Raw genomic sequence first — 41,841 nt, 5'->3', positions numbered from 1 at the left:
GTATCGGCCAAGCCATTTGCGCGCGGTGGGCGCGGTCACGCCCTGCTGGTCGGCGGCATCCGGGGCGCTCAGGCCGCGCAGTGTCATGGCTTGAACCATTTCGAGACGACGGGCCAACGTCAGTCTGGCATTCTTGTGAATGTTCATCTGGTTGAGTTCCTTGAGTAAGACGGGGGGTTTGGCGATTCCCAGTCTCTCAAACTCAACTCAGATGGACAGATACAACCTATTGGACCTTCACAGCTAGCGCAGGGTCGGCTGCGCGGTCGCCCTGCCCGCCCGTTTACCGGACAACGCGCGCCCTCTTGCGCCACTGCGATTCAGCGTGGCCGCGCCCTCACGATCCACCCTGCCCAGGCCCGGATCGCGGCGCTGCGATGTCACGCAGGGTGCAGGACGGCGGAAGCCGCACCGCGCCGAGTGGCGGCAGGTTCGCCGAAGGAATGCGCAAGCGCCTGGCGATCCCGCAGCAACACGTGGCGGCCGGACACTTCGAGCACTCCGCGCTGGTGCAGGGACGACAGCGTGCGGCTGACCGTCTCCAGGTTCAGCCCGAGGTAGCTGCCGATCTCGCTGCGCGTCATGCGCAGGTGGAATTCGGTGGCGGAGTAGCCGCGGGCCTCCAGCCGGCGCGCCAGGTTCAGCAGGAAGGACGCCAGCCGTTGTTCCGCGCTCATGCAGGACAGCAGCACCGCGAGCTTCTGCTTTCGCACCAGCTCGCGGCCGATCAGCCGCGGCAGCACTTCGAACAGGGCGCGTGGGTCGCTCCGGGCATCGCCGCCGTAGGGCAGGACGACGACTTCGGAATCCTCCAGTGCGACCGCCTGGCTGGCGTGCCGGCCGTGCGCCAGCCCGTCGAGACCGAGCACGTCGCCGGCCAGCTGGAACCCGGTCACCTGCTCGCGTCCATCGAGCCCAGGGATCAGGGTCTTGAACGTGCCGCTACGCACCGCATAGACGTTGCGGCACGGATCGCCCTGCCGGAACAGGGCCTCGCCCCGGCGCAACCTCCGCCGCACGGGCGCATGGCCGGCGGCCTCCTCGGCCTCGGCCAGGGCGCAAGGCAGGCAAGGATCGTCGCCCTGGTAGGCGGCGCAGCCGGCGGCGGGAGAGCGGTCTGGCTGCATTGCGACGGCGTTCATGCGTGTTTCTCCGATACGCGGGCCAGACCGGCCCCTGGTTCGCGCGCCAGCACGATCACATCGGGGTCGTCGCCATGCTGCAGCAGCAGGCGCTGCACCCGGCCTTGCCAGGCGGCGCGGAAAGCTTCCTGCTCTTCGCCCGAGGCCTGCCCGCGCAGGCAGCGTGCCATCATTTCGGCGGCGCGCGGATGCCCCGGAACCTTGGCCAGGTCGGCTGACACGCCGACGCTCTCGCCGGTGTCCAGGCGGGTGAAGCGCAGCTGCGGTTCCATGGGAACCGCGTACGCCAGCAGTCCCTGCCGCACGAAGCGCCCGGCGATGCCATGGAACCCGCCCTCGCCCGCCGCTCCGGTGAGATAGCCGGCGACGTTGCCGATCACGCCCGTCACGCCCTGGTCGGGGGAATCGCGCAGTTCCACCCGCAGATCGCCGCGTCGCGGCAGTCCCTGCGGGTACAGCGCCTGCAGGGCGGCCCGGGTCATGAGGAAGGCGCTGGCGACCGTGGGACACGAGTGGCCGGCCAGCCGGACGACATCGACGTAGCGGTACTCCAGCAGGCCGTCGCGCGCGGCGCCGAGGAAGTCGGCCAGCGGATCCTGCAGCCGGATCACCGGTACGGCATCGAAGAAGGACGGGAAGGCGGTTGGGGTGGCGTGGTTCATGGGGTTCCATGTCCTGCGGCGTGCAGGCCGCTGGCGATCAGGGGCAGGTCGAGCAGGCGCTCGGCCAGCGGGAACAGGTGCCGCTCTTCCCACTGCACGTGCGCGCGCATCGCGTCGCCCCAGGCGGGCAGGCATCCCGGCTCGCCGTCGCTCAGTCGTTGCACCAGCGCCCGCAGCAGCTCGTGATCCTGCCGGGCGGCGCTGGCCTCGGTGCCCGCACCGGCAGCGGTCAAGGCCGCCAGCAGGACCTGTTCCTCGGCGGTGAAGTGCGGCTCGAACTGCTCGCCCCAGCGACGCAGCACCTGCTCGCGCAGCGCGGCGGGATCCGCGCGTTCCGGCTCGCAGGCCCGGCGCGCGAGCACCAGGGCTTCGTGATGCTCCCGCGAGAGAGGCATCAATTCCGCGGCGCGCTTCATGGGTTGGCCTTGAACATGAATATTGTATGAATGTTATTGTAGGTCAGGGTTGTGGCGAAGGCGACAGTGACCCTGCCCTTCGTGCCGTTGATGCCAGGTCCGAGCGTTGAAACCCCTTCGTCGCATGCGTCTTTAAGATGATCTTTCTATGCATCTTATAATCCGGCGTCCCGCACGAAAGGAGAACCCCCGACATGCCCACCCCCGATCTCTGCACCGAGGAAGAAGTGACCCGGCTGGTGCACTCCTTCTATGGCGGCGTGCGCCAGGACGCGGTGCTCGGGCCCATCTTCGAAGCGCACGTCCGGCAATGGGACCGGCACCTGGCGACGATGGTGGACTTCTGGTCCGGCGCGCTGCGCGGCACCGCCCGCTTCCGCGGCACGCCCATGCCCAAGCACGTCGCGCTGCCCGGACTGGACGCGCAACTGTTCCAGCGCTGGCTGGCGCTGTTCCGCCAGACCACGGCCGCCCTGGGCAACGACGCCATGGCCGAACGCGCCAACGATCTCGCGGCCCGCATCGCCGAGAGCCTGTGGTACGGCTACCAGGCCAGCCGGGCGGATCGCGTCCAGGAGGGCCACGCCTGATGGACAGCGCCATCCTCAGCCTGCTCGCCGCCTTCCTGCTCTCCATCCTCGGGCTGTTCGCCTTCATCTGGTCGCTGCGCAAGGGCCTGCTGGTGGAGAACCCGGCGGCCGCCTCGGTGATCTTCGCGCGCGGCGAAGTCGGCCGCGTGGACGACCCCGCGTTGCCGCCCGAGGGCAGGCAATCGCTGCAGCAGGCCGCCGACACGCCGGCCACGGACGCCACCGACGCTGCGGACCTCCAGGACCGCGTGCGGGCCGACCGCTCGAGCGCCTTCCCCGTCTTCATGTTCGTGGCCTTCGCCTGCTTCTGGCTGCTGCTGGGGTCGGCTGCCGGCCTGACCTCCTCGATCAAGCTGCATGCGCCCGACTGGCTGGTGCAGCAAGGCTGGCTGACTTTCGGCCGCATGCGCACGGTGCATCTGACGGCGGTGCTCTACGGCTGGATCACCAACGCGGCGCTCGGCCTGATCCTGTGGCTGCTGCCTCGCCTGCTGCGCACCGAACTGCGCGGCACGGCGTGGACGCTGCTGGGCGGCGCGCTGATCAACACCGGCATCGCCGCCGGCGTGGGCGCCATCGCCATCGGCTGGAGCGACGGGATGGAGTACCTGGAGATCCCCTGGCAGATCGGCCTGTTCATGGTGGCCGGCCTGGTGATGATCATCCTGCCGGTGCTGTTCACGCTGGTGAACCGCAAGGCCGAACACCTGTACGTCAGCGTCTGGTACCTGGTGGCTGGACTGCTGTGGGTGACGCTGCTGTTCGTGGTGGCGAAACTGCCCGGCGTCCACACCGGGGTGCAGCAGGCGACCACCAACTGGTGGTACGGCCACAACGTGCTGGGCCTGTGGTTCACCCCGGTGAGCGTGGGCGCCATCTACTACTTCCTGCCCAAGATCATCGGGCGGCCGGTGCGCTCGTACAACCTGTCGATCCTGGGCTTCTGGACGCTGGCCTTCTTCTACGGACAGGTGGGCGGCCACCACCTCATCGGCGGTCCGGTGCCGGGCTGGCTGGTCACGCTGTCCATCGTGCAGAGCATGATGATGGTGATCCCGGTGATCGCCTTCAGCATCAACATGGGCGGGACGCTGCAGGGGCGCATGCACCTGGCGCGCCATTCGCCGACGCTGCGCTTCATGATGTTCGGCGGCCTGGTCTACCTGGCCTCCTCGCTGCAGGGCTCGATGGAAGCGCTGCGCAGCGTCAACGCCGTCACGCACTTCACCCACTACACCGTCGGCCACGCGCACCTGGGGGCATACGGCTTCGTCAGCATGGTGCTGTTCGGCGCCGTGTACTTCATGATGCCGCGCGTGCTGAACTGGGAATGGCCTTATCCGCGGCTCATCACCCTGCACTTCTGGCTGGCCGCGATCGGCATCACGGTCTACTTCGTCGCCCTCACCATCGGCGGCTGGCTGCAGGGACTGGCCATGCTCGATCCGGCCCGGGCGTTCATGGAATCGGTGACGCTGACGCGGCCCTACCTGCAGTGGCGCTCCGTCGGCGGCAGCCTGATGCTCGCCAGCCACCTGGTGTTCGTCGGCCACTTCCTCGCCATGGCCCTGCGCTTCGGGCCGATGCGCACCGGCGCCGCGTTGTTCGGCCCGGCGCGGCCGCAGGAGCTGGAGCTCTCGTATGGAAAATGAACTGAAGCTGGCGTCGGGCGCGATGGTCGCCCTCGGCGTCGCCACCGCCGCCCTGGTGGTGATGCCCTACCTGCAGGTGCGCGACGTGCCGCCGCCCGCCAAGCTGCAACCCTACACGGACGCGCAATTGCGCGGCCGCGAGGTGTATGTCGCCAATGGCTGCGTGTATTGCCACAGCCAGCAGCCGCGCGACCGCGCGCTCGGCCCCGACCTGCAACGCGGCTGGGGCCGTGCCTCGGTGCCCGGCGACTACGTGTACGACAAGCCGCATCTGCTGGGGAGCATGCGCACCGGGCCGGACCTGTTCAACATCGGCGCGCGCCAGCCCAGCAAGGACTGGCACCTGGGCCACCTGTACCAGCCACGCGCGTACGTGAAGGACTCGATCATGCCGGCCTACCCCTTCCTGTTCGCGGAGAAGGACGCGCGCGAAGCCGAACGCGAGGGCGAACAGCCCCTGTCGCTGCCGCCGGGCCACGGCCCCGGGGAGGGCAAGGTGGTCGTTCCCCGGCCCGAGGCGCTGGACCTCGTCAAGTACCTGCAGGCGCTGGACCACACCTACCCGGTGCTGCCCGCGGCGCCCCGACCCTGAAGCGAGAAGCAGCCGAATGCCCAACCACGCCCCCGCGCCGACGCCGGCGCAGATCCGCGAAACCGCCGACCCGACCGAACGCATCCAGCCGATCCCGCGGCTGGTCGCCGGCGTCACCCTGCTGATGGTGCTGGCAGGGGCCGGCTACATCCTGTTCTCCGAGCCCTTCGGCATGCCCGGCCTCGGCGATCGCCGCACGGTGGCCGACCTGCGTCCCGCCGTCGGCGCCATCGGCGTGGTCGACGGCAAGCAGGTGTTCATGGCCAACTGCGTCGCCTGCCACCAGGCCGGCGGCACCGGCGTGGCCGGCGTGTTCCCGCCGCTCGATGGGTCCGAATGGGTCCAGGGCGATCCGCGCGTGCTGGCCAACATCCTGCTGCACGGGGTGGAGGGTGAACTCGCCGTGAAGGGGGTGACCTACAAGGGCGCCATGCCGGCCTTTGGCCGGCTGGGCGACGCCGAGCTGGCGGCGGTGGCCAGCTACGTGCGGGCGAACTGGTCCAACCAGGCCCCGCAGGTGGACGCCGCGCTGTTCGCCGCGCAACGCAAGCAGAATCCGAGGGACAAGCCTTTCAACGGCGGCGCCGAGCTCGGGGCGCTGGCCGGCCGATCTCCCTGAGCACAAGGACCTGCCCATGCGGCTCGCGCGAATGACCGATTACGCCATCCGGCTGCTGATGTACGTCGCGCAGCGGCCGGAACGGCTGTGCACGATCGCCGAGGTCGCCGGCGCGTATGACATCTCGCAGACGCACCTGATGAAGATCACCAACCAGCTGGCCCTGGGCGGCTGGTTGCAGACCACCCGCGGCAAGGGCGGCGGCATCCGCCTGGGCCGCCCGGCTTCGGAGATCGTGCTGGGCGACGTGGTGCGCACGATGGAGCCCGATTTCTTCATCGTCGAATGCTTTTCGACCGGCCACAGCTGCATGCTCCACGGCAGCTGCCACCTGACCGGCGTGATGGACGGCGCACTGCGCAGCTTCATGGAGTATCTGGACGGGTACACCCTCGCCCAGGTCCTGCCGCCCAAGGTCGATCCCGCGCGGGCCCGGCCGCTGCGCTTCCACGGGCGCAACAAGGCGCTGGCCCGTTGATGCTGCGCACCGCCTTGCTGTGTGTCGCGCTGTCGTGGGCCGCCTACGCCGGCGCCGCGCGGCTCACGCACGGCTTCCAGGCCTGGACCGCCGAGGATGCGCGCCGGCTCGAAGTGGCGCGCTCGCCGGTGCCGGCGCCGGCCGTACCGGTGCAGGGGCCGGGCGTGGCCGCGCCGGACCTGCGGACTTTGCTCGCCAACGAGCGGGACGCCACTGTCGTGGAATTCATCTACACCCGCTGCGAAACCGTCTGCCTGGCCGGTGGCGCGATCTTCCAGCAGATGCAGGAGGCATTGCAGGCGAGGCCGGCGAGCGGCACCTCTGGGCGCGTGCGGCTGCTGTCAATCAGCTTCGACCCCGCCCGCGACGGCGCCCCTGAGCTGGCCGCCTATGCGCAGCGCATGCGCGCGGACCCGCGCTGGTGGAACTTCGTGCGCGTGCCGCAGGCCGCCGACACGCAGCGGCTGCTCGACGCCTTCCGTGTCGTGGTGGTGCCCAGCGGACGCGGCGACTTCGAACACAACGCCGCCTTGCTCGTGGTGGACCGCGATGGCCGGCTGTTGCGCATCTTCGACCTCGCGCAGCAGCAGCTGGCGCTCGACTACGCGCTGCACCTGGTGGATGGCGGAACGCCGTGATGCGGACGTGGCCCCAGCCCGGCACCGTGATGGCGGCGGCGGGCCTTGCGCTGCTGGCGCTGCCGCCCGTTCGGAAGGTGCTGGAATCGAGCATGACGCTGCACATGCTCGTGCAGTTCCCGCTGCTGGTGCTGGCGGGCGCCCTGTTCGCACGGGCCTTGCCGATGCGCTGGCGCCGGCGAGCCGATGCGTGGAACGCGCATGGCTTCGCCGGCCTGCTCGCCGCCGTCCTGGTCCTGATGCTGCTGATGATCCCGCTGCTGCTCGATCTCGCCCTGGTGGATGGGCGGGTCGAGGCGGCGAAATTCCTGGCCCTGCTGGTTTGCGGCGCGGCCCTCCGGTTGTCGTGGCAGCGCGCGGGCCTGCTGGTGCAGGCCTTCTTCCTCGGCAACGTACTGCCGATGACTGCGGCGATCGGGCAGCTGTTCATGGACTCCCCGCTGCGCCTGTGCAATGCCTACCTGCTGGGAGACCAGGTGCGGCTGGGACTGGGACTCGTCGTGCTGGCCGTGCTGGCAGCGGCGGGCGGCATCGCGTACACGATGCGGAAGCGGTTTCTCGCGTCCTGACGGATACCCGCTCCTGTGGGCCGGGCCAGGGCGTGGCAGCCCGCCTGTGCGAATGTCCCCCGCCGCGGGCTGAAGCCCGCGTCTCCTCCTTTATTTCGCACAGGCGGACTACCCCACCCTGATCCTGCGCCGTCGTGGAGCGTCGGCCGTGGATGCCGTGGTGCGCCAGCCTGCAAATTGTCCAGCCGGTGGGCGAGCCCGTCTGTGTTGAGGCGCGGCGCAGGGCGAGAGCGGGGCAGCCCGTCTCGGCGAAATAAAGGAGGAGGCGCGGGCTCTCGAGCCCGCGCCGGGGGACATTCGCCGAGGCGGGCTGCCCCGTTCTCGCCCGGTCCCAGCCAGCCGCGACGAAGCAAAGAAAAAGCCGCCCCTTCCGGAGCGGCTGGATGACGACCAAATGGCCAGCGGCTTACTTCTTCGTGCCGCGCATCTTCGCCAGTTCGTCCTGGGTCTCCTTCCAGAGATCCATGCCGACGTTGCTGGCGATCTCGGCGTTCACCTTGGTCAGCTTGTCGCGCATGCGGCCGGCCTCGGAGGCGGGCAATTCATTGATCTGCATGCCCTTGCCCTTCAGGTCGGCCAGCGCCTTGGCGCCCTCTTCCCGGGTGTCCTTGCGCTCGAAGTCGCGGCTGGCCTTGGCGGCGTCGCTCAGGATCTTCTGTTCGTCCTTGGACAGGCCGTCCCACCACTTCTTCGACACCAGCACGATCCACGGGCTGTAGACGTGGTTGGACACCGTCAGGTACTTCTGCACCTCGTAGAACTTGGAGGACAGGATGGTGTTGTACGGGTTCTCCTGGCCGTCGACCGTCTTGGTCTCCAGCGCGCTGAACAGCTCCGAGAACGGCAGCGGCACCGCGTTGGCGCCCAGCGTCTTGAAGGAGTCCAGGTACACGTTGTTCTGCATCACGCGCAGCTTGATGCCTTCCAGGTCTTCCACCTTGGTCACCGGGCGCTTGCTGTTGGTGAGGTTGCGGAAGCCGTTTTCCCAGTAGGCCAGGCCCACGAGGCCCTTGTCCTGCAGCTTGTTCATCACCTTGGTGCCGATCGGGCCGTCCAGCACGGCGTCGGCTTCCTTGGCGTTGTTGAACAGGAAGGGCGTGTCCCACAGGGCCATTTCCTTGGTGATGCCCACCAGCGTGGCGGTGGAGCCCACCATCATTTCCTGCGCGCCGCCGATCAGCGCCTGCTGCATCTGCGTGTCCGGGCCCAGCGCGGCGGCGCCGATGGCGCGCACCTTCATCTTGCCCTGGGAGGCCTTTTCCACCTGCTCGGCGAAGACCTTGGCCGCGCGGCCCTGGTTGCTGTTCTCGTTGAGGCCGTAGCCGAAGCGGATCAGGCGCGGCTTGATGTCGGCGCTGAAGCCCGCGACGGGCGCGAGCAGCGCGGCGCCGGTGGCGGCCGCGAGAATGGTGCGACGGAGGAGGTTCACTTTTGTCTCTTTCGAAGGGAACGTGGGAGGAAGAAAACTCAGCGCATCCACGCAACCGGCGCGATGACCAGCTGCGGGAAGACGACGAAGAGCGCGAGGATCAGGATGTAGGTCACGAGGAAGGGGTTCACCCCCTTGATCACCTGGTGCAGCGACAGGCGCCCCACCCCGGCGACGACGTTCAGCACGGTGCCCACCGGCGGCGTGATCAGGCCGATCGCACCGTTCAGGACGAACATGAGGCCGAAGTACACGGGATCGATGCCCGCCTTCACCGCGATCGGCAGCATCACCGGCCCGAAGATCAGGATCGTGGGGGTCAGGTCCAGCGCGGTGCCGATCAGCACCAGCACGACCATCATCACGGCCATCAGCAGCCGCGGGCTCTCGACCAGCGGGCCCAGCCATCCGGTCAGCACGGCGGGCAGGTCCGCCAGCGTGATCATGTAGCTGGCGACCTGGGCGCCGGCGCACAGGAACATCACGATGGCGGTCGTCTTGGCTGCGCGCACCAGCACCGGCCCGATGTCGGGGATGCGCATCTCGCGGTGGATGAACAGGGCCACCACCAGCGCGTAGAAGGCGGCGACCACCGCCGCTTCCGTGGGCGTGAACACCCCGGTCTTCATGCCGCCGATGATGATCAGGGGCATCAGCATGGCCCAGAAGGCCTTGGCCGTGGCCCGCAGGCGCTCATTCAGGGGCAGCGGTTCGCCCGCCGGCAGTTCGATCCTGCGCAGCACCCACTTCCACGCGACGACCAGGCCCACGCCCATGATCAGCCCCGGCACGATGCCGGAGAGGAACAGGGACGAGATCGAGGTGTTGGTCGTGACGCCGTAGATCACGAAGGGCATCGACGGCGGAATGATCGGGGCGATGATGCCGCCCGAGGCCAGCAGGCCGGCCGAGGTCGCCATCGGGTAGCCCTGCCGCTTCATCATCGGCAGCAGGATGGTGGCCAGCGCCGCGGTGTCGGCGAGGGCCGAGCCGCTCATGCTGGCCATCAGCACCGCCGCGCCGATCGCCACGTAGCCCAGGCCGCCGCGGATGTGGCCCACCCAGGCCTGCGCCATGTCGATGATCCGCTTGCTGATGCCGCCGGTGTTCATCAGCTCGCCCGCGAGGATGAAGAACGGCACCGCCAGCAGCGGGAAGCTGTCCACGCCCGCCACCAGGTTCTGTGCCAGCAGCTGGGTGTCCCAGAAGCCGAGGACGGCGGCCATGCCGGCGCCGGTGAGCACCAGGGCCAGGGCCATGTTCATGCCGATGCCCATGAGCACCAGCATGCCGGCGGAAAAGACGAAGAAGGCGAGCGCTTCGGGCGACATGGCGTTCACTCCACTTCGGCGCTGTGGCCAAGGTCCAGGGGATCGCGGCGCACCAGTTCGACGAGCGCCATCACCCCGATGGCGATCGCCGCCAGCATCGCCGGCAGCGGCAGCAGCGCCGCCGGATAGGCGAGCACCACCGACTTGCTGTCCATGCCGACCACGACCTGCTGCCAGGCGCCCCAGGCCAGCAGGACGCAGCCCAGGATCACCAGCACGCGGATCAATGCCGTCATGGCCGCCATGGCGGTGGGACGGTCCTTCAGCAGGCCCACCAGCGAAGTGAAGGCCATGTGCTCGCCCGCCGGATAGGCCGCGGTAGCGCCGATGAACACCATCCACACGAACAGCAGCCGCGACAGTTCCTCGCTCGCGGCGATGCCGCTGCCGAAGCCATAGCGCAGGACCACGTTGATGAACACGGCGACGGCCATCACGCCGAGGCATGCGGCCATGAGCCAGTTGGTGGTCCGCTGGAAGCGGCCTTGGGCCAGGGGGAGGTTCATGCGGGGTCCTTGTCGTCCAGCCAGGCGCCGACGCGGCGCTGCAGCAGTTCGAGGGGTTCCAGGGCGTCGACCCGGAGCACGCCCGGCTCGCCCACGGGCGATTCGAGCGTCGCGAACTGGCTGTCCACCAGGCTCGCGGAAAAAAAGTGGGCGCCGCGGCCGGCCACGCGCTGCTGCGCGGCGTCGCGGTCGATCTCGAGGAACACGAAGCGCAGGCCCGGCGCGGCGCTGCGCAGCTGGTCGCGGTAGGCGCGCTTGAGCGCCGAGCAGGTGAGCACCACGCCATCAGAGTGCGCCGCGAGCTGCTCGCCAAGCGTGACGAGCCACTGCGCGCGGTCGCTGTCGGTCAGAGGCGTTCCCTGCGCCATCTTTTCGCGGTTGGCGGCACTGTGGAAGTCGTCGCCTTCGATCAGGGGCAGGCCCTGCGCGGCGGCGACGGCGGCGCCGAGGCTGGACTTGCCGCAGCCGGCCACACCCATGATCACGATCCGCAAGCCCATTGGATAGCGCTGTCCAAGGAAAGAAAGGAAAAGGCGCTGGACCGGTGCCTGGAACCCCGTTGCTGCCGCTGCAGACCTGGGTTCCACACCCTTGCCAAACGCCATTGGATAGCGCTATCCTAAACAAATGCCAGCCGAATTCGATACGGGTTTTCCCGGATGAACGCCAAGCCTTCGCGGTCCCGGGCCACCGGCCGGGTCACGCTCGCCGACGTGGCGCAAGCCGCCGGCGTGAGCCCAATCACCGTCTCGCGAGCGCTGCGGGGCGAAAGGGCCGTCGACCCGGAGCTGGTGGCGCGCGTGCAGGCGGCCGTGAACCGCCTGGGCTACGTTCCCGACCCCGCGGCGCGGGCCCTCGCCTCGCGTCACGGCACGCAGGTGGCCCTGCTGGTTCCGGCCCTGTCCAACGCGCTGTTCGTGGACCTGGTCGAGGCAGCGCAGCGCACGCTGGCCCGCGCCGGCTACCAGACCCTGATCGGCGTCACCCACTACGACCCGCTGGAGGAGGAACAGCTGATGCGGGGCCAGTTGCTGCACCGGCCCGCAGGCATGCTGGTCACCGGCTTCGACCGCAGCGATGCGACCCGCGCGCTGATCGCGGGGAGCGGCGTGCCCTGCGTGCACCTGATGGAAACTTCGCCGGCGCCCGGCGTCTACAGCGTGGGCCTGTCGCAGGCGGACGCCAGCAAGGCGATGACGCGCCACCTGCTGGAGCGGGGCCGCCGGCGCATCGCTTTCGCGGCGGCGCAGCTGGATCCCCGGACGCTGCAGCGCCTCGAAGGATGGCGCCAGGCGATGCGCGAGGCGGGCCTCTACACGCCGACGCTGGAATGGCTGAACCCGGCGCCCTCCTCCATCGGACTGGGCGGGGTGATGTTCGAGCAGATCATGGGGCAGGTTCCCCCGGTGGATGCCGTCTTCTTCTGCAACGACGACCTGGCCCAGGGCGCCCTGCTCGCGGCGCTGCGCCTGGGCATCCCGGTGCCGCAACGCGTGGCGGTCGCCGGCTTCAACGACCTCACGGGCAGCGACCAGATGCTGCCGCCGCTCACCACGGTGCGCACGCCGCGCGCGGAGATCGGCACCGCGGCGGCGGAAATGCTGGTGGCGCTGATGCGGGGAGAGTCCGTGCCCAAGCCCTGCGTGCACCTGGGTTTCGAGCTGGTGGTGCGCGGCAGCACCTGACGCGAGCGACCGGGCTCAGCGCGCCGGCGCCGGCGGCAGCCGAAGGTGCATCGTGTCGTCCGGTCCGGTCCTGATGTCGAAGCCGCAGGAGCGCGCCAGGGCGATCATTCCCGGGTTGTCCTGCAGGCAGACGCCGACCACTTCGGCCGTGCCGCGGGCACGCAGGTAGGCCAGCAGCTTGGCGAGCAGCTTGCGGCCGAGGCCCCGGCGCTGCCAAGGGCCGGCGACCTGCACGGCGAACTCGGCCTCCCGGTTGTCCGGATCGCAGATCGCACGCACCTCACCGGCCATGCGGTCCCCGTCCATGGCCACGAAGGTCATCTCGCGTTCGTAGTCGATCTGGCAGTAGCGGGCGAGCTCCGAGCGCGGCACTTCGCGCCGCGCCATGAAGAAGCGCAGCCGCAGGTCGGAGGGCGATGCCTCGGCGTAGAAGGTGGCGAGGCGCTCGCCGTCCTCGGGCCGGATCGGGCGTACCTGCAGCTTCGTGCCGCCCAGGTCCCAGCCCTCCTCCAGCTCCGAGGGATAGGGACGCAGGGCCAGGCGATTCCCCTCGCCCGGCTGCGGGCGCCGCACGCGGATGCGGGCATCGAGCGCGAGCACCCCGTCCGCATCGGCCAGCAGTGGGTTGATGTCCAGTTCGGCGAGCTCGGGCAGGTCACAGGCCAGGCGCGACACCCGCAGCACCGCGTCGGTGAGGGCGGCCTGCTGCACGCCGGCCTGCCCGCGGTAGCCGCCCAGCAGCGCCCCGATCCGCGTGTGTCCCACCAGGTCGCGTACCAGCGGCGCATTCAGCGGCGGCAGCGCCACCGCCCGGTCCTTGTGGATCTCCACCGCCGTGCCCCCGGCGCCGAACAACACGATCGGTCCGAACACCGCGTCGTCGGCGATGCCCAGGATCAGCTCGTGCGCGCGCGGCCGATGGGCCATGGCCTGCACCGTGAAGCCCGTGACGTGGGCCTCCGGGCTCAAGCGCGCGACCCGCTGGCGCATGCGCACGGCCTCCGCGCGCACCTCCTCGGCGGTCGCCAGGTTGAGGGCGACGCCGCCGACGTCGCTCTTGTGCAGGATCTGCGGCGACAGGATCTTCATGGCCACGGGAAAGCCGATGTCCTCCGCCGCCGCGACGGCGTCGTCCGCGTTGCGAACGCGGCGGGTCGCCACCGCCGGGATGCCGTAGGCCTGCAGCACCTGCTTGGCCTGTTCCTCGTCCAGCCATTCGCGGCCGGAGGCCAGCGCCTGCCGCAGGATCGCCTGCGCCGCGGCCTGGTCGACGCGCAATTCGCTCGGCTGCGCGTCGGGCAACTGCAGCAGCGCGTCCTGGTTGCGGTGGTACTGCACCAGCTGGAGCCAGCCGGCCACCGCGTGTTCCGGTGTCGTGTAGCTGGCCAGGTGCGCCTGCGCGAACAGCCGCCGCGCCGGCTCGACCGAGGTGCCGCCCAGCCAGCAGCTCAGCACCGGCTTGGACGCCTCGCGCATCGGCGGCGCGCAGGCCGCGGCGATCTGCGCGGCCGGCACGATGGCAGTGGGCGCGTGCATGAACAGCACGCCGTCCACCTCCTGCGCCTTCAGCAGGATGTCCAGCGCCCGGGTGTAGCGCTCCACGGGCGCATCACCGATCAGGTCCACCGGGTTGCCGCGCGACCAGTTGGCCGGCAGCGCCGCATCGAGCGCTGCGATCGTCTCCGGCGCGAGCTGCGCCAGCTGCCCCTGGCCGAGCGAGAGTGCGTCGGCCGCCAGCACGCCGGCGCCGCCACCGTTGGTGACGATGGCCAGGCGTTCGCCGCGCCAGCGCTGCACGCGCGCGAGCGTCTGGGCGGCGTCGAACAGCGCCTCCAGCGTGTCCACGCGCACCATGCCGGCACGCCGCACCGCGGCATCGAACACGGCATCGGAGCCGGCCAGGGCGCCGGTGTGCGAGGCCGCAGCGCGCGCACCTTCGGGCGCGCGACCGGACTTCACCACGATCACGGGCTTGTTGCGTGCGGCGGCGCGCGCCGCCGACATGAACTTGCGCGCCTGCTTCACCGACTCCGCGTACAGCAGGATGGCGCGCGTGCTGCTGTCGCTGCCGAGGTAGTCGAGCACGTCGCCGAAATCCACGTCGGCGCTGTCGCCCAGCGAGATGAAATGCGAGAAGCCGATCGCCTGCGCGTTGGCCCAGTCCAGCATGGCGGTGGCCAGCGCGCCCGATTGCGTCACGAAGGCGAGCCGGCCCGGTGCGGCCGAGCCGGGTGCGAAGCTGGCGTTCAGGCCCAGCCCGGGCACCAGCGCGCCGATGCAGTTGGGCCCCAGGATGCGCAGCACGAAGGGCTTCGCCGCCGCCAGCATGGCCTGCTCGAAGCTGGTGCCGTCCTCGGCCATGGGCTGCTTGAGGCCCGCGGTCAGCACGATCGCGGCGCGCGTGCCCTTGCGGCCCAGGGCCTCGACCAGGCCGGGCACGCTGGGCGCCGGCGTGCAGATCACGGCCAGGTCGGGCGCCTGCGGCAGCGCCTCCACGCCCTCGATCACCGGCACGCCGTCGACCACGCCGGCACGCTTGTTCACCGCCCAGACCGGACCCGCAAAGCCGCCGGCGCGCAGGTTGCGCAGGACGATGGCCCCCAGGCTGCCCTCGCGCTCCGACACGCCGATCACCGCGACCGACCGGGGCGCGAACAGGCTGTCGAGATGGCGCACGCTCATGGGTTTCTTCCTGGAACGCGGCATCGCAGCCGCACGCGTGAGGTTAGGCGGCTGCGGCGCGCAACCGTTGTCCCAGATCAAGACGCCCGACGGCGGGGCGCCCAAAATGGGGTGGTCCTTTCATCGCAGGGCCCCTCCATGACTCTGACTGTCGAGCCGAATCCCCTCACCCGCGAGATGACCGAGATGCTTCGGCGGCGGCAGGCCGAACTGCGCGCGATGCTGCAGCAGGCCGCGGGCGCCAACATCGCCGGCGACAACCCGCCGGAGGTGCTGGACTTCAAGGACGTGGCGGCCGAAGAGACCCGCGCCGTGGTCGACGAGGCCGCCTATGCGCATGCCTCCGCGGAACTGGACCAGGTCGCGGCCGCGCTGCGCCGGGTCGACGAAGGCAGCTACGGAATGTGCGAGGACTGCGGCGAGCCGATCGACGAGCGCCGCCTGCGCGCGCTGCCCGCGACGGCCTTTTGCACCGCCTGCCAGACCATCCACGAGCGCCCCGGCACGCCGCGGCGCTGAATCGCCAGGAGCCACCATGGCCACGAAGAACGCCCGCAAGGTCCCGGCGGCCGAGCCCGCCACGTCCCGCCAGCCCTGGGACTGGGCCGGCGATTTCGGCCGCCAGCAGATGGCCGCGGCCAGCGAGGGCGCCAGCGTCCTGTTCCGGGGTTTCGAGAGCATGCGCCGCATCCAGGAGGACGCCGCGCACGCGGCCGCCGAGCGCCATGCGGCGGCGGCCGAGAAGATGCGCAAGCCGAGCTCGCCCGCCGACCTGGCGCTGGTTCAGGCCGAGACGATGCGCGAGGACCTGGAGAGCGCGGCCCGCTGCTGGCGCGACCTGGCCGACGCGGCGCTGGAGATGAACAGCGAACTCCTCAGTTGCGCCACGCAACTGGTGAACTCCGAGGACGTGATGGCCTCGGCGCGCTTCCTTCACTCCTGAAACACGTGGGTGCCGGGCGCCGGCACCACCTTCCCGCCGATCCGCACGCTGGGCACCGTCCGTGCCGGCACTTCCGCGGTGCCGTGCTCGCGCAGCCAGTCGTGCCAGCACTTCCACCACGAACCCTGCACCTGCACCGCGCCCGCCTGCCATTCCTGCGTGTCCGCCGGCGCCTCGTGCGGTTCGTGGTCGGCCCAGCGATAGCTCGCACCGGGATGCGCCGACGGGCCGGATGGCGGGCTCACGATGCCCACGTTGTGGCCACCGGACACCAGCACGAAGCGGGCGCGGGCGTGCACCAGCCGCAGGATCTTGTAGACCGAGGTCCACGGCGACACGTGGTCCCGTTCCGTCGCGACCACGAACAGCGGCGCGTGCAGCGCCCGCAGGGTGACGTGCTGGCCCTGGAAGCGGTAGGCGTCCTTCGCGAGTTCGTTGCGCAGGTACAGGCGGTGCAGGTAGTCGCTGTGCATGCGCGCGGGCATGCGGGTGGCGTCGGCGTTCCAGGCGCGCAGCGCGGTCATGGGCGTGTGGGCGCCCATCAGGTATTCGTGCAGCAGCTTGGACCACACGAGGTCCTTGGAGTTGATCAGCTGGAAGGCCCCGGCCATGCGCCGGCCATCCAGGTAGCCGGACTCCGCCATCAGGTCCTCCAGGAAGGCGACCTGGCTGTCGTCCATGAAGAGGCCCAGCTCGCCCGGGTCCTCGAAGTCCACCTGGCCGGCGAGGACGGATACCGTCCGCAGCGCGGTGTCGTGGCGGCCTCCCAGCACCGAAGCGGCCATGGCCAGCAGGGTGCCCCCGAGGCAGTAGCCGGCGGCATGGATGCCGACCCCGGGACAGATCGCCTGCACCGCCTTCACGGTCTCCAGCACGCCCTGCTCCAGGTAGTCGTCCAGCCCGAGGTCGCGGTCGGCGGAGCCCGGATTGCGCCAGGACACCATGAACACGGTGTGCCCCTGGTCCACCAGGTACTTGACCAGCGAATCCTGCGGCGTCAGGTCGAGGATGTAGTACTTCATGATCCACGAGGGCACCACCAGCACCGGCTCCGCCGCCACCTTCTTCGTGCTGGCCTCGTACATGATCAGTTCGACGAGCGCGTTGCGGTAGACCACCTTGCCCGGCGTGAGCGCGACCCCCTCTCCGGGGCGGAACGCCTCCACCCCCCGCGCCTTGCCTTCCGCCGCGACGGTCAGGGCGTCGCGCCACCAGTTCGCCGAGCCCTGCACGAAGTTCATTCCGCCGGTCCTGGCCGTTTCGCCCAGCACCTCGGGGTTGAGCAGCGGCGAGTTGGAGGGCGACAGCATGTCGAGCCACTGGCGCACCGTGAAGGAGGCCACCTCCTCGTGGTGCGGCGCCACGCCCCGCACCCCGGTGCTGGCCTCGTTCCACCACTGCTGGGTGAGCAGGAAGGCCTGTGCGAGGGCGCTGAAGGGCGGCTGCTGCCACTGCGGCCGGGCGAAGCGCTTGTCCTCCGCCACCGGCTCGATGCAGCGGTCGCACGGTCCCTGCCAGGACTGCGATGCGTACTGCAGCCAGAGCAGCCACTTGTGCAGCGCGCTCGAGCCGAGCTGCGCCTGCTTGGCGGGCGAAACCGCCAGGTGCAGCAGCCAGTCCAGGTGGGCCAGCGCGAGCGACGCGGGCGAGATGCCGTTGGCCACGCGGGCCAGCGTGCTCTTGAGGGGCAGGTCCAGCGGATCGGCGTGCGGCAGGGCGGGAAGCGGTTTGCGGGCGGGCATGCCGCGATCGTCGAGCTTGCCGCGCCAGTCCGGCTTGCTACAGGTCAAGCGGCGGGCATTTGCCGGTCACCTCGGGGCTGCGCCGCACTAGCATCGCGCCATGCCGGCGCAGGACATGCTCGCGATGGTCGTGGACACCGGGAATCGCACCCTGCGTGCCGCGCGGCGCGCGGTGCCGCAGCCCGGCCCCGGGGAGGTGCTGGTGCGCGTTCGCGCCTGCGGCGTGTGCCGCACCGACCTGCACCTCATCGACGGCGACCTGCCCCCGCATCGCGATGGCGTCGTGCCGGGCCACGAAATCGTCGGCGAAGTGGTGACGCAGGGGCCAGATGCCAAGCGCTTCCCCGTGGGGACGCGCATCGGCGTCCCGTGGCTGGGCCGCGCCTGCGGAACCTGCCCCTACTGCCGCGCGGCCCGAGAGAACCTGTGCGACGCCCCGCTTTTCACCGGCTACGACCGCGACGGCGGTTATGCCGAGCACGCCGTGGCCGACGCGCGGTTCTGCTTCGCCTTGCCTGCAGACGTCGACGACCTGCACGCGGCGCCGCTGTTGTGCGCCGGCCTGATCGGATTTCGCACCTGGCGGCTCGCCGGCGGCGCCGCCGTGCGCCGGATCGGCCTCTGGGGATTCGGGGCCGCGGCGCACATCGTCTGCCAGCTCGCCGTGGCCCACGGCCAGGAGGTCCACGCTTTCACGCGTCCCGGCGACGCGCAGGCCCAGGCCTTCGCCCGGAGCCTGGGGGCCGCCTGGGCCGGCGGCAGCGACGAGCCGCCGACGGCGGAACTCGACGCCGCGCTGATCTTCGCCCCCTCCGGGCCGCTGGTGCCCGCCGCACTCGTCTCGGTTCGCAAGGGCGGCGTCGTGGTCTGCGGCGGCATCCACATGAGCGAGATCCCGGCCTTTCCCTATGCGCTGCTGTGGGGCGAACGGGAGCTGCGGTCCGTGGCCAACCTCACGCGCGCCGACGGCGAGGATTTTTTCGCCTTGCTCGCCCGCGTTCCGCTGCGCACGCACGTGCGGGCTTATGCGCTGGCGGACGCGAACCTGGCCGTGGCGGACCTGCGGGAGGGGCGCCTCGAAGGCGCGGCAGTGCTGGTCCCCTGAGCTTCAGGGGCGCGCCGGGCGGCGCGGCTGCCGCGGCAGCGGGCTCCAGACGGGCCGACGGGTGCGCTGGGTGTCCAGGACCACGAGGTAGCGCCCCGCGTCCGCCGCGGGATCGCGGTCTTCGGGCAGCATCCACAAGTAGCGCCCCTCGCGCAGGAGGCGGTCGTATTCCGCGTCGAGCAGGCCGTAGTGATCCAGCAGCCGGTTGAGGCCGGCGGGGATGCGGATGCAGCCCTTGGACTGCGCCGTGCCCAGCCTCTGCTCCAGCACGCCCGGATCAGTGGCATGCATCTGCAGGCGCATGTCGATCACCTGCCAGTCGCCCCAGCCCTTGGGCACGCGCTGCCAGCCGAAGTCGAACACCCGCATGCCCTTCACGCCGTAGCCGCGGATGCCGTTGGCGTTGAAGGTGCCTTCGGCGCGGAAGTCGAGGTTCGCGCCGGTGTGGTCGAACACGCCCAGCGGCGTCTGGAAATGGTCGAAGCTGCCGGGCCGGCCCGTCGACACGGGCGAAGCGCCGACCAGCTGCCAGTCGCCTGCCGCCGAGCGCCACATCAACAACAGCGCCTGCACCTTGGGGTCGCGGTCGACCACGGCAACGTACTGCGCTCCCTCGGGCGCGACCAGCTGCGCTGCGAAGGCGTCCTCGGCCAGCCGCGCGTAGTGCCGGACCTCCTGCGGCGGCACCTCGAGGCGGCGGTCCACATCGGTACGGTACAGCGTGGCGAGTTCCCCCGGGGATGCGGGTCCGGCCTGAGCCGCCCATCCGACGGCAGCGATGCACGCGCACAGTGCAGGTCGCAGTCCCTGCATCCAATGCCTGAGATCCATGGCGGCCATTCTCGAAAGCCTGCGTCCCGGCCGCTTGAGGCAGATCAACGCGACGCCCCGCGATGCGCCTAAATTGGTCGCGTGGCGGGCACACGCCACGAGAGACCCAAGCATCCAAGGACACCATCATGAGCAATCTCCGCCTGCTGGACCCCACGTTCGGGGACAACTTCGAAACGACGTTGCGCCGCTTCTTCTCGCCCACGGTGTTCGAAGGCGAGCCGCCGCAGCAACTGAAGATGCGCATCGACGTCACGGAAAACGACCAGGCCTACAAGGTCAAGGCCGACATCCCGGGCGTGAAGAAGGAAGACATCAGCGTCCGCATCGACGGCAACGTCGTCCAGATCGACGCCAAGACCGAGAGCGCGAAGGAGACCAAGGGCGAGGGCGACAAGGTGCTGCGCAGCGAGCGCTACTACGGCACCATCTCGCGCACCTTCAGCCTGGCGCAGGACATCGACGACGCCAAGGTGCAGGCGAAGTACGCCGACGGCGTGCTGAGCCTCGAACTGCCCAAGAAGACCGCGGCCGACGCGCGCAAGATCACGGTCCAGTAAGACCCGTTCCCATGAAACCGGCAGGACCGGCCGGCCCGGTCCTCCGGGCCCATGCCCTCACCAAGACCTACGGCAGCGGCGATTCCGCGGTCCATGCGCTGCGCGCGGTGGACCTGGAGGTGGCCGCCGGCGAATTCGTGGTCCTGCTGGGGGCGTCGGGCAGCGGCAAGTCCACCCTGCTGAACCTCCTGGGCGGCCTGGATATCCCCACGTCGGGCGAGATCTGGTTCGAGGACCACGCGCTGCACGGCGCCAGCGACGATGCCCTGACCACCTACCGGCGCGAGCACGTCGGATTCGTTTTCCAGTTCTACAACCTGATCCCCAGCCTCACGGTGGCCGAGAACGTGGCGCTGGTGACGGACATCGCCGCGCACCCCATGCCGGTGGACAAGGCCCTGGACCTGGTGGCCCTGTCGCCGCGGCGCGATCACTTCCCCTCCCAGCTTTCGGGCGGCGAGCAGCAGCGCGTGGCCATCGCGCGCGCCATCGCCAAGCAGCCGCAGCTGCTGCTGTGCGACGAGCCGACCGGCGCGCTCGACTACGCCACCGGCAAGCTGGTGCTGGAAGTCATCGCCCGCATCAACCAGGAGCTGGGGACCACCGCGCTCGTCATCACGCACAACGCGGCGATCTCCGCCATGGCGGACCGGGTCGTGCGGCTGGCGGACGGCCGGATCGCGAGCATCGAAGTGCCCGAACGCCGGCTCAGCCCGGCGGAGCTGTCCTGGTGAACGCAGTGAGCGCCGCACGGCCGCCCGAAGGCGCTCGCCCCCTTCGCTTGCGGAGGGGGGAGGAGCAGCCCGCGCAGCGGGCAATCCTGGGGGAGGTTCCTATGAGCGCCGCACGGCCGCCCGAAGGCGCGGACCCCCTCCGCTTGCGGAGGGGGGCGGAGCAGGCCGCGCAGCGGACCAGCCTGGGGGAGGTTCCCCAGTGAAAGCCCTCGACCGCAAGGTGCTGCGCGACCTGCGCCTGCTCTGGAGCCAGGCGCTCACGATCGCGCTGGTGGTGGCCAGCGGCATCGGCGGCTTCATCGCGACGCTGTCGGCGGTCGACTCGCTGCAGCGCGCCCGCGACGACTTCTACGCGCAGGCGCATTTCGCCGACGTGTTCGCCCTGGTGAAGCGCGCACCCGACGCGATGGCGGAACGCATCGCCGAAGTACCCGGCGTGGTGGACGTGCAGACGACGGTGGAATCGTTCGCGCGCGTGAGCGTTCCCGGAACCACCGACCCGGTGATGGGCCAGCTGATCGGCCGCGACGCCCGCAAGCCGCAGCGCCTGAACCAGGTGCTGCTGCGCAGCGGCCGCTGGCCCGAAGCCGGCTCCCATGTCGGCGGCGCCCTGGAAGCCGTGGTCACCGCCAGCTTCGCCGAGGCGCACCGGCTCGCGCCGGGCGACAACGTCTCGGCGCTGGTCAACGGCAAGCGCCGCACGCTGCGCATCACCGGCACGGCCCTGTCGCCCGAGTACATCTTCGGCGGCATCATGGGCATGCCCGACCTGCGCTCCTTCGGCGTGTTCTGGGTGGACAAGGACGAACTCGCGGCGGCCCTGGACCTGCGGGGCGCGTTCAACCGCGTCGCCCTCAAGCTCGCGCCCGGCGCTTCGGAGCCCGCGGTGACCGATGCGGTGACGCGGCGCCTCGCCGTCCTGGGCGGTTCGCCCGCGCACGGACGGGACGAACAGAGCTCGCATGCCATGCTGGACAACGAGATCCGTGAGCAGCGCGTGCTGGGCACCATCCTGCCGGCGATCTTCCTCGCGGTGGCCGGCTTCCTGCTGCACGTGGTCACGGCCCGGCTGGTGGCGACACAGCGCGAACAGGTCGCGGCGCTCAAGGCCCTGGGCTACCGCGACGGCGCGATCGCCCTGCACTACCTGAAGCTGGTCGCACCGATGGTGCTGGGCGGCTACCTGCTGGGCGTCGCGCTCGGGCGCGCCCTGGGCATGATGTTCATGGGCCTGTACGCGGAGTTCTACCGCTTCCCCGTGCTCGAGCACCACATCCCGGCGTCCCTCGCCTGGATCGGGCTGGCCATCGTGGCAACCACCGCGGTGCTGGGCACGCTGACGGCGATCGCCGCCACCATCCGCCTCTCGCCCGCCGAGGCGATGCGCCCGCCGGCGCCGGGCCGCTACCACCGCGCGCTGCTGGAGCGGGTGCCGCGCCTGAAGCTGGCGCCAGCCCTGCGCATGATCCTGCGCAACATCGACCGCCGGCCGCTGCGCGCGGCGCTGACAACGGGCGGCATCGCCGCCTCGGTGGCGATCGTCGTCATGGGCAACTTCTTCCGCGACGCCATCGATGTCATCGTTGACACGCAGTTCAGCCTGCAGATGCGCGGCGACGTGATCGTCTGGATGACCGATGCGGTCGATGCCGGGGCCGGGCGCGAGCTGGCGCGCCAGCCCGGCGTGCTGCAGGTGGAGGCCGGGCGCCGGCTGCAGGTGCGCTTCAGCAACGGGCACCGTTCCGAGAAGGGCCTGATCGACGGCCACCCGGACGTCGCGCAGCTGCAGCGCGTGATCGACGTGGACCAGAAGCTCGCGCGCGCCCCGGCCGACGGCCTGCTGATGACCGACCGCCTGGCCGACAAGCTGCAGCTGAGGCCCGGCGACCTGGTCACGGTGGAAGTGCGCGAGGGGCGGCGCGACGTGCTGCAGATCCGGCTGCAGGGCACGGTGCGCGACATGATGGGCCTGAACGCCTTCATCCGGCGCGACACGCTCAACCGCCTGCTGGGCGACGGCGACCTCGCCAACTTCTTCAGCCTGCGGGTGGGTGCGCACGACCTGCCCCGGCTGCTGGAGTCCACGCAGGCCCTGCCCAGGGTGGCCGGTGCCTTCAGCAAGGCGACGATGCTGCGCAACATGCAGGAGATCAGCGCCCGCAACGTCCGCATCATGAGCACCATCCTCACGGCCTTCGCGGCGGTGATCGCGGTGGGCGTGGTCTACAACAACGCGCGCATCGCGCTGGCCGAACGCAGCTGGGAACTGGCCAGCCTGCGGGTGCTGGGCTTCACCCGCGCCGAGGTGTCGGTGCTGCTGCTGGGCGAGCTCGCCATCGGCATCGCGGTCGCCCTGCCCCTGGGCATGTTCCTCGGCTGGGCCCTGACCCATTCCTTCGTCGGTCTGATGAAGACCGACCAGTTCCTCTTTCCGGTGGTGATCCAGCCGCGCACCTATGCCTGGGCGGCGATCTGCGTGGTCGCCGCCGGCATCGCCAGCGCGCTGGTCGTGCGCCGGCGCATCGACCGCCTCGACATGGTGGCGGCCCTCAAGACCCGGGAGTAAAGGGATGTTCCAGAAGAAATACGTGTTGCTCGCCGCTGGGGGCGTCCTCGCCGCGGGGCTGCTCGCCTGGGCCTTCGCGCCGAAGCCGGTGGCGGTGGAAACGGCGGCGGTCGTGACCGGCCGCTACGAGCAGAGCATCGAGGAGGACGGCCGCACCCGGCTGAAGGACCGCTACACCGTGTCGGCGCCGGTCGCCTCCCGCGTGCTGCGCATCACGCTGCGCGAGGGGGACCGGGTGAGCGAGGGCGATGCGGTCGCGGTGCTGATGCCGGTGATGTCCTCCATGGTGGACGAACGCAGCTCGCGCGAGGCCGCCGCCCGCTACGAGGCCGCCAAGGCCAACGTCGCGCGGGCCGGCGCCCGCGTGCGCCGGACGCAGGTCGCGGCCGAGGAGGCCCAGCTGGAGCTGCACCGCACGGAGAAGCTCGCCCGCGAAGGATTCCTGTCCGGCTCCCGCCTCGACAGCGCGCGGCTCGCCCTGGATGCAGCCCGGCGTGACGTCGAGGCCGCCCAAGCGGAGCGCGACGGCGCGCTGCACGACCAGGCCCAGGCGGCTGCCGCGCTGCTGCCCGCGGGCGGCACCGTGCAGGCCGGCAAGCCGCTCACCGTGCGTTCGCCCGTCGCCGGGGTGGTGTTGAAGGTGGCCCAGACCAGCGAGGGCACGGTGCCCGCGGGAACGGCCTTGCTGGACGTGGGCGACCCGGCGCGGATGGAAGTGATCGCCGAACTGCTCACCACCGACGCCGTGCAGGCGCAGCCGGGACGCCGCGCCGTCATCGAGCGCTGGGGCGGCCCCGTGGTGGAAGGCCGGGTGCGCCTGGTCGAACCGGCCGCGTTCACCAAGGTGTCGGCGCTGGGCATCGAGGAGCAGCGCGTGAAGGTGGTGGTGGACATCGCCAGCCCGCCGCCAGCCTGGCAGGCCATGGGCGACGGCTACCGGGTGACGCTGCGCGTGATCACGCAGGCCGTGGAGCAGGCGGTCATGGTACCCGTGGGCGCCCTGTTTCCCATCGGCGACGGCGGCACCGGCGTGTACCGGTTGCAGGACGGCCGGGCAAAGCTGCAGCCGGTGGAACTCGGCGGCCGCAACGGCAGCGAGGCGTGGGTGCGCAGCGGACTGAAGGCGGGCGACACGGTGATCGTCTATCCGCCGCCCGCGGTCAGCGACGGCCAGCGCGTGGAAACGCGCAAGCCCTAGATGCGATCAGCGCGCAGGCGTGGCCTGGTGCTGCAGGCGCGCTTCGATCTCGCCCAGGCCGAAGCTCGTGAGGTCCACGTCGTGCGTACTGACGGGCAGGCGGCGTGTCTGTTCGCCCAAAGCCTGCTTCAGCTCGCCCAGGAAGGGACTGGACGCATGGATGCTGAGGGCGGCATAGCTGCCCTGCGTGGCGCCCTGCTCCAGCTTCTGCGCCAGTTCGTGCGCGAAGTGAAGGTGCTCCTTGGATTGCGCATCGACACGCGGTTGCAGGGCGGCGCTGGCAAAGCCATGGCCGCTGTGTTCGCTGCCGGCCTTGGCATCGCCCAGGGTGCTGCTGTGCATGCGGCCGGCCGGATGGTGGAAGGCCTGGAGCACCACGAGCGGGGTGCCTTGTTCCTGCTCGAGAAGGCGGGCTTCGGTGGCGTTGGCGATGAGGATCCAGTTGGGTTTCACGGGGAGTGCCTTTTCTGCAAGGAAGATGTCGATGCAAGATAGGGCGGCCGCAGCCGGCCCCACTTGACCCCCGTCAACAAGAATCCCCGACCCCTCCACAATCACTCGCGATCCCATGGATGCCGCCTACGCCGACGCCGCTGCCCTGGTCCGCCAACTCGCGCGGACGCTGGGCGCCCAGCTGATCGAGACGCACATCTCCTGGATCCTGCTGCTGCCGCGGCTCGCGTACAAGCTGAAGAAGCCGCTGCGCCTGCCTTTCCTGGACTACTCCACGCCCGCACTGCGCCAGCACTTCTGCGAGGAGGAGGTGCGGCTGAACCAGCGGCTCGCGCCTTCGATCTACCTCGGCGTTTCGCGCGTCACCGGCACGCTCGCCCATCCCGAGTTCGATGGCGACGGGCCGGTCCTGGACCACGCCGTCCGGATGCGCCGCTTCCCCGATGGCAGCCTGTTCAGCGAACGCGCGCGAGCGGGCACGCTGGGCGAGTACGACATCGACCGGCTTGCCGACAGGCTCGCCACTTTCCACCTGGCCGCTCCCGCATGCGATGCGGCTGATGCGGCGCCCCTTTCCCAGCGCGCCCTGGCCGCACTCGATGGGTCCGCCGACTGGTTCAGCGAGCAGGATCGCGGCGACCTGCAAGCGTGGATCGGCCGCGCGGCGGCGGACGTGGATCCGCTCTGGCGCGCGCGTCGCGCTGGCGGCCATGCGCGCGAGTGCCATGGCGACCTGCACCTGGCCAACCTGCTCGAATCGGGCGGCGAGGTGGCCGCCTTCGACTGCGTGGAGTTCGACGCCGGCCTGCGCTGCATCGACGTGATCGAGGACGCCGCGTTCACGCAGATGGACCTGGAAGCGCACGGCTTGCCGGAGCTGGCGGCGCGCTTCATCAATGCCTGGCTGGAACGCACGGGCGAGTACGAAGGCGTGCCCGGACTGCGTTTGTGCCTGGTGTACCGCGCGCTCGTGCGTGCGACGGTGGGGAAGCTGCGGGGCGATGAGGCCGGGCGTCGGTACGCTCTGCAGGCGCTCGCGTGGACGCGGCCGGCGCCGCCTGTGCTCGTGATCACGCATGGCCTGCCGGGGTCGGGCAAGACCTGGCGCTCGCAACGCTGGCTTCAGGCCCATGGCGGCCTGCGCATCCGCTCGGACGTCGAGCGCAAGCGCCTGTTCGGGCTCGCGCCGCTGGCGGATTCACGCAGCCAGGGCATCGCGATCTACGGAGGCGACGCGACGCAACGCACCTACGAGCGCCTGTTCTCGCTGGCGCGGCTGGCGCTGCGGGCCGGCTGGCCGGTGGTGCTCGACGCCGCGTTCCTGCGCGCCGGCGAGCGCCAGGCCGCCCGGGACCTGGCCGGCGCGCTGGGCGTGGCGTTCTCCATCCTCGATTGCGAGGCCCCGCTGGACGTGCTGCGCGAGCGGCTGGCGCAGCGGCGCGGCGATGCCTCGGAAGCGGACGTCACGGTGCTCGAAAGCCTGGCCCGCAGCGCCGAACCGCTGCAATCGCAAGAGCAGGCGCTGCGGATCGCGGAATGAAAAAGGCGGACCGAAGTCCGCCTTTTTCCACCGAGCGTGATGCGCTCAGGGCTTTACTGGGCTTCACCCTTCTTCGGAGCCTTGGCTGCTTCGGCGCCTTCGGTCTTGCGCTTGGCCTTGGCGGCATCCTTCTCGGCCTTGGTGGTCTTCTTGCTGGCCGTGGTGCTGGGCTTGTCGCTCTCGGCGCCGGACTTGGCGGCCTTGGCGCCTTCCGTCTTGCGGGCGTCCTTCGCGGCGGCCTTTTCTTCCTTGGACGCCGAAGCAGCCGGAGCGGCACGGTCCTCGCCGGGTGCTGCCTTCTGAGCGTAGGCATTGACAGCCAGCATCGAAGCCAGCAGGAGACTGATGGTCAGCAGGGTCTTTTTCATGGATTCCTCCAGGATGGTTGTGAAATAGGATCTTCTCTGATGGACCTGAAACGATCAAATCCTTCGCCGAGTATTTGCAATCGGCTGGGCGCCCGGCTTGATCTTCGTCAAGCGCGGCCTGATTGATGCTTTGCCTCAGCCGCGGCCATTGTCGCGCATTCAGCGGACGGCCGCTTGGCGCTGGACTTCGTCGCGTTTCATGCTCAAGTAGGCGTCCCGCTCGACCTCGTGCAACTGCCGGGGATAGCGTTCCGTGGCGTCGAACCAGGCCTGCAACCGGTTTTCCAGCTGCTGCGCAGGCGGCGCCTTCAGCGAGTCCAGGTAGGCGTCGATCGCGAGGTAGTAGCGCATGGTGTTGCGCTCCGCGACGCCGCGCTGGCCGCCGACGAAGGCGGTCTCCCCCGTTTTGGCATCCTTGGCCTTCGTGAAGCCCACCTTGTCCCGGGCGATGGTGCCCAGGTAAAGGCCCATGGCGAAGTCGCTGGTGGCCCCATAGCTCAGGGCATACCCCATGTGCAGGAAGGTGTGGCCGGCGTCCAGCGGGACGGCCTCCACCATCAACCGGTACTCGCGCGTGTCGTAGGGGCCCTCGGGGGCCTCCATCTGCACGAGCAGGTAGTCTTCGCGCTGCGTCGGCGGCCGCCAGTTGAAGAGGAGCTTGGAGGCGGCGTCGGGCGACTGCGGACCCTTCTTGCCCACCCGCATGTCCAGCCGCGTCGTTCCCTGCGTCTCGACGCGGCGGCAGTACTTGGTGTTCAGGTGCAGGATCAGGATCTCGCACCACTGCCCCACATCCGCCAGGGCAGCGGCGACGGTGGGGAACGGGTGTTCGAGCACCGCGAACACTTCGCCGTCGATGCGGCGCGCGTTTTCCTCCGACTGCAGCACCAGCGGACCGCCGAAGGCGTTGTTGGCCAGCTGGGGAGCAAGGTTCGTGTGCCGGGAGCGCAGCGGTTCGGGGCCCAGCGCGCCCGCGGCCTCGACGGCAGCGGGCGCGAGCAGCGCGAAAACGCAGGCCGCAGCCAGGGTGCGAAAGATGTCCATCCATACAAGATAGGACGGATCGGCAACCCTGGGTTGAGAAAGGTCAAGCCGGAAAGGAACGGTCCAGGGCCGCGGTGAACTCATCCAGGCGGTCGCGCGGCAGGCAGTCGATGCCGGCCGCCGAGGCGCGTCCCCCGCCGGTGCCGAAGCCCCGGCACAGTGCGTCCGCCCCGTGCGGCCGGCTGCGCGGCGCGCGCACGCTGACCAGGAAGCCGGCGTCCCCGATGGCCCTCAGGATCGCGTGGGCCCGCTCCGGCTCGCGTTGGCTCAGGGCATTGGCGAAGACGCCCTGGACCCGGCGCGCCCACGGGGCGTCCGGCAGCAGGTAGATCGCCGCACCAGGCAATTCGCGGTCTGCGGGCACGCGCCAGGCCAACTCGAGGTCCGCTGCCTGGTTGTCGACCAGCTGGGCCGCCACGGCCTCGCCCCGGGCGAACGCCAGGGGATCGGCATAGGGCCGCAGCAGTCCGGCCAGGCGCGCCGGCGGCACCAGCAGGTCGCATTCGGCGTCGCCATACGCGTTGTAGTTGATCGCCTCGCCCAGCGCGCGGAGCGTGAGGACCTCGCCCTCGGCCAGCCCGCACTGCCGTGCCAGCTGGCCCGCCGCGTCCGGCAGGTTGTCGCCGAACGCGCCGACCACGGCCCAGCGCCGGTGGGCGCCGCACAGGTGCCGATCCACCAGCAGGCTGGTGCAGACGTCCGGGGAAGGATCGAGGTGGGCGCGCAGCAGCGGATGCAGCGGCACCTCGCCGGCGAAATGGTGGTCGAAGTACTCCACGGAGGCACCCCGCGCCAGCAGCTCGAGCAAGGCGGCGCGATTGCGGTGCAGCGAGATGTCCAGCACGGTCACCGTGTCGCCGGCCCCGGCGGGCACGCGGTCCAGCAGGGCAATGTCGCGCTTGGGTCCCGTCACCAGGTGCGCCTCGCGCGGCTGCGCCAGCCGCAGCTGCTGCAGCGCGCACAGGCCATCGGCATCGCCGTTGCAGACGTCGAAGTAACGCATCAGGCCGCGCCGGTCCCCCGCGCCTGCTGCGACTGGCGCAGGAGGGCAACCACCTCCTCGTCTTCCAGCTGGGGAAAAGAGCGGTAGAACTGGCCGACGGCGGCGAAGTGCCCGGGCGCCTCCAGGCAGACCACGTCGTCTGCGTACGCGCCCACCAGTTGCACGCTTTCGGGCGATGCCACCGGCACCGCGCACACCAGCCGGGCGGGCTGGGCCTGGCGCACGGCGTGCAGCGCCGCGACCATGGTGGCGCCGGTCGCCAGGCCGTCGTCCACCACGATCACGGTGCGGCCGGCGGCGTCGATGCGGGTGCGGCCCGGCGTGTAGCGCTCGCGGCGGCGGGCCAGCTCCTGCAGCTGCGCGGCCTTCTGCTCCTCGACATAGGCCGGGCTCGCCCCGAACGAGCCGGCATGCGGCGCCAGGTAGACCCAACCGGTCTCGTCCACCGATCCGATCGCGAATTCGGGAGCGCCGGGCGCGTGCAGCTTGCGCACCAGCACCAGGTCCAGTTCGCCGCCGAGCCGCTGCGCGAGGATGGCGCCAATGGGAACGGCGCCCCGGGGGATGGCCAGCACCAGCGGGTGCTGGCCCCGGTAGCCGTCCAGTGCCCGCGCGAGTTGCTCGCCGGCATCCCTGCGGTCATCGAACATCGCTTGTCCTCCACGTTGCCTGGCGCCGCCACCTGGCGCCAGTCCGTACCGTACACCCTCCGAACTTGCGCGCCAACGGCGGGCGTCAAGCGCCATGGCCGGCAGCAGCGCCGCGCGCATCCCCTGTCCACCCCCTGCTTCCTCCTAATGGAGGATCCCATGAACATGGACACCTTCGTTTCAGTTGAGCAAGCTCAATCAAATCGTCTCCGGCGTGGTTCATCGTTACTGCGGGAACCCCAATAAACACAATGAAGCTGCCCCTCGACCTGCGATTCATCGGCCTCAAACCCTCCGAGGCCGTGGAGTCCGCCGTGCATGCGCGCATCGGCCATCTGGAGAGTCTGTGCCCCGACGTGACCGCGTGGCGCGTGACGGTCCAGCAGCAGCACGCGCCAGACACCCAGGGCCGGCCGTTCGCCGTGCGTGTCGAGGTCATCCTGCCCCGGCAGGAGGTGGCCTTCACCCGGGTGCACGATGAGGACGTCTACGTGGCGCTGCGCGACGCCTTCGACGCCGCGCGCCGGAACATGGAAACCCTGGTGGGCATGCGCGGTGGCGACGTGGAACACCAGGCGGCCTGATGGCGGCGCAGCCAGCGGCGAACCCTACATACCGAGGAGACACCCCGTGCAGGACATCGTGAATTTCATTTTCAGCGGCATGGCGCCGTCGCGGCCGGCCGAAATCGCCGCGCGCCGGCGCATCCGCACGCTGCGCAACCTGCACCCCGGCGTCACCGGCTGGGAGGTCCGGGTGGACGTCCCGCCGCCGCAGGCGAGCTGCGGCCTGGCCTACGCCGTGCGACTGGAAGCGCAGGTGGGCGACGGGCCGGTCGCGGAAGGTATGGCCACGGCGGCGGACCTGCTGGGCGCCCTGCGCCTGGCATTCAACGTCCTGGAAGCCGAGCTCCTGGCCGAGCGGCACGGTGCCCGCGAGCGCGCGGCGCTGTGGCTCCACGCGCTGCGCAACCGGATCGCCTCGCGCCCTGCCTGCTGACCCTGTCCGGCGGACACGGTTCCATACTGTGGCCATGGACGCAACGAGCTCTGGCCACCTTCCCCCGGCTACGCTGCGCCTGCGGCGGCTGGGCATCGACACCTACCAGGAACCGGTGCTCTACATGCACCGCGACTGCCCCGTATGCCGCTCCGAAGGCTTCGAAGCGCAATCGCGGGTGGAGCTGCACGTGGACGGCCGCACCGTGGTGGCGACGCTCAACGTGGTCCACGGCAGCTTCCTGGACGTCGGCGATGCCGGAGTCTCCGAAGCTGCCTGGCGCCTGTTGGGAGCGCCCGAGGGAGCCTCGGTGACGCTGCGGCACCCGGCCCCGCTCGAATCGCTGGGGCACGTGCGCGCCAAGGTCTACGGCCGCAAGCTCACGGCCACCGCGCTACGCGCCGTGATCGAGGACGTCGCGGCCGGCCGCTATTCCGAACTGCAGCTGGCGGCCTTCGTGACGGCCTGCGCCGGCGAACGCCTGGACCTGGACGAAACGGTGGCGCTGACCCGCGCCATGGTGGACGTGGGCGAACGGATGGACTGGGGCCCGGGCCTGGTGCTGGACAAGCACTGCGTGGGCGGCCTGCCGGGCAACCGCACCACGATGATCGTGGTCCCCATCGTCGCGGCCTGCGGGCTGCGCATGCCCAAGACCTCGTCCCGTGCGATCACCTCGCCCGCCGGCACGGCCGACACGATGGAAACCGTGGCGCCGGTGGCCCTGGACGTTGCGGCGATCCGCCGCGTGGTCGAGCGCACGGGCGGCTGCATCGTCTGGGGCGGCGCGGTGCGGCTCAGCCCGGCCGACGACATCCTGATCCGCGTCGAACGTCCGCTCGATCTCGACAGCCAGGGGCAGCTGGTGGCCTCGGTTCTGTCGAAGAAATCGGCTGCCGGTTCCACCCACGTGCTGATCGATATCCCCGTGGGGCCCACCGCCAAGGTACGCAGCCACGAGGCGGCGAACGTTCTGGCGCACCAGCTCCAGTCCACCGCCCATGCCATCGGCCTGAAGCTGCGGGTCGTGCAGACCGATGGCAGCGCACCGGTGGGCTTCGGCATCGGGCCCGCGCTGGAAGCGCGCGATGTGCTGGCCGTGCTGCGCAACGAAGCCGCTGCGCCGGCCGACCTGGCGCAGCGCTCCCTGCTGCTGGCAGGCCACCTGCTGGAAATGGGGGGCGTGGCGCCGGAAGGCGCCGGCGCCGCGGTCGCTCAAGCGGTGCTGGCGGACGGCCGCGCCTGGCGCAAGTTCCAGGAGATCTGCGAGGCGCAGGGCGGCATGCGGACGCCGGTGCCGGCCGCCTGCCGCCACCAGGTGCCGGCATTGCGCAGCGGCTGCGTCCTGGGGATCGACAACCGCCGGCTCGCGCGGATCGCCAAGCTGGCCGGCGCGCCGGGTGACCCGGGGGCGGGCATCGACCTGCACGTGCGCGTCGGCGACTTCGTGGAGCGCGGCCAGCCGCTGTTCAGCCTGTACGCGGACACGCCGGGCGAACTGGCTTACGCTCTGGACTACGCCTCCGTGCAGTCGGAGACGATCCACGTCAGCGAGGACGCATGAACAGCCTCATCCTGGCGCTGCCGGGCGCCGAAGTCCTGGCTGAAACCCTGGCGCAGCAGCTGCATTGCGCCGCGAGCACGGTGGAGGCGCACCGGTTTCCCGACGGCGAGGTCGTGGTGCGGCTGCGCACGTCCGTGGCCGGGCTGCGTGTCCTGCTCGTTGACCACCTCGACCGGCCCGACGACAAGACGCTGGCGCTGGTGTTCGCCGCCGACGCCGCACGTGAACTCGGGGCGCAGCAGGTCGGGCTGGTCGCGCCCTACCTGCCGTACATGCGCCAGGACGACCGCTTCCGTCCCGGGGAAGCCATCACCTCGCGCAGCTATGCGCGCCTGCTGTCGTCCACGGTGGATTTCCTGGTCACGGTGGATCCGCACCTGCACCGCTGGCCGGACCTCGACGCGATCTACGGCATTCCCAGCAGCGTGGTGGCCTCCGCGCCGGCCGTCGCGCAGTGGCTGCGGCGGGAGGTGACCCAGCCCATCCTGGTCGGCCCGGACAGCGAAAGCGAGCAATGGGTCGCCGACGTCGCCGGCCGCATCGGCGCGCCCTGGGTGACGATGCGCAAGGAGCGCCGCGGTGACCGCGACGTGCACGTGCACCTGCCGGCGGGCGTGGACCACGCGGGCCGCACGCCGGTGCTGCTGGACGACATCGTCTCCAGCGGCCACACCCTGGCCGGCGCCGCCCACGTGCTGCGGGGCGCCGGCTGGGGCCGGCCCGTGGCGATCGCCGTGCATGCGCTGCTGGACGCCGCGGCCCTGGACATGCTGCACCGCGCCGGCGTGGCGCGCTTCGCCAGCTGCGACACGGTGCCGCATCCCAGCAACGCCATCCCGGTGGCGGAGCTGCTGGCCGAAGGCATCCGCCCGTTCCTCGCGTGACACGCATCCTGATCCTGCAGGCGCATCCCGATGCGTCCGAACGCCACCTGTGCCACGTGCTGGCCGAGGCCTACGCCGAGGGAGCGCGGACGCAGGGGCACGAACTGCGGGTGCTGGAAATCGCCCGGCTGGAGTTTCCCCTGCTGCGCAGCCAGCAGGCCTGGGACAAGGAGCCGGTGCCGGCGGCACTTGCCGCCGCGCAGCAGGACATCGCGTGGGCCCAGCACCTCGTGATCGTCTTTCCGCTGTGGCTCGGGGACATGCCGGCGCTGCTCAAGGGCTTCCTCGAGCAGGTGGCGCGGCCGGGCTTCGCGTTCGGCGCCGACGACCGCAATGCCTTCACCAACAAGGGCCTGCGCGGGCGCTCGGCCCGGCTGGTGGTGACGATGGGCATGCCGGCCTTCGTCTACCGCTGGTACTTTGCCGCCCACAGCATCCGGTCGCTGCGGCGCAACGTGCTGAATTTCGTCGGCATCGCGCCCGTGAAGGCCACCCTGATCGGAGGCGTGGGCCAGCTGTCGACCGCGCGCGCCCAGGCATGGTTCGACACCATGCGCCGTCTGGGTCGCGCGGCTCGGTGATCAGGAGTGCGGCTCGCGCCAGGGCGTGGGACCCTCGCGCGGCAGCTGCTGGCCGTGCGGCAGGTGGGCCTGGAGCGCGCGCAGCTGGTGTTCCAGGTGCACGATGCGCTGCAGGTAGCCAAGCAGCAGGCTCACCGTGAACAGGTCCAGGTCGTAGAGTCCGCGCAGGCGCACTGCCTCGCGCAGGGGCACCACGCAGGCGGCGCTGAACTGGCGCACGCTGCCCTCGCCCACCATGGGCATCAGCGATCCGTACTCGACCAGCTCGTCCAGCTCGGTCACGGTGAGGCTGCACATGTGCGCCAGCTCCGCCGGGTCGATGAGGCGCTGGGGGTCGAGCCAGGAGGCGTCAGGGGCGTCAGTGACCATGGCCGGATTCCTTGGCGACGGTGGCGCGCGGGTCGAATCGCGAGACACGGGAAAGCTCCTCGAACAGCTCGCGCTCCCGTTCGGTGAGACTGGCCGGCACCTCGATGCGCACCAGCGCGTACAGGTCGCCGCGCCCGCCGTGGCCATTGGCCAGCCCGCGTCCACGCAGGCGCAGCTTACGCCCGGACTGGGTCCCGCGGGGCACGGTCAGGATGACCGGGTCGTCCAGGGTCCGGACCTCCACATCGGCTCCCAGCGCCGCCTCCCATGGGGCCAGCGGCAGGTCGAACACGAGGTCGTGCCCGTCGGCGCGGAACACCGGGTGCGGCGCGAGCTGGATGTGCAGGTAGATGTCCCCGGCGGGCCCTCCGTGGCGGCCGGGACCGCCCTTCCCCCGCAGGCGCAGCCGTTGGCCATCGGTCACGCCGGGCGGCACCGTGACGGCCAGCGTGCGCGTCCCGTCCTCGTGTTCGACATCCAGGTTGACCGTGGTGCCGCGATGCGCGTCTTCCAGCGACAGGCGCACGCCGGTTTCGTAGTCGTGTCCGCGCAGGGGCACGGAATGGGCGCGGCCACGGCCGCCGCGACCGCGCGCGAGCGCGTCGAGAAGGTCGGCCAGGTCGAGGTCGTCCAGCCCGCCGCCGCCGAAATCATGCTGCCACTGCGGAGGCGGACTGAAGTCCTCGCCGCTGCGGCGGGTGCCGAGCGCATCGTAGGCAGTGCGCTTTTCCGGGTCCTTGAGCGTCGCGTAGGCTTCGGCCACGTCCTTGAAGCGCGCCTCGGCACCCGGATCCTTGGAGACATCCGGGTGGTGCTGGCGCGCGAGTTTGCGATAGGCCTTCTTGATGGCCTCGGGATCGGCGTCCCGCGGCACGCCGAGTGCCGCGTAGTAGTCCTTGAACTTCACACCCCGTGTTTTACTGCACCCGGAGGTCGAACGCCTGCTGCAGGCCGTCGAGATCGGTGAGGCGGACGTGTTTCTTGTCGACTTCCAGCAGGCGCTGGTGGGCGAAGGCGGAGAAGGTGCGGCTGACCGTTTCCAGCTTCATGCCCAGGTAGCTGCCGATCTCGGCACGCGACATGCGCAGGTGGAACTCGCTGGCCGAGTAGCCGCGGGCCTTCATGCGCTGGGAGATGTTCAGAAGAAAGGCGGCCAGGCGCTCCTCGGCGTTCATGCTGCCCAGAAGCATCATCAGGCTGTGCTCGCGCACGATCTCGCGGCTCATGAGCCGGGAGATCACGTGCTGCAGTTCGGGACTGCCGGTGGCCACCTCGCTCAGGTGGGCATAGGGGATGGCGCAGATCTCGGCGTCTTCCAGGGCGACGGCGCTGCTGGCGTGCTTGCCGGCGGCCAGGCCATCGAGCCCCAGCAGCTCGCCGGCCATCTGGAAGCCCGTCACCTGCTCGCGGCCGTCCTTGAGCGTCATGTGCGACTTGAAGGTGCCGCTGCGCACGGCATAGATGAACTGGAACTTCTCGCCTTCGTGGTACAGCGCCTGGCCTTCCTTCACCCGGCGACGGGCGAACTTGAGGCCATCCAGCCGTTCCACGTCCGAGCCGTTCAGGCCGCAGGGCAGGCAGAGGTCCTTCAGGTGGCAGGTGGAGCACTGCGTCTTCAGCGGCGCCGGGTTGCCATCGATGTCGGTGGGCTGCTGCTGGCGGGCAATGAAGTGCAGGGGCGCGGTGGCGGTGGCACGTTGCGTGGCTTGCATGGTGGTTCCCTCTTCCTCTTGGTGTCTCAGTGAACGGAGCGGCGGCCGGCGGTGGCGACGGCCTGCGCTAGCTGGTCGAATTCGGTGCTCTTGTCGAGGAAGCGCACCGCGCCCTCGCCCAGGTACCGCTTGCGGTAGGCGGGCGCGGAGTTGTTGCTGAAGACGACGAAGGCGACCTGGGGGTCGGCGGAGCGCACCGCCTTGAGCACCTGCAGGCCGCTGCCGCCCTCGAGCTGGACATCCAGCACGACGACATCGGGATGCGCCTGCAGGATGCCGGAGATGCAGGTGTCGGGCGTGGCCGCCTCGCCCACCACGTCGATGTCGGCGGTGGACAGCAGCGCGTTCACCCGCTGCCGGATCTGGACCGAGTCGTCGGCGAGAAACACCTTGATGGAGCCGTTCGAAATCATGGGGTGATCTTCGTGGAAGGCAGGCCGGCGCAACATCGGTGCCGGCTGAATCGGAGGCTCGGAGAACTCCGAATGCGGATGGCCTGGCGGCCGAGGGCGCCTAGGACGATTCCTAGGGCCTCGGCCAAGTCGGGCCCTGGTTGATCCCGCTCAAGCGCGTGCGCCCGGGAGAGGACCACCATGGAGATTGCCCTCTCGCAAGCCCCAAGGAGAATCCATGTACAAGCGCATCCTCGTGCCGGTGGACGGCAGTGAAACATCCAACAAGGCCCTCGTGGCCGCCCTGCAGATGGCGCGCGAAAGCGGCGGGCGCGTCCGCATCATCCACACCCTGGACGAACTCGCCTACCTGAGCGGATTCGAAGTCAGCGGCGACCTGATCCAGCTGGCCCGGGACTACGCATCCAAGGTGCTGCAGGACGCGACCGAGTTCGCGAAGTCCGCCGGCGTGCCCGTCGAAACCAAGCTGGTCGAAGGTGTCGGCGCCCGGCTGGGCGAGGTCGTCGCCGAAGAGGCCCGCGCCTGGGAAGCGGACCTGGTGGTGGTCGGCACCCATGGCCGGCGCGGTGTCGGCCGGGTCCTCCTGGGCAGCGGCGCCGAGCAGGTCCTGCGCCTCGCGCCGGTGCCGGTGCTGGCCGTGCGGTCGAGCGAGCTACAGGGGGACTGACGGCCGGACCCGGAAGTTGGCGGCAGGTCTGTCGATTCCGCGCTGAACCCGACAGCAGTTTTGTTACTGCCACTTACAGCAATAGACGAGCGGCACTGCCGGGTCGCTTTTCGTCACCGCTTCCGCTGTTTCAGTGCGCCGTCGCGTGAACTCGGTCACGCTTTGGTCTTGTCAGGCTAGGCCAAAGGGAATAACTTCGATCGTCCTTGCACGCACAAAAACAGTCGTTGGAGATCGATGGTCATGAGCTGGTTCAAAGGCACTCTTCGCAACAGCATCTACGGAATGCTCGGCAATCCGGTCGCTCCCAGTGAATCCGTGCTGGAGTCGGGCACCGAGGACATCCGGGAAGCCATGCTCGGCCTGATGGGCGAATCCGGTTCCAAGCAGTTCGCCAACATCACCCGGCGCGTGCGTTACGCGAACGACATCCAGGCCCTGTGGTACCTGCGCGGCGATGTCCTGGCGGCCCTGGCGGCCACCCACGGCGAGGCAGAGGCCCGCCATCGGATCCAGCAGATCACCCGGCTGTTCGACGGCCTGTTGCCCGGCAGCCTGAACGCCCGGTCCAGCTCCCTCATGGGCTGAGCACCCGCGCGATCCAGCAACAAGCGCGGCATGTCCGCGCTTTTTTTCAATCCGGCTCAGTGCCGGTGACCCCACAGCAGGAAGGCATCGCGGCCTTCGACCGCCAGGGTCACCTTGGCGCCCACGGGCAGGCACACCTTGGTGGGAACGTGGCCGAACGGCAGGCCGGTGAGGACGGGCACCTTCACCTGCGTGCGTAGCCACTCCAGCACCGTCTTGAGCTTGAACCCCTTGTCGTGCGGCACCGGCAACCAGTTGGTGAAATGCCCGAGAACGATCGCCTTCTGCTTCTGCAGGATGCCCGCGTAGAGCAGCTGCGTGAGCATGCGTTCGATGCGATAGGGATGTTCGTGGACGTCCTCGAGGAACAGGATGCCGCCCTTCACCTTGGGCATCCAGGGCGTGCCGGCGAGCGCGGCGACGATGGCCAGGTTGCCGCCCCAGAGCACACCCTTGTCCTGCCACGCGCTCGCCTGGGCTTCGGCGGCCGGCAGCTGCCAGCCCGCGCCCTCGCCCTGCCCGCTCACGAGGTCCTCGAAGCAGGCCTGCATGATGTCGTCCGGCTCGGACTCGATGCCGAAGTCCTCGCCGACCGCGGGGCCGGCCCAGGTGACGCGGCCGGTCTCGGCCACCACGGCATTCTGGAACGCAGTGAAATCGCTGAGGCCGACGAACTGCATGCCGCGGTCGATCGCCTTGGCGATTGCCTTGTACGGCAGCTGGGGCAGCAGGCGCGTCAGGCCATAGCCGCCACGCGTGATGATGGCAACGTCGGCGCCACTGGCGGCGGCGCGCCCGATGGCCGCCAGCCGCGTCTCGTCGTCGCCGGCGAAGCGCATGTGGGTGTCGAACACGGCGGGATCGAGTTCGACCTCGTGGCCCAGCGCCTTGAGGCGGGCGATGCCGCGCCGCACGGCGGCCTTGTTGCGCACGGCGCTGGAGGGGGAATAGATGTAGATGCGTCGGGAATTCACGGGCGGAAGTATCCCACCGCCTTGCGCGCGATCTCCCCGCCATGCTCCTGAACGAAATGCCCGGCCTGCGGCAGCACGATCGGCTCGGGACAGCCGCGGATCTGCGCGCGCAGCGCCTCCATCACGGGGGCCCCGAGCACGGGGTCCTGCGCGCCGATGGCCATCAGCGTCCGTCCCTCCCAGCGCTGCGAGAGGAACTCGCGCGCCTGGCGCGACACCGCGGCGCCGTTGGCATCCGGCCGGTCCGGCACCATGGCGGGAAAGGCACGGAGCGCGGCGCGATGTCCGCTGTCCGGGAATGGCGCGGCGTACGCGGCGCATTCCTCGGGGCGCAGGTGCGGATTGCCGCGGGCGAACAGGCGCGCCACGTCGAACTCGGGGTTCTTGGCGCACATGTCCCGCCAGGCGAGGAAGCCGGGCGACAAGGGCGCGTCGCCGGTGCCCAGGGCCGTGTTCATCACGAGCAGCCCGCGGTAGCGCTGGGGATCCTCCATCGGCAGCGTCAGGCCCAGCAAACCGCCCCAGTCCTGCACCACGAGCACGATGTTGCGCAGGTCGAGCCGCTCGACGAATTCCAGCAGCACCTGCCGGTGCCACTCGAAGGTGTGCGATGCCTCCCGCTTCGGCTTGTCGCTCTTGCCGAAGCCGACCAGGTCCGGGGCGACCACGCGCCCTCCGGCCCCCAGGAACTCGGGGATCATCCGCCGGTACAGGTAGCTCCATCCGGGGTTGCCGTGCAGGCACAACCAGGTGATCGGCGCCTCCTTCTGACCTTCGTCCAGGTAGTGCATCCGCAGTCCCGAGAGGGAAGGCAGGTCGTTCAGGTAGTGCGGGGCCCAGGGGTAATCTGGCAGGTCGTGGAAGCGTTCCTCGGGCGTGCGGACGGCGTCCTCGCGCAGCGGTTGGGCGTTCATGCGGGCCTCCTGGCGGCGTTGGCGGAAGAAAGTGGTGAGCAGCGCCCCGCACTCCGCGGCCAGCACGCCGCCCGTGAGGGCCGTCTGGTGGTTCAGCCTCTGCTGCCCGAACAGGTCGACGATGGATCCGGCCGCGCCGGTCTTCGGATCCGCTGCGGCATACACGACACGAGCCAGCCGGGCATGCAGCATCGCGCCGCTGCACATGGCGCAGGGTTCGAGGGTCACGAACAACTCGCAGCCGTCCAGGCGGTAGTTGCCCAGCGTACGCGCCGCGGCCCGCAGGGCGCGCATCTCGGCGTGCGCCGTCGGATCGTGGCTGGAGACCGGCGCATTGTGGCCGCGGCCGACGACGGCATCGCCATGCACGACCACCGCGCCCACGGGGACTTCGCCCACCTCCAGCGCCAGCTGCGCCTGCGCCAGCGCCTCGCGCATGAAGCGTTGGTCGCGCGCGGCCGCCGGGTTCACTTGGTTTCGTCGGGCATGGGCCGCGGCTGCTGCATGGCGCTTTCCGCGGCTTTCTGGAACTGCTGCACCTGCTGTTGCGGCGTTCCCGCAGGCACCGCCACGCCCTCCACCGTGGCCGCGTCCTTCGGCGCGACGCCTTCGCCCAGCTGCCTCTTCGCCAGCACGCCGACGACCGCCAGCACCACCACCAGGCCGAGCACCGTAAAGACTGCGCGCATCACTTCCCCTCCATGCCCAGCCGCTGCATCCACGCGGCGAGCTCCCGATGGTTGTCGTCTCCGTCAGCGTAGCCAGCCCGCATCCGCGCATGGGCCTCTGGCCGGTGCTGGTTCAGCTTCAGCTTGCAGGACCACTGCTGCACGTCCAGCTCGAAGCCGACGATGCCCGCCAGCATCTTGTGCGCGAATTCCTCGCCGAGGCCTTGCCATTGCTCCGCGTACGAGGGCTCGTGGTCGCCAATCAGCTTCTTCAGCAGCCGGTCCTTGGCCAGCGGGTCTTCGACGAGGCGGGCCTGCACGCGGCAATGCACGGTGAGGTAGTTCCAGGAGGGAACCCGCTGCAGGTCGGGATAGACCTTGGGCGAAAGGTAGGCGTGCGGCCCCATGAAGGTGACCAGCGCCTCGGGCCGCGCCTGCAGGTAGCGCCAGTGCGGATTGGGCTTGGCGCAATGCCCCAGCAGCACGAAGCGGCCCTCGCGCTCCTCCAGGTGCAGCGGCAGGTGCGTGACGAAGGGGAACCCGGTGTCGTCATTGGAGATCAGGCTCGCGAAGGGGTGCCCGCGCATCAGTTCGGCGGCGAGCGCAGCATCCTCCGAGCGGAATTGCGGCGGCTGGTACATGGCTGCCATTGTGCATGGACGGGTTCGCCCCCGCCCATGCTCACTCCCACTCGATGGTCGCGGGCGGCTTGCTGCTCACGTCGTAGGTGACGCGGTTGATGCCGCGGACCTCGTTGATGATGCGGCTGGAGACCTTCTTCAGCAGCGCATAGGGCAGCTCCGCCCAGTCCGCCGTCATGAAGTCGCTGGTCTGCACGGCGCGCAGCGCCACCACGTAGTCGTAGGTCCGGCCGTCGCCCATCACGCCCACGCTCTTGACCGGCAGGAACACCGTGAAGGCCTGGCTGGTGAGGTCGTACCAGCTCTTGCCCGTGCGCTCGTCGCGGAAGTTGCGCAGTTCCTGGATGAAGATGGCGTCAGCGCGGCGCAGCAGTTCGGCATAGTCCTTCTTGACCTCGCCCAGGATCCGCACCCCCAGGCCGGGGCCCGGGAAGGGATGGCGGTACACCATCTCCGGCGGCAGGCCGAGCGCCACGCCCAGCTCGCGCACTTCGTCCTTGAACAGGTCGCGCAACGGCTCCAGCAGTTTCAGGCCCAGCTGCTCCGGGAGGCCGCCGACGTTGTGGTGGCTCTTGATGGTGACGGCCTTCTTGCTCTTGGCGCCACCCGACTCGATCACGTCCGGGTAGATCGTGCCTTGCGCCAGCCACGCGACGTGGCGGGCATGCGTCTGCTTGATCCGGGCGGCCTCGGCCTTGAACACGTCGACGAACAGGCCGCCGATGATCTTGCGCTTGGCCTCGGGATCGCTCACGCCGGCCAGCTTTCCGAGGAAGAGGTCGGCGGCGTCGACGCGGATCACCTTCGCGTGCAGCTTGCCGGCGAACATGTCCATCACCATGTCGCCCTCGTCCAGGCGCAGCAGGCCGTGGTCGACGAACACGCAGGTGAGCTGGTCGCCGATGGCGCGGTGGATCAGGGCGGCGGCCACCGAGGAATCCACGCCGCCGGACAGGCCCAGGATCACCTCCTCGTCACCGACCTGCTTGCGGATGGCCTCCACGGCCTCGGCGATGTGGTCGCGCATCACCCAGTCCGGCCGTGCCTGGCAGATTCCCCGCACGAACCGTTCGAGGATGGCGTGGCCCTGCACGGTGTGCGTCACCTCCGGGTGGAACTGCACGGCATAGAAGCGGCGG

General features: G+C 70.1%; 48 protein-coding genes (1 of these 48 cut by a window edge). 23 read left to right on the top strand and 25 right to left on the bottom strand.

Features of this window, described 5'->3' with window-relative positions; genetic code table 11:
- From AC1DSA_RS14640 to AC1DSA_RS14625, 4 genes are all read right to left on the bottom strand, one after another.
- The coding region (locus AC1DSA_RS14640) for a helix-turn-helix domain-containing protein (RefSeq protein WP_477890386.1) at positions 1-147 on the bottom strand (147 nt) is incomplete at its 3' end.
- Between the two features lie 233 nt (positions 148-380).
- Positions 381-1,142 (bottom strand): helix-turn-helix domain-containing protein, encoded by a 762-nt coding sequence (locus AC1DSA_RS14635; RefSeq protein WP_477890374.1) that lies wholly within the window; start codon positions 1,140-1,142, stop codon positions 381-383.
- Positions 1,139-1,804 (bottom strand): FmdE family protein, encoded by a 666-nt coding sequence (locus AC1DSA_RS14630; protein ID WP_477890372.1) that lies wholly within the window; start codon positions 1,802-1,804, stop codon positions 1,139-1,141. Before AC1DSA_RS14630 ends, AC1DSA_RS14635 begins: the two co-directional genes overlap by 4 nt.
- Positions 1,801-2,220, bottom strand: a complete 420-nt coding sequence (locus AC1DSA_RS14625) for a hemerythrin domain-containing protein (RefSeq protein ID WP_477890370.1) — start codon at positions 2,218-2,220, stop codon at positions 1,801-1,803. The genes AC1DSA_RS14630 and AC1DSA_RS14625 overlap by 4 nt, the downstream gene beginning before the upstream one ends.
- A gap of 194 nt (positions 2,221-2,414) precedes the next feature.
- On the opposite strand from AC1DSA_RS14625, the gene AC1DSA_RS14620 reads away from it, so the two are divergent.
- Genes AC1DSA_RS14620 through AC1DSA_RS14590 form a run of 7 tightly spaced genes read left to right on the top strand, consistent with a single transcriptional unit; the run spans position 2,415 to position 7,358 of the window.
- Positions 2,415-2,810, top strand: a complete 396-nt coding sequence (locus AC1DSA_RS14620) for a group III truncated hemoglobin (RefSeq protein WP_477890368.1) — start codon at positions 2,415-2,417, stop codon at positions 2,808-2,810.
- Positions 2,810-4,462 carry a cbb3-type cytochrome c oxidase subunit I gene (locus tag AC1DSA_RS14615; RefSeq protein ID WP_477890366.1) on the top strand — a complete coding sequence of 551 codons (1,653 nt, stop codon included), beginning with the start codon at positions 2,810-2,812 and terminating at the stop codon, positions 4,460-4,462. The genes AC1DSA_RS14620 and AC1DSA_RS14615 overlap by 1 nt, the downstream gene beginning before the upstream one ends.
- The gene (locus AC1DSA_RS14610) at positions 4,452-5,054 is read left to right on the top strand and encodes a cbb3-type cytochrome c oxidase subunit II (protein ID WP_477890364.1); all 603 of its coding nucleotides are present in this window, start codon (positions 4,452-4,454) and stop codon (positions 5,052-5,054) included. The genes AC1DSA_RS14615 and AC1DSA_RS14610 overlap by 11 nt, the downstream gene beginning before the upstream one ends.
- A 16-nt stretch (positions 5,055-5,070) precedes the next feature.
- Positions 5,071-5,673: a c-type cytochrome gene (locus tag AC1DSA_RS14605; protein WP_477890362.1), complete on the top strand. Its 603-nt coding sequence runs from the start codon at positions 5,071-5,073 to the stop codon at positions 5,671-5,673.
- A gap of 16 nt (positions 5,674-5,689) precedes the next feature.
- Positions 5,690-6,151: an RrF2 family transcriptional regulator gene (locus AC1DSA_RS14600; protein WP_477890360.1), complete on the top strand. Its 462-nt coding sequence runs from the start codon at positions 5,690-5,692 to the stop codon at positions 6,149-6,151.
- Complete coding sequence (locus tag AC1DSA_RS14595) at positions 6,151-6,789, top strand: SCO family protein (RefSeq protein ID WP_477890358.1); 639 nt, start codon at positions 6,151-6,153, stop codon at positions 6,787-6,789. Before AC1DSA_RS14600 ends, AC1DSA_RS14595 begins: the two co-directional genes overlap by 1 nt.
- Positions 6,789-7,358, top strand: a complete 570-nt coding sequence (locus AC1DSA_RS14590; protein ID WP_477890356.1) for a hypothetical protein — start codon at positions 6,789-6,791, stop codon at positions 7,356-7,358. Before AC1DSA_RS14595 ends, AC1DSA_RS14590 begins: the two co-directional genes overlap by 1 nt.
- 406 nt (positions 7,359-7,764) lie before the next feature.
- Here AC1DSA_RS14590 and AC1DSA_RS14585 read toward each other — a convergent pair whose 3' ends face one another.
- Genes AC1DSA_RS14585 through AC1DSA_RS14570 form a run of 4 tightly spaced genes read right to left on the bottom strand, consistent with a single transcriptional unit; the run spans position 7,765 to position 11,124 of the window.
- The gene (locus AC1DSA_RS14585) at positions 7,765-8,787 is read right to left on the bottom strand and encodes a TRAP transporter substrate-binding protein (protein WP_477890354.1); all 1,023 of its coding nucleotides are present in this window, start codon (positions 8,785-8,787) and stop codon (positions 7,765-7,767) included.
- A gap of 38 nt (positions 8,788-8,825) precedes the next feature.
- Complete coding sequence (locus tag AC1DSA_RS14580; RefSeq protein ID WP_477890352.1) at positions 8,826-10,118, bottom strand: TRAP transporter large permease; 1,293 nt, start codon at positions 10,116-10,118, stop codon at positions 8,826-8,828.
- A 5-nt stretch (positions 10,119-10,123) separates the two neighbouring features.
- On the bottom strand, positions 10,124-10,624 hold the full coding sequence (locus AC1DSA_RS14575; RefSeq protein WP_477890350.1) for a TRAP transporter small permease subunit: 501 nt from the start codon (positions 10,622-10,624) through the stop codon (positions 10,124-10,126).
- Positions 10,621-11,124 carry a gluconokinase gene (locus AC1DSA_RS14570; protein ID WP_477890348.1) on the bottom strand — a complete coding sequence of 168 codons (504 nt, stop codon included), beginning with the start codon at positions 11,122-11,124 and terminating at the stop codon, positions 10,621-10,623. The genes AC1DSA_RS14575 and AC1DSA_RS14570 overlap by 4 nt, the downstream gene beginning before the upstream one ends.
- Before the next feature lie 159 nt (positions 11,125-11,283).
- Here AC1DSA_RS14570 and gntR point away from each other — a divergent pair, with 159 nt between their 5' ends.
- On the top strand, positions 11,284-12,309 hold the full coding sequence (gene gntR, locus AC1DSA_RS14565) for an HTH-type transcriptional regulator GntR (RefSeq protein ID WP_477890346.1): 1,026 nt from the start codon (positions 11,284-11,286) through the stop codon (positions 12,307-12,309).
- Between the two features lie 15 nt (positions 12,310-12,324).
- Here gntR and AC1DSA_RS14560 read toward each other — a convergent pair whose 3' ends face one another.
- Positions 12,325-14,991 (bottom strand): bifunctional acetate--CoA ligase family protein/GNAT family N-acetyltransferase, encoded by a 2,667-nt coding sequence (locus tag AC1DSA_RS14560; RefSeq protein ID WP_477890344.1) that lies wholly within the window; start codon positions 14,989-14,991, stop codon positions 12,325-12,327.
- Between the two features lie 138 nt (positions 14,992-15,129).
- Between AC1DSA_RS14560 and AC1DSA_RS14555 the strand changes: the two genes are divergently transcribed.
- The gene (locus AC1DSA_RS14555; RefSeq protein WP_477890342.1) at positions 15,130-15,510 is read left to right on the top strand and encodes a TraR/DksA family transcriptional regulator; all 381 of its coding nucleotides are present in this window, start codon (positions 15,130-15,132) and stop codon (positions 15,508-15,510) included.
- Positions 15,511-15,526: 16 nt separating this feature from the next.
- On the top strand, positions 15,527-15,934 hold the full coding sequence (locus AC1DSA_RS14550; RefSeq protein ID WP_477890340.1) for a phasin family protein: 408 nt from the start codon (positions 15,527-15,529) through the stop codon (positions 15,932-15,934).
- Here the strand turns inward: AC1DSA_RS14550 and AC1DSA_RS14545 are convergent.
- Positions 15,925-17,676: a PHA/PHB synthase family protein gene (locus AC1DSA_RS14545; RefSeq protein ID WP_477890338.1), complete on the bottom strand. Its 1,752-nt coding sequence runs from the start codon at positions 17,674-17,676 to the stop codon at positions 15,925-15,927. The two genes, AC1DSA_RS14550 and AC1DSA_RS14545, sit on opposite strands and share 10 nt — an antisense overlap.
- Positions 17,677-17,791: 115 nt before the next feature.
- Between AC1DSA_RS14545 and AC1DSA_RS14540 the strand changes: the two genes are divergently transcribed.
- The gene (locus tag AC1DSA_RS14540) at positions 17,792-18,781 is read left to right on the top strand and encodes a zinc-dependent alcohol dehydrogenase family protein (protein WP_477890384.1); all 990 of its coding nucleotides are present in this window, start codon (positions 17,792-17,794) and stop codon (positions 18,779-18,781) included.
- Positions 18,782-18,784: 3 nt separating this feature from the next.
- Here the strand turns inward: AC1DSA_RS14540 and AC1DSA_RS14535 are convergent, their stop codons facing one another.
- Positions 18,785-19,612, bottom strand: coding sequence for a L,D-transpeptidase (locus AC1DSA_RS14535; RefSeq protein WP_477890336.1), 828 nt, complete (start codon positions 19,610-19,612; stop codon positions 18,785-18,787).
- 128 nt (positions 19,613-19,740) lie between these two features.
- Here AC1DSA_RS14535 and AC1DSA_RS14530 point away from each other — a divergent pair, with 128 nt between their 5' ends.
- The 4 genes from AC1DSA_RS14530 (at position 19,741) to AC1DSA_RS14515 (ending at position 24,670) form a co-directional block, all read left to right on the top strand.
- Positions 19,741-20,172 carry an Hsp20/alpha crystallin family protein gene (locus tag AC1DSA_RS14530; protein WP_477890334.1) on the top strand — a complete coding sequence of 144 codons (432 nt, stop codon included), beginning with the start codon at positions 19,741-19,743 and terminating at the stop codon, positions 20,170-20,172.
- Between the two features lie 11 nt (positions 20,173-20,183).
- A complete protein-coding gene (locus tag AC1DSA_RS14525; RefSeq protein ID WP_477890332.1) occupies positions 20,184-20,906 on the top strand; it encodes an ABC transporter ATP-binding protein in 723 nt (240 codons plus the stop codon).
- A gap of 199 nt (positions 20,907-21,105) precedes the next feature.
- Complete coding sequence (locus AC1DSA_RS14520; RefSeq protein ID WP_477890330.1) at positions 21,106-23,472, top strand: ABC transporter permease; 2,367 nt, start codon at positions 21,106-21,108, stop codon at positions 23,470-23,472.
- A gap of 4 nt (positions 23,473-23,476) precedes the next feature.
- Positions 23,477-24,670 carry an efflux RND transporter periplasmic adaptor subunit gene (locus AC1DSA_RS14515; protein ID WP_477890328.1) on the top strand — a complete coding sequence of 398 codons (1,194 nt, stop codon included), beginning with the start codon at positions 23,477-23,479 and terminating at the stop codon, positions 24,668-24,670.
- Between the two features lie 6 nt (positions 24,671-24,676).
- Here AC1DSA_RS14515 and AC1DSA_RS14510 read toward each other — a convergent pair whose 3' ends face one another.
- Positions 24,677-25,123 (bottom strand): host attachment protein, encoded by a 447-nt coding sequence (locus AC1DSA_RS14510; RefSeq protein WP_477890326.1) that lies wholly within the window; start codon positions 25,121-25,123, stop codon positions 24,677-24,679.
- A 115-nt stretch (positions 25,124-25,238) separates the two neighbouring features.
- Between AC1DSA_RS14510 and AC1DSA_RS14505 the strand changes: the two genes are divergently transcribed.
- Positions 25,239-26,663, top strand: a complete 1,425-nt coding sequence (locus AC1DSA_RS14505; RefSeq protein ID WP_477890324.1) for a bifunctional aminoglycoside phosphotransferase/ATP-binding protein — start codon at positions 25,239-25,241, stop codon at positions 26,661-26,663.
- 53 nt (positions 26,664-26,716) lie between these two features.
- On the opposite strand, the gene AC1DSA_RS14500 is transcribed toward AC1DSA_RS14505, so the two are convergent.
- From AC1DSA_RS14500 to AC1DSA_RS14485, 4 genes are all read right to left on the bottom strand, one after another.
- Positions 26,717-27,031: a hypothetical protein gene (locus AC1DSA_RS14500; protein WP_477890322.1), complete on the bottom strand. Its 315-nt coding sequence runs from the start codon at positions 27,029-27,031 to the stop codon at positions 26,717-26,719.
- Between the two features lie 159 nt (positions 27,032-27,190).
- Positions 27,191-28,075 carry a hypothetical protein gene (locus AC1DSA_RS14495; protein WP_477890321.1) on the bottom strand — a complete coding sequence of 295 codons (885 nt, stop codon included), beginning with the start codon at positions 28,073-28,075 and terminating at the stop codon, positions 27,191-27,193.
- A gap of 43 nt (positions 28,076-28,118) precedes the next feature.
- Positions 28,119-29,078 carry an acetyltransferase gene (locus AC1DSA_RS14490; protein WP_477890319.1) on the bottom strand — a complete coding sequence of 320 codons (960 nt, stop codon included), beginning with the start codon at positions 29,076-29,078 and terminating at the stop codon, positions 28,119-28,121.
- Positions 29,078-29,728 (bottom strand): phosphoribosyltransferase, encoded by a 651-nt coding sequence (locus AC1DSA_RS14485; protein ID WP_477890317.1) that lies wholly within the window; start codon positions 29,726-29,728, stop codon positions 29,078-29,080. Before AC1DSA_RS14485 ends, AC1DSA_RS14490 begins: the two co-directional genes overlap by 1 nt.
- Positions 29,729-29,979: 251 nt before the next feature.
- Between AC1DSA_RS14485 and AC1DSA_RS14480 the strand changes: the two genes are divergently transcribed.
- Genes AC1DSA_RS14480 through AC1DSA_RS14460 form a run of 5 tightly spaced genes read left to right on the top strand, consistent with a single transcriptional unit; the run spans position 29,980 to position 33,756 of the window.
- On the top strand, positions 29,980-30,312 hold the full coding sequence (locus AC1DSA_RS14480) for an HPF/RaiA family ribosome-associated protein (protein ID WP_477890315.1): 333 nt from the start codon (positions 29,980-29,982) through the stop codon (positions 30,310-30,312).
- Positions 30,313-30,358: 46 nt separating this feature from the next.
- Positions 30,359-30,727, top strand: coding sequence for a hypothetical protein (locus AC1DSA_RS14475; protein ID WP_477890313.1), 369 nt, complete (start codon positions 30,359-30,361; stop codon positions 30,725-30,727).
- Between the two features lie 34 nt (positions 30,728-30,761).
- Complete coding sequence (locus AC1DSA_RS14470; RefSeq protein ID WP_477890311.1) at positions 30,762-32,291, top strand: thymidine phosphorylase family protein; 1,530 nt, start codon at positions 30,762-30,764, stop codon at positions 32,289-32,291.
- Positions 32,288-33,175, top strand: a complete 888-nt coding sequence (locus AC1DSA_RS14465; RefSeq protein WP_477890309.1) for a ribose-phosphate diphosphokinase — start codon at positions 32,288-32,290, stop codon at positions 33,173-33,175. The genes AC1DSA_RS14470 and AC1DSA_RS14465 overlap by 4 nt, the downstream gene beginning before the upstream one ends.
- Positions 33,172-33,756 carry an NAD(P)H-dependent oxidoreductase gene (locus tag AC1DSA_RS14460; RefSeq protein ID WP_477890307.1) on the top strand — a complete coding sequence of 195 codons (585 nt, stop codon included), beginning with the start codon at positions 33,172-33,174 and terminating at the stop codon, positions 33,754-33,756. Before AC1DSA_RS14465 ends, AC1DSA_RS14460 begins: the two co-directional genes overlap by 4 nt.
- Here the strand turns inward: AC1DSA_RS14460 and AC1DSA_RS14455 are convergent, their stop codons facing one another.
- The 4 genes from AC1DSA_RS14455 to AC1DSA_RS14440 are packed head-to-tail and all read right to left on the bottom strand — an operon-like array spanning position 33,757 to position 36,250.
- Positions 33,757-34,125 carry a chaperone modulator CbpM gene (locus AC1DSA_RS14455; protein ID WP_477890305.1) on the bottom strand — a complete coding sequence of 123 codons (369 nt, stop codon included), beginning with the start codon at positions 34,123-34,125 and terminating at the stop codon, positions 33,757-33,759.
- Positions 34,115-35,032, bottom strand: a complete 918-nt coding sequence (locus AC1DSA_RS14450) for a DnaJ C-terminal domain-containing protein (protein WP_477890303.1) — start codon at positions 35,030-35,032, stop codon at positions 34,115-34,117. Before AC1DSA_RS14450 ends, AC1DSA_RS14455 begins: the two co-directional genes overlap by 11 nt.
- A gap of 10 nt (positions 35,033-35,042) precedes the next feature.
- Positions 35,043-35,837: a fumarate/nitrate reduction transcriptional regulator Fnr gene (fnr, locus tag AC1DSA_RS14445; RefSeq protein WP_477890301.1), complete on the bottom strand. Its 795-nt coding sequence runs from the start codon at positions 35,835-35,837 to the stop codon at positions 35,043-35,045.
- 26 nt (positions 35,838-35,863) lie between these two features.
- Positions 35,864-36,250: a response regulator gene (locus AC1DSA_RS14440; RefSeq protein ID WP_477890299.1), complete on the bottom strand. Its 387-nt coding sequence runs from the start codon at positions 36,248-36,250 to the stop codon at positions 35,864-35,866.
- A gap of 217 nt (positions 36,251-36,467) precedes the next feature.
- Between AC1DSA_RS14440 and AC1DSA_RS14435 the strand changes: the two genes are divergently transcribed.
- Both AC1DSA_RS14435 and AC1DSA_RS14430 read left to right on the top strand, forming a co-directional pair.
- Positions 36,468-36,917, top strand: a complete 450-nt coding sequence (locus AC1DSA_RS14435; RefSeq protein ID WP_477890297.1) for a universal stress protein — start codon at positions 36,468-36,470, stop codon at positions 36,915-36,917.
- Between the two features lie 243 nt (positions 36,918-37,160).
- Positions 37,161-37,505, top strand: a complete 345-nt coding sequence (locus AC1DSA_RS14430) for a hypothetical protein (RefSeq protein WP_477890295.1) — start codon at positions 37,161-37,163, stop codon at positions 37,503-37,505.
- A gap of 56 nt (positions 37,506-37,561) precedes the next feature.
- Here AC1DSA_RS14430 and AC1DSA_RS14425 read toward each other — a convergent pair whose 3' ends face one another.
- The 5 genes in view from AC1DSA_RS14425 to guaA are tightly spaced (at most 40 nt apart) and all read right to left on the bottom strand, a layout consistent with a single transcriptional unit that may run on beyond the window.
- Entirely contained in the window at positions 37,562-38,479 is a 918-nt protein-coding gene (locus tag AC1DSA_RS14425) for an LD-carboxypeptidase (RefSeq protein ID WP_477890293.1), read from the bottom strand.
- Positions 38,476-39,864: a tRNA adenosine(34) deaminase TadA gene (tadA, locus tag AC1DSA_RS14420; protein WP_477890291.1), complete on the bottom strand. Its 1,389-nt coding sequence runs from the start codon at positions 39,862-39,864 to the stop codon at positions 38,476-38,478. The genes AC1DSA_RS14425 and tadA overlap by 4 nt, the downstream gene beginning before the upstream one ends.
- Entirely contained in the window at positions 39,861-40,082 is a 222-nt protein-coding gene (locus AC1DSA_RS14415; RefSeq protein ID WP_477890289.1) for a hypothetical protein, read from the bottom strand. Before AC1DSA_RS14415 ends, tadA begins: the two co-directional genes overlap by 4 nt.
- Positions 40,082-40,702, bottom strand: a complete 621-nt coding sequence (locus AC1DSA_RS14410; RefSeq protein WP_477890287.1) for an FMN-binding negative transcriptional regulator — start codon at positions 40,700-40,702, stop codon at positions 40,082-40,084. Before AC1DSA_RS14410 ends, AC1DSA_RS14415 begins: the two co-directional genes overlap by 1 nt.
- Before the next feature lie 40 nt (positions 40,703-40,742).
- A protein-coding gene (gene guaA / locus AC1DSA_RS14405) for a glutamine-hydrolyzing GMP synthase (protein ID WP_477890285.1) crosses the window boundary here: on the bottom strand, positions 40,743-41,841 show its 3' portion. Its footprint extends 515 nt past the window's final position; the window shows 1,099 of its 1,614 coding nt (coding positions 516-1,614); its start codon lies off the right edge, out of view — the gene reads right to left on this strand; the stop codon is at positions 40,743-40,745.

The sequence above is a fragment of the Ramlibacter sp. P4_H7 genome (genome assembly GCF_056400765.1).
Note: the sequence above shows the minus strand (reverse complement) of the source record. Positions and strands in the feature narration are given on the sequence as shown.

Excerpts from the sequence above, each read along its gene's own strand:
- AC1DSA_RS14635 (WP_477890374.1), bottom strand. The coding sequence starts at position 1,142 with ATGAACGCCGTCGCAATGCAGCCAGACCGCTCTCCCGCCGCCGGCTGC.
- AC1DSA_RS14630 (WP_477890372.1), bottom strand. The coding sequence starts at position 1,804 with ATGAACCACGCCACCCCAACCGCCTTCCCGTCCTTCTTCGATGCCGTA.
- AC1DSA_RS14625 (WP_477890370.1), bottom strand. The coding sequence starts at position 2,220 with ATGAAGCGCGCCGCGGAATTGATGCCTCTCTCGCGGGAGCATCACGAA.
- AC1DSA_RS14620 (WP_477890368.1), top strand. The coding sequence starts at position 2,415 with ATGCCCACCCCCGATCTCTGCACCGAGGAAGAAGTGACCCGGCTGGTG.
- AC1DSA_RS14615 (WP_477890366.1), top strand. The coding sequence starts at position 2,810 with ATGGACAGCGCCATCCTCAGCCTGCTCGCCGCCTTCCTGCTCTCCATC.
- AC1DSA_RS14610 (WP_477890364.1), top strand. The coding sequence starts at position 4,452 with ATGGAAAATGAACTGAAGCTGGCGTCGGGCGCGATGGTCGCCCTCGGC.
- AC1DSA_RS14605 (WP_477890362.1), top strand. The coding sequence starts at position 5,071 with ATGCCCAACCACGCCCCCGCGCCGACGCCGGCGCAGATCCGCGAAACC.
- AC1DSA_RS14600 (WP_477890360.1), top strand. The coding sequence starts at position 5,690 with ATGCGGCTCGCGCGAATGACCGATTACGCCATCCGGCTGCTGATGTAC.
- AC1DSA_RS14595 (WP_477890358.1), top strand. The coding sequence starts at position 6,151 with ATGCTGCGCACCGCCTTGCTGTGTGTCGCGCTGTCGTGGGCCGCCTAC.
- AC1DSA_RS14590 (WP_477890356.1), top strand. The coding sequence starts at position 6,789 with ATGCGGACGTGGCCCCAGCCCGGCACCGTGATGGCGGCGGCGGGCCTT.
- AC1DSA_RS14580 (WP_477890352.1), bottom strand. The coding sequence starts at position 10,118 with ATGTCGCCCGAAGCGCTCGCCTTCTTCGTCTTTTCCGCCGGCATGCTG.
- AC1DSA_RS14575 (WP_477890350.1), bottom strand. The coding sequence starts at position 10,624 with ATGAACCTCCCCCTGGCCCAAGGCCGCTTCCAGCGGACCACCAACTGG.
- AC1DSA_RS14570 (WP_477890348.1), bottom strand. The coding sequence starts at position 11,124 with ATGGGCTTGCGGATCGTGATCATGGGTGTGGCCGGCTGCGGCAAGTCC.
- gntR (WP_477890346.1), top strand. The coding sequence starts at position 11,284 with ATGAACGCCAAGCCTTCGCGGTCCCGGGCCACCGGCCGGGTCACGCTC.
- AC1DSA_RS14560 (WP_477890344.1), bottom strand. The coding sequence starts at position 14,991 with ATGAGCGTGCGCCATCTCGACAGCCTGTTCGCGCCCCGGTCGGTCGCG.
- AC1DSA_RS14555 (WP_477890342.1), top strand. The coding sequence starts at position 15,130 with ATGACTCTGACTGTCGAGCCGAATCCCCTCACCCGCGAGATGACCGAG.
- AC1DSA_RS14550 (WP_477890340.1), top strand. The coding sequence starts at position 15,527 with ATGGCCACGAAGAACGCCCGCAAGGTCCCGGCGGCCGAGCCCGCCACG.
- AC1DSA_RS14545 (WP_477890338.1), bottom strand. The coding sequence starts at position 17,676 with ATGCCCGCCCGCAAACCGCTTCCCGCCCTGCCGCACGCCGATCCGCTG.
- AC1DSA_RS14540 (WP_477890384.1), top strand. The coding sequence starts at position 17,792 with ATGCTCGCGATGGTCGTGGACACCGGGAATCGCACCCTGCGTGCCGCG.
- AC1DSA_RS14535 (WP_477890336.1), bottom strand. The coding sequence starts at position 19,612 with ATGGATCTCAGGCATTGGATGCAGGGACTGCGACCTGCACTGTGCGCG.
- AC1DSA_RS14530 (WP_477890334.1), top strand. The coding sequence starts at position 19,741 with ATGAGCAATCTCCGCCTGCTGGACCCCACGTTCGGGGACAACTTCGAA.
- AC1DSA_RS14525 (WP_477890332.1), top strand. The coding sequence starts at position 20,184 with ATGAAACCGGCAGGACCGGCCGGCCCGGTCCTCCGGGCCCATGCCCTC.
- AC1DSA_RS14515 (WP_477890328.1), top strand. The coding sequence starts at position 23,477 with ATGTTCCAGAAGAAATACGTGTTGCTCGCCGCTGGGGGCGTCCTCGCC.
- AC1DSA_RS14505 (WP_477890324.1), top strand. The coding sequence starts at position 25,239 with ATGGATGCCGCCTACGCCGACGCCGCTGCCCTGGTCCGCCAACTCGCG.
- AC1DSA_RS14500 (WP_477890322.1), bottom strand. The coding sequence starts at position 27,031 with ATGAAAAAGACCCTGCTGACCATCAGTCTCCTGCTGGCTTCGATGCTG.
- AC1DSA_RS14495 (WP_477890321.1), bottom strand. The coding sequence starts at position 28,075 with ATGGACATCTTTCGCACCCTGGCTGCGGCCTGCGTTTTCGCGCTGCTC.
- AC1DSA_RS14490 (WP_477890319.1), bottom strand. The coding sequence starts at position 29,078 with ATGCGTTACTTCGACGTCTGCAACGGCGATGCCGATGGCCTGTGCGCG.
- AC1DSA_RS14485 (WP_477890317.1), bottom strand. The coding sequence starts at position 29,728 with ATGTTCGATGACCGCAGGGATGCCGGCGAGCAACTCGCGCGGGCACTG.
- AC1DSA_RS14480 (WP_477890315.1), top strand. The coding sequence starts at position 29,980 with ATGAAGCTGCCCCTCGACCTGCGATTCATCGGCCTCAAACCCTCCGAG.
- AC1DSA_RS14470 (WP_477890311.1), top strand. The coding sequence starts at position 30,762 with ATGGACGCAACGAGCTCTGGCCACCTTCCCCCGGCTACGCTGCGCCTG.
- AC1DSA_RS14465 (WP_477890309.1), top strand. The coding sequence starts at position 32,288 with ATGAACAGCCTCATCCTGGCGCTGCCGGGCGCCGAAGTCCTGGCTGAA.
- AC1DSA_RS14455 (WP_477890305.1), bottom strand. The coding sequence starts at position 34,125 with ATGGTCACTGACGCCCCTGACGCCTCCTGGCTCGACCCCCAGCGCCTC.
- fnr (WP_477890301.1), bottom strand. The coding sequence starts at position 35,837 with ATGCAAGCCACGCAACGTGCCACCGCCACCGCGCCCCTGCACTTCATT.
- AC1DSA_RS14440 (WP_477890299.1), bottom strand. The coding sequence starts at position 36,250 with ATGATTTCGAACGGCTCCATCAAGGTGTTTCTCGCCGACGACTCGGTC.
- AC1DSA_RS14435 (WP_477890297.1), top strand. The coding sequence starts at position 36,468 with ATGTACAAGCGCATCCTCGTGCCGGTGGACGGCAGTGAAACATCCAAC.
- AC1DSA_RS14430 (WP_477890295.1), top strand. The coding sequence starts at position 37,161 with ATGAGCTGGTTCAAAGGCACTCTTCGCAACAGCATCTACGGAATGCTC.
- AC1DSA_RS14415 (WP_477890289.1), bottom strand. The coding sequence starts at position 40,082 with ATGCGCGCAGTCTTTACGGTGCTCGGCCTGGTGGTGGTGCTGGCGGTC.
- AC1DSA_RS14410 (WP_477890287.1), bottom strand. The coding sequence starts at position 40,702 with ATGTACCAGCCGCCGCAATTCCGCTCGGAGGATGCTGCGCTCGCCGCC.